At 46.5% G+C, this 48,642-nt stretch carries 47 protein-coding genes and 1 pseudogene; 42 read left to right on the top strand and 6 right to left on the bottom strand.

All coding sequences use genetic code 11. The features are described from left to right. Positions 1 to 63 precede the first annotated feature (63 nt). The 12 genes and pseudogenes from ARB69_RS26110 (at position 64) to ARB69_RS27925 (ending at position 9,680) form a co-directional block, all read left to right on the top strand. Complete coding sequence (locus tag ARB69_RS26110; protein ID WP_002779755.1) at positions 64 to 237, top strand: cysteine-rich KTR domain-containing protein; 174 nt, start codon at positions 64 to 66, stop codon at positions 235 to 237. Positions 238 to 724: 487 nt separating this feature from the next. Continuing rightward, a complete protein-coding gene (locus ARB69_RS14080; RefSeq protein WP_000241709.1) occupies positions 725 to 1,237 on the top strand; it encodes a sigma-70 family RNA polymerase sigma factor in 513 nt (170 codons plus the stop codon). Between the two features lie 94 nt (positions 1,238 to 1,331). Further along, a complete protein-coding gene (locus ARB69_RS14075; protein ID WP_000323895.1) occupies positions 1,332 to 1,757 on the top strand; it encodes a sigma-70 family RNA polymerase sigma factor in 426 nt (141 codons plus the stop codon). An 83-nt stretch (positions 1,758 to 1,840) separates the two neighbouring features. Continuing rightward, positions 1,841 to 2,315 (top strand): annotated as a pseudogene (locus ARB69_RS26730) (RNA polymerase sigma factor). Between the two features lie 154 nt (positions 2,316 to 2,469). Further along, entirely contained in the window at positions 2,470 to 3,495 is a 1,026-nt protein-coding gene (locus tag ARB69_RS14065; protein WP_001170964.1) for an AAA family ATPase, read from the top strand. A gap of 524 nt (positions 3,496 to 4,019) precedes the next feature. After that, positions 4,020 to 4,985 (top strand): MobV family relaxase, encoded by a 966-nt coding sequence (gene mobV / locus ARB69_RS14060; protein WP_001820668.1) that lies wholly within the window; start codon positions 4,020 to 4,022, stop codon positions 4,983 to 4,985. 8 nt (positions 4,986 to 4,993) lie between these two features. Beyond that, positions 4,994 to 5,848: a ParB/RepB/Spo0J family partition protein gene (locus ARB69_RS14055; protein WP_000743700.1), complete on the top strand. Its 855-nt coding sequence runs from the start codon at positions 4,994 to 4,996 to the stop codon at positions 5,846 to 5,848. 45 nt (positions 5,849 to 5,893) lie between these two features. After that, positions 5,894 to 6,124, top strand: a complete 231-nt coding sequence (locus tag ARB69_RS14050) for a YdbC family protein (protein ID WP_001206986.1) — start codon at positions 5,894 to 5,896, stop codon at positions 6,122 to 6,124. Between the two features lie 71 nt (positions 6,125 to 6,195). Then, positions 6,196 to 6,387: a hypothetical protein gene (locus ARB69_RS14045; RefSeq protein ID WP_001820669.1), complete on the top strand. Its 192-nt coding sequence runs from the start codon at positions 6,196 to 6,198 to the stop codon at positions 6,385 to 6,387. Positions 6,388 to 6,441: 54 nt separating this feature from the next. Beyond that, positions 6,442 to 8,298 carry a recombinase family protein gene (locus tag ARB69_RS14040; RefSeq protein ID WP_001820670.1) on the top strand — a complete coding sequence of 619 codons (1,857 nt, stop codon included), beginning with the start codon at positions 6,442 to 6,444 and terminating at the stop codon, positions 8,296 to 8,298. Continuing rightward, positions 8,265 to 9,125, top strand: a complete 861-nt coding sequence (locus ARB69_RS27930) for a hypothetical protein (protein ID WP_278313165.1) — start codon at positions 8,265 to 8,267, stop codon at positions 9,123 to 9,125. Before ARB69_RS14040 ends, ARB69_RS27930 begins: the two co-directional genes overlap by 34 nt. Before the next feature lie 30 nt (positions 9,126 to 9,155). After that, on the top strand, positions 9,156 to 9,680 hold the full coding sequence (locus tag ARB69_RS27925) for a hypothetical protein (protein ID WP_330377681.1): 525 nt from the start codon (positions 9,156 to 9,158) through the stop codon (positions 9,678 to 9,680). A gap of 114 nt (positions 9,681 to 9,794) precedes the next feature. Here ARB69_RS27925 and ARB69_RS14030 read toward each other — a convergent pair whose 3' ends face one another. Both ARB69_RS14030 and ARB69_RS14025 read right to left on the bottom strand, forming a co-directional pair. Next, positions 9,795 to 10,793, bottom strand: a complete 999-nt coding sequence (locus ARB69_RS14030) for a hypothetical protein (RefSeq protein WP_055153783.1) — start codon at positions 10,791 to 10,793, stop codon at positions 9,795 to 9,797. A gap of 438 nt (positions 10,794 to 11,231) precedes the next feature. Continuing rightward, positions 11,232 to 11,435, bottom strand: a complete 204-nt coding sequence (locus ARB69_RS14025; protein ID WP_009001509.1) for a cold-shock protein — start codon at positions 11,433 to 11,435, stop codon at positions 11,232 to 11,234. Positions 11,436 to 11,744: 309 nt separating this feature from the next. Here ARB69_RS14025 and ulaG point away from each other — a divergent pair, with 309 nt between their 5' ends. The 9 genes from ulaG (at position 11,745) to ARB69_RS13980 (ending at position 19,792) form a co-directional block, all read left to right on the top strand. After that, positions 11,745 to 12,803, top strand: a complete 1,059-nt coding sequence (ulaG, locus tag ARB69_RS14020; protein WP_055153781.1) for an L-ascorbate 6-phosphate lactonase — start codon at positions 11,745 to 11,747, stop codon at positions 12,801 to 12,803. 31 nt (positions 12,804 to 12,834) lie between these two features. Then, on the top strand, positions 12,835 to 13,296 hold the full coding sequence (locus ARB69_RS14015) for a PTS sugar transporter subunit IIA (RefSeq protein WP_025655784.1): 462 nt from the start codon (positions 12,835 to 12,837) through the stop codon (positions 13,294 to 13,296). Then, entirely contained in the window at positions 13,293 to 14,039 is a 747-nt protein-coding gene (locus ARB69_RS14010; protein WP_055153779.1) for a creatininase family protein, read from the top strand. The genes ARB69_RS14015 and ARB69_RS14010 overlap by 4 nt, the downstream gene beginning before the upstream one ends. Further along, entirely contained in the window at positions 14,026 to 14,865 is an 840-nt protein-coding gene (locus tag ARB69_RS14005) for a Cof-type HAD-IIB family hydrolase (RefSeq protein WP_055153777.1), read from the top strand. Before ARB69_RS14010 ends, ARB69_RS14005 begins: the two co-directional genes overlap by 14 nt. Before the next feature lie 219 nt (positions 14,866 to 15,084). Further along, positions 15,085 to 16,437 carry a PTS transporter subunit IIC gene (locus ARB69_RS14000; protein ID WP_055153775.1) on the top strand — a complete coding sequence of 451 codons (1,353 nt, stop codon included), beginning with the start codon at positions 15,085 to 15,087 and terminating at the stop codon, positions 16,435 to 16,437. A 66-nt stretch (positions 16,438 to 16,503) separates the two neighbouring features. Further along, a complete protein-coding gene (locus ARB69_RS13995) occupies positions 16,504 to 16,803 on the top strand; it encodes a PTS sugar transporter subunit IIB (protein WP_025655788.1) in 300 nt (99 codons plus the stop codon). Between the two features lie 71 nt (positions 16,804 to 16,874). After that, the gene (locus tag ARB69_RS13990; RefSeq protein ID WP_055153773.1) at positions 16,875 to 17,924 is read left to right on the top strand and encodes a uroporphyrinogen decarboxylase family protein; all 1,050 of its coding nucleotides are present in this window, start codon (positions 16,875 to 16,877) and stop codon (positions 17,922 to 17,924) included. A gap of 360 nt (positions 17,925 to 18,284) precedes the next feature. Beyond that, positions 18,285 to 19,082, top strand: a complete 798-nt coding sequence (locus ARB69_RS13985) for a DeoR/GlpR family DNA-binding transcription regulator (RefSeq protein ID WP_025655790.1) — start codon at positions 18,285 to 18,287, stop codon at positions 19,080 to 19,082. Positions 19,083 to 19,099: 17 nt separating this feature from the next. Continuing rightward, positions 19,100 to 19,792 carry an L-ribulose-5-phosphate 4-epimerase gene (locus ARB69_RS13980; RefSeq protein ID WP_025655791.1) on the top strand — a complete coding sequence of 231 codons (693 nt, stop codon included), beginning with the start codon at positions 19,100 to 19,102 and terminating at the stop codon, positions 19,790 to 19,792. Positions 19,793 to 19,880: 88 nt separating this feature from the next. On the opposite strand, the gene ARB69_RS13975 is transcribed toward ARB69_RS13980, so the two are convergent. Further along, positions 19,881 to 20,951 carry a uroporphyrinogen decarboxylase family protein gene (locus ARB69_RS13975; RefSeq protein WP_242857604.1) on the bottom strand — a complete coding sequence of 357 codons (1,071 nt, stop codon included), beginning with the start codon at positions 20,949 to 20,951 and terminating at the stop codon, positions 19,881 to 19,883. A gap of 95 nt (positions 20,952 to 21,046) precedes the next feature. Between ARB69_RS13975 and ARB69_RS13970 the strand changes: the two genes are divergently transcribed. Continuing rightward, positions 21,047 to 21,856 carry an AraC family transcriptional regulator gene (locus ARB69_RS13970; RefSeq protein WP_055153769.1) on the top strand — a complete coding sequence of 270 codons (810 nt, stop codon included), beginning with the start codon at positions 21,047 to 21,049 and terminating at the stop codon, positions 21,854 to 21,856. 110 nt (positions 21,857 to 21,966) lie between these two features. Here ARB69_RS13970 and ARB69_RS13965 read toward each other — a convergent pair whose 3' ends face one another. Continuing rightward, a complete protein-coding gene (locus ARB69_RS13965; RefSeq protein WP_055153767.1) occupies positions 21,967 to 23,439 on the bottom strand; it encodes a response regulator in 1,473 nt (490 codons plus the stop codon). Continuing rightward, positions 23,439 to 25,172, bottom strand: coding sequence for a sensor histidine kinase (locus ARB69_RS13960; protein ID WP_055153765.1), 1,734 nt, complete (start codon positions 25,170 to 25,172; stop codon positions 23,439 to 23,441). Before ARB69_RS13960 ends, ARB69_RS13965 begins: the two co-directional genes overlap by 1 nt. Before the next feature lie 184 nt (positions 25,173 to 25,356). On the opposite strand from ARB69_RS13960, the gene ARB69_RS13955 reads away from it, so the two are divergent. From ARB69_RS13955 to ARB69_RS13860, 20 genes are all read left to right on the top strand, one after another. Then, positions 25,357 to 26,688 carry an ABC transporter substrate-binding protein gene (locus ARB69_RS13955; protein WP_055153763.1) on the top strand — a complete coding sequence of 444 codons (1,332 nt, stop codon included), beginning with the start codon at positions 25,357 to 25,359 and terminating at the stop codon, positions 26,686 to 26,688. A 90-nt stretch (positions 26,689 to 26,778) separates the two neighbouring features. After that, the gene (locus tag ARB69_RS13950; RefSeq protein WP_025655797.1) at positions 26,779 to 27,684 is read left to right on the top strand and encodes a carbohydrate ABC transporter permease; all 906 of its coding nucleotides are present in this window, start codon (positions 26,779 to 26,781) and stop codon (positions 27,682 to 27,684) included. Beyond that, the gene (locus ARB69_RS13945) at positions 27,677 to 28,510 is read left to right on the top strand and encodes a carbohydrate ABC transporter permease (protein WP_025655798.1); all 834 of its coding nucleotides are present in this window, start codon (positions 27,677 to 27,679) and stop codon (positions 28,508 to 28,510) included. Before ARB69_RS13950 ends, ARB69_RS13945 begins: the two co-directional genes overlap by 8 nt. Before the next feature lie 103 nt (positions 28,511 to 28,613). After that, the gene (locus tag ARB69_RS13940; protein ID WP_055153761.1) at positions 28,614 to 30,665 is read left to right on the top strand and encodes an alpha-amylase family protein; all 2,052 of its coding nucleotides are present in this window, start codon (positions 28,614 to 28,616) and stop codon (positions 30,663 to 30,665) included. A 30-nt stretch (positions 30,666 to 30,695) separates the two neighbouring features. Then, the gene (locus ARB69_RS13935; RefSeq protein ID WP_055153759.1) at positions 30,696 to 31,421 is read left to right on the top strand and encodes a hypothetical protein; all 726 of its coding nucleotides are present in this window, start codon (positions 30,696 to 30,698) and stop codon (positions 31,419 to 31,421) included. After that, positions 31,394 to 31,705, top strand: a complete 312-nt coding sequence (locus tag ARB69_RS13930; protein ID WP_055153757.1) for a uroporphyrinogen decarboxylase family protein — start codon at positions 31,394 to 31,396, stop codon at positions 31,703 to 31,705. The genes ARB69_RS13935 and ARB69_RS13930 overlap by 28 nt, the downstream gene beginning before the upstream one ends. Before the next feature lie 765 nt (positions 31,706 to 32,470). Beyond that, positions 32,471 to 33,550 carry a LacI family DNA-binding transcriptional regulator gene (locus ARB69_RS13925; protein ID WP_055153755.1) on the top strand — a complete coding sequence of 360 codons (1,080 nt, stop codon included), beginning with the start codon at positions 32,471 to 32,473 and terminating at the stop codon, positions 33,548 to 33,550. A gap of 530 nt (positions 33,551 to 34,080) precedes the next feature. Next, positions 34,081 to 34,440: an L-rhamnose mutarotase gene (locus ARB69_RS13920; RefSeq protein ID WP_055153753.1), complete on the top strand. Its 360-nt coding sequence runs from the start codon at positions 34,081 to 34,083 to the stop codon at positions 34,438 to 34,440. Between the two features lie 90 nt (positions 34,441 to 34,530). After that, positions 34,531 to 35,556, top strand: coding sequence for a sugar ABC transporter substrate-binding protein (locus tag ARB69_RS13915; protein WP_055153750.1), 1,026 nt, complete (start codon positions 34,531 to 34,533; stop codon positions 35,554 to 35,556). A 118-nt stretch (positions 35,557 to 35,674) separates the two neighbouring features. Beyond that, positions 35,675 to 37,159: a sugar ABC transporter ATP-binding protein gene (locus ARB69_RS13910; protein WP_044926797.1), complete on the top strand. Its 1,485-nt coding sequence runs from the start codon at positions 35,675 to 35,677 to the stop codon at positions 37,157 to 37,159. A 16-nt stretch (positions 37,160 to 37,175) separates the two neighbouring features. Beyond that, on the top strand, positions 37,176 to 38,171 hold the full coding sequence (locus tag ARB69_RS13905; RefSeq protein ID WP_055153748.1) for an ABC transporter permease: 996 nt from the start codon (positions 37,176 to 37,178) through the stop codon (positions 38,169 to 38,171). A gap of 10 nt (positions 38,172 to 38,181) precedes the next feature. Continuing rightward, entirely contained in the window at positions 38,182 to 39,138 is a 957-nt protein-coding gene (locus ARB69_RS13900) for an ABC transporter permease (RefSeq protein ID WP_055153746.1), read from the top strand. Positions 39,139 to 39,179: 41 nt separating this feature from the next. Continuing rightward, a complete protein-coding gene (locus ARB69_RS13895) occupies positions 39,180 to 40,532 on the top strand; it encodes a uroporphyrinogen decarboxylase family protein (protein WP_242857603.1) in 1,353 nt (450 codons plus the stop codon). Between the two features lie 19 nt (positions 40,533 to 40,551). Further along, positions 40,552 to 41,856, top strand: a complete 1,305-nt coding sequence (locus ARB69_RS13890; protein ID WP_025655806.1) for a hypothetical protein — start codon at positions 40,552 to 40,554, stop codon at positions 41,854 to 41,856. 126 nt (positions 41,857 to 41,982) lie between these two features. Beyond that, positions 41,983 to 43,500, top strand: a complete 1,518-nt coding sequence (locus ARB69_RS13885) for an FGGY-family carbohydrate kinase (protein WP_055153744.1) — start codon at positions 41,983 to 41,985, stop codon at positions 43,498 to 43,500. Positions 43,501 to 43,787: 287 nt separating this feature from the next. Further along, entirely contained in the window at positions 43,788 to 44,276 is a 489-nt protein-coding gene (locus ARB69_RS13880) for a hypothetical protein (RefSeq protein WP_025655808.1), read from the top strand. 144 nt (positions 44,277 to 44,420) lie between these two features. After that, positions 44,421 to 44,684 carry an HPr family phosphocarrier protein gene (locus ARB69_RS13875; protein WP_025655809.1) on the top strand — a complete coding sequence of 88 codons (264 nt, stop codon included), beginning with the start codon at positions 44,421 to 44,423 and terminating at the stop codon, positions 44,682 to 44,684. Positions 44,685 to 44,696: 12 nt separating this feature from the next. Next, positions 44,697 to 46,382: a phosphoenolpyruvate--protein phosphotransferase gene (gene ptsP / locus ARB69_RS13870; protein WP_055153742.1), complete on the top strand. Its 1,686-nt coding sequence runs from the start codon at positions 44,697 to 44,699 to the stop codon at positions 46,380 to 46,382. Between the two features lie 19 nt (positions 46,383 to 46,401). Next, the gene (locus ARB69_RS13865) at positions 46,402 to 47,250 is read left to right on the top strand and encodes an L-ribulose-5-phosphate 3-epimerase (RefSeq protein ID WP_025655811.1); all 849 of its coding nucleotides are present in this window, start codon (positions 46,402 to 46,404) and stop codon (positions 47,248 to 47,250) included. Positions 47,251 to 47,257: 7 nt separating this feature from the next. Beyond that, positions 47,258 to 48,307 carry a hypothetical protein gene (locus tag ARB69_RS13860; protein ID WP_025655812.1) on the top strand — a complete coding sequence of 350 codons (1,050 nt, stop codon included), beginning with the start codon at positions 47,258 to 47,260 and terminating at the stop codon, positions 48,305 to 48,307. Positions 48,308 to 48,452: 145 nt separating this feature from the next. Here ARB69_RS13860 and ARB69_RS27485 read toward each other — a convergent pair. Then, positions 48,453 to 48,642 (bottom strand): hypothetical protein (locus ARB69_RS27485; protein WP_207643116.1); only part of this gene is annotated, 190 nt, incomplete at its 5' end.

Here is a 48,642-nt window from a genome sequence, read left to right as displayed (position 1 = left end):
AAGTTAGCTTAACAGCTTGCAAAAGTCATATAAAATGAGATTTGAAAGGATTAGAGACTAATTATGATGAAATGCGAATGGATATTGTGTCCTGTTTGTGGGAGCAAAACCCGTAATAAAATTAGGAAGGACACTGTTTTGGAGAATTATCCCCTTTATTGTCCAAAATGCAGACAAGAAAGATTGATTAAAGTTGACAACTTGAAGATAACTGTCATCAAAGAGCCAGACGCTTAAGACGCAGAGCCGATGAAATTGTGGAACAATTCACGAATCATCGGCTCTTTTTGTTTCGTATTTGAAAGAACAAACTCACCAAATAAAAAAAACGATATTCGGGTGGGTTATTTTGTTATACCCTAAATTACCCTCTGAATTTGTTTTTAAATTTGGAGGGATTTTTTTATGTCCTTTTTTCGGGCAGTTATCTATCTGCTCATACGAAGCAAAATTTATCAATACATAGCATATCAGAGAACGGCAGGAAACCAGTTAAAAAAATTTCTGCCAGTGCAACGGTACTTCTCACCTTGAAAGTAGAAGTACAATCTCCATACAATAGAATTACTATTTCCTATAACCGTAAAGGTCACAGAGCCTTTGCGGTTTTTCTTTTGTCGATTTTTGTTGGAAAGTGCCGTAGGGCTGTTTCTGATATGCGGTGTCGTTCTCCGCCTCTCCATCTGGATTTTTTACATTTCAAAAATTCAGATGGGAGGTATTTATGGTGAAATATGCACCAAGAAAGGTATATATCAGAGAAAGTGGCGGCTATGTGGAATTATCCTACACGGAGTTCTGCCGTTGCAGGGAATCCGACCAGACCTATATGGACAAGCTGTTTATCCCCATTCAAGGCTGTCTGCTTGAAGTCGTGAGGGAGCAATACACAGACTTCTACCGTGACAAGGAACGGTGGCGTTATCTGCAAAAATTAGATACAAAGAATAGACTGCTATCTCTCGACGGATTTACGGACAGCGAGGGGAATCCTCTGGACTTTATCACTGATGAAGCGGTGGACATTGCAGAAACCGTTGTCAATGCGGTCATGGTGGACAGGCTGAAAGCCGCCCTGCCTTTGCTGTCGGATAGTGAACAGGAGCTGATACAGGCAATCTTTTTTGACGGACTTTCCGAGCGTGAAGTCGGGGCGAGGTTGGGCATAACCCAGAGCGTTGTAAACAAACGCAAAGCCAGAATCCTAATAAAACTAAGAAAGATAATAGAAAATTAAAATTTAAGGCGTTCAGCCCCCTTGTTTTTTCCTTTGGGAAGATGAGGGGGCTTTTCTCTGCCCTCTCAATCAATTCTGATTGGAGGAAGTAAGAATGGCATACAACCACGGACGGGAGGACAGGAAATGGCGTATCTGGAAAGAAGCGGAGGAAAAGCTGCTGCGTGAGTGCGGCGTTGATGAAGCGACCATTGAGCAGATACGCATGGCGGACAGGGCAGACTTCAATTCCAACAGGCGGTTTTACCGATGGACGAATGACGTTGCGGAATATCTTGAGGACATGGCAGGCAGGGAGCGGCAGGCGGAAGTGGGTACGGTTGCGGAGTTACTGGAAGAGATTGAGAGCGAAAATCTCTATCAAGTATTAGTCACGGTGGACGGGCGTACCTTGAAAATCGTCCTGCTGAAAATGCAGGGGTATTCCACAAAGGAGATTGCCCCGCTTGTGCATTTGACGACTGGTGCCATCTATGCGAGGTTAGACCATCTGCGGAAGAAGCTGCGGAAAATTTTATAGCTTCTAAAACAGCCTGCCATCCTGCGGGCTACTGGGTGAGGGATGGAAATCCCCTCACTCATTTTTTGCAGGAGGACAACAGGATGGCATACAGGGTTAAGGCATACACGCTTCGGGAGGAATCCACGGAAAGCGGCACAAGGTATTTTATCAGCTTTAAGGACGGGCAGGGCAAATCCCACGAGTTGGAAGTGTCGGAACAGTTCTTTATGGAGTTTCGGCAGATGGAGCGCAGGAACAGGAATCTTTTCTAATGGGACGAGCGGCACAGGGAGTTTAACGAGGTATGGGACGAAACCCTTTACAGACGGGCGTTGCGTGTGCCTAAGAGCCTTGATGAACGCATGGTTGAGGAAGAACGGAATGAAACGCTCTATAAGGCGGTTGGGAGCCTTCCAGAGATACAAAGGCGGCGTTTCCTGCTCTACTACGAGTATGAGTTCAATTTTTACCAAATCGCCGCTATGGAGCATTGCACCGCTTCGGCAATACAGAAATCTGTTGCGATTGCAAAGGAGAAAGTAAAGGCGGAAATTGAAGAAATATCTCCAACCGTGACCGACACCGCCCGAAAAAGAAATCTGTTTTTTATTTGTGTGGGATTGGCGGCATTACATACTCTCACTTTTTTCCGTGGGAGTAAATCTATTTTTAAGGAGGTCAACGCCTATGTGCAACGAAAACAAAGACACCGCCCGAAAGGAGGAAAGCCATGCAGAAGTTACAGACAGTCAACGCCGAAACGCTCCTTTATGAACCGCTTGAGAAACCATCCTTTGTGGTGGACAGCCTTATCCCGACAGGCTTATCGCTGTTCTGCGGCTCACAGAAGATAGGCAAAAGCTGGCTCATGCTGAAGCTATGCTTATGCGTGTCGCAGGGAATCCCTTTATGGGATATGCCGACAATGGAGGGCGATGTGCTTTACCTCTGCCTTGAGGACACGTTCTGCCGCATACAGGACAGGTTATTTCGTTTGACGGACGAAGCAAGCGGGCGGCTCCACTTTGCCGTGGCAAGCTGCAAGCTGTCAGACGGTCTTATCGTGCAGCTTGAAGATTATCTGAAAGATTACCCAGACAGCAGGCTCATTGTCATTGATACCTTGCAGAAAGTCCGTACAGCTTCAAAAGACAATGCCTATGCAAGCGACTATGGGGACATCTCCCTCATCAAAGACTTTGCCGACAGGCACTCTCTGGCGGTCATTGTCGTACACCACATCCGAAAGCAGAATGACAGCGACGTGTTCAACAAGGTGTCTGGGACGACAGGATTAACGGGGAGTGCGGACGCTACCTTTGTTCTGGAAAAGGAGAAACGTGCGTCTGACACCGCCAAGCTGTATGTGACGGGCAGGGACACGCCTTATCAGGAATACACGCTGCGTTTCCGTGATTGCCGTTGGGAGCTTGTGGAGCGGAAAACGCAGGAGCAGCTTGCGAAAGAAACGATACCAGATGTCCTTTTTCGGTTGGTGGATTTTATGAGGGATAAGGAAGAATGGATAGGCACGGCAACGGAACTGTTAGCCGCTATGGGGGAAACGGAAACCATACCCACGGTGATTACGAAATGGCTGAATGAATACCGCACCACATTTTTAAGCGAGAACCGTATCTGCTACCAGTACAGCCGCAGGAAAGACGGCAGGCGGATTGCCCTTGCAAGGAGGGCGGGTGACAGCGGTGATGGTGGTGACAGCGATATTAGGATACCCCCCTGTTACTGTCATTGACGCTTAAAGCCATGTAAAGCTGGCGGCTCTGCCCTGCGGGTGACAGCAGTGACGGTGGTGACAGTGATTTTAGGATACCCTGCCGCTGTCATCCCTACGGGAGAACACCCCGTAAACGCAAAATGCAGGCGTGAGATTTACTCGCCCTTTTCGGTCGTGTAAAACCACCCCTGCGGTCAGAAAAATCATTCCGATTTTTCCGACTGCGTTTACAGGGTGTAACACACTACACTTTGCCCTGCAAAGTCGTGTGCCAGACGTTCCCTCTGGACTCCCTTAAGGCAGGGCTGTGCCCTGCTATCCTACGCCTTACGGCTTCGGATAAAAGAATGGCGGCATGACGGTGACGGCTCTTGCGAGGGGGGTATCCCAAAAACACCGTCATCATCGACATGACCGTCATGCAGGGGGTGAGGGTGACAGTTGCGGCAGTCGGCAGGGGGTATCCCAAAACTGCTGTCACCACCGTCACCGCTGTCACCCCAAAGGACGGTCACCCGCCGAAAGAAAGGAGGAATCCGCCTATGCCTTATGCAATCCTGCGTTTCCAGAAACGAAAAGCGGGCGGCGTTGCGGCTTGTGAACGCCACAACGAGCGGAAGAAAGAAGCCTACAAAAGCAACCCAGATATAGATATGGAACGCTCTAAAAACAATTACCATCTCATAGCACCACCAAAGTACACCTACAAGAAAGAGATTAACCGCATGGTAGCCGAAGCGGGGTGCAGGACAAGGAAAGACAGCGTGATGATGGTGGAAACGCTCATCACAGCTTCACCAGAATTTATGAACCAGTTACCGCCCGAAGAACAAAAAGCGTATTTCCAGACGGCTCTTGACTTCATTTCGGAGCGTGTTGGAAAGCAGAATATCCTCTCCGCTGTCGTCCATATGGACGAGAGAACGCCCCATATGCACCTCTGCTTTGTGCCGATTACGCCAGACAATAAGCTGTCAGCGAAAGCTATCTTAGGCAACCAGAAATCATTATCCGAGTGGCAGACCGCCTACCATGAGCGGATGTCCTCACGGTGGAATCAGCTTGAACGGGGGCAGTCCTCAATGGAAACCAAGCGGAAACACGTCCCCACATGGCTCTATAAATTAGGCGGCAGGCTTGATAAACAGTATGAAGAAATCGTGTCTGCCCTATCCGACATCAACGCCTTTAACGCAGGGAAGAAAAGGGATAAAGCGTTAGATTTACTCTCTGCATGGCTGCCAGACGTGGAGAAATTCTCTAAGGAAATCGGGAAACAGCAGGCGTATATCGACAGTTTGAAAGAGAGAATTGGGCAGGAATCAGACTATGCGGGGCGTATGCGTGATGAAAAGTACGAGCAGGAACTAAAGGTGCAGAAAGCGAATCAGAAGATATTTGAATTGCAGAGAACCAACGAGCAGATGGGGCGGCTGCTGTCAAAAATACCGCCCGAAGTGTTGGAAGAATTGCAGAAAAATCATAGAAGCAGAGCGAAAGAAAGGTAGATATGTGAATGAAGAAACAGGATTTTAAGGTGTTAAAGACCAAAGACTTGTACCCGTTCCCCGACAATCCGTTTCATGTGGCAGAAGATGAAACACTGTCAGAGTTAGCGGAAAGCATCAAGGAATTTGGCATTGTCACGCCGATAATCACACGCCCGAAAGAGGACGGGGACGGTTATGAAGTGATTGCAGGACAGCGGCGTGTCCGTGCTTCTGAACTTGCAGGGATAAATACCGTGCCTGCGTTTGTCCTGCCCTTAGACCGTGACCGAGCCATCATCACCCTTGTAGACAGCAATTTGCAGCGTGAGAATATCCTGCCATCGGAGCGGGCGTTTGCTTACAAGATGAAATCCGAAGCCATGAAGCGGCAGGGTTTCCGCACAGACTTAACCTCGTCACAAGTTGTGACGAAGTTGCGGACGGACGACAAGGTGGCACAGGGCTTCGGCGTGGGCAGGATGACCGTGCAGCGTTTTATCCGCCTGACGGAACTGATACCGCCGATTTTGCAGATGGTGGACGAGGGGAAAATCGCCCTCACGCCTGCGGTGGAACTGTCCTTCTTGAAGAAAGACGAGCAGGAAAACCTCTTTGCCACGATGGAGAGCGAAGAAGCAACGCCCTCACTCTCACAGGCACAGCGGATGAAACAGTTAAGCCAGAGCGGGCGGCTTGACATGGATACGATATTTGCGATTATGACGGAGGAAAAGGGCAACCAGAAAGAAACCTTGAAAATCAACACAAGCAAGCTGAAAAAATACTTTCCGAAGAACACAACGCCGAAGCAGATGGAGGAAACCATCATCAAACTTTTGGAGCGTGAGTTGCAGAGGAAACGCAACCGTGACAGCCGCTAATCTTCTTTTTTCGGGAAGTAAATACAGAGAGTTGAGGTATGGAGAATGAGAGAAATCCAGTATGAAATCGTAAAGGAAATCGCAGTATTGTCTACGGGCGACAGTGGCTACACAAAGGAAATCAATCTCATTTCATGGAATGGGAAAGAGCCGAAGTATGACATCCGCAGCTTTTCCCCGAACCGTGAAAAGTGCGGCAAGGGAATCACGCTGAACGCTGATGAAGCGGCGGCACTCCTTAAAGCATTACAGAAAGAATTAAACAGCGAGGATTAATGGTATCTGATTGGCAGGGCGGGGACATTTCCAAACTCTTCCCTGCCCTGTCTGGAAAGGAAGATTTAAGTATGGGCGAGGATAAGAAAGCAGATAAAAAGAGAAAGCGTATCGTGCCAAAAGCACCAGTGCAGATGATAATCAGCCGTGAATATGTCGGCACACAGACCGTTACAGAAGCGTTTGTCCCGATTATCTCCGAGGATATTCGGAAGAAGATTGCCGAGGGCGACACCTTCGACAATGAGGGGCTGTCCGCTTAGAATGTACGCAATGGGACATGAAAACAGATAGGACAGATACGGAGGTTTTACAGTATGGCAGGAATCAAAGAAGAAAAGAAAATCTATTTAGTCGGCATTTATTGCCGCTTATCTAAAGACGATGGTACGGATAACGAGAGTGCGAGCATTGCGACACAGAAATCCATCCTCACGGATTATGTGAAAAAGCAGGGATGGCACATAGCAAAAACGTATGTGGACGATGGTTATTCTGGTACAAATTTCCAAAGACCAAGTTTCCAGAATATGATAAAAGACATTGAAAGCGGTCTGATAAACTGCGTGATTACGAAAGATTTATCCCGTCTGGGGAGAAACTATCTTGATTGTGGGTTATATCTGGAAGTTTTCTTCCCAGAGCATAACGTGAGGTATATAGCGGTCAATGACGGCGTAGATACCTTGAATAAATCTGCTATGGACATCACGCCTTTCCGCAACATTTTAAACGAAATGTATGCCGCTGACATATCTGTTAAGATAAAATCGGCATATCGGGCGAGGTTTCAACAGGGGAAATTCATGGGAACTACCGCCCCTTATGGCTATATCAAAGACCCTGCCGACCACAACCATCTGCTGATAGATGATAAAGTGGCACATGTTGTAAAAGAGATATTCGACCTTGCATTAAAAGGGAATGGAGTTGCCAAAATTTGCAGACATCTTAATAAACAGCATATCCTACGCCCTGCCGCTTATGCGGCGGAGCGTGGCGAAACAGGCTTTGAACGTCATTTTGAGGGGAACGAGGACAAACGCTATATTTGGAGTGGGAACAGCGTGAGGAGCATTTTAAGAAGCCCGATATATGCGGGAAATCTTGTAGGCTACAAACGGATTGCCGCCAATATGAAAAGCAAGAAACGCCCCTCTAAGCTGCCCGAAGAATGGGAAGTGATACCCAATACCCATGAGGGAATAGTCACGCAGGAGGAATTTGATATTGTCCAACAGCTTATTACAAGTCGTAGGCTTCCACAGAACAAGGGAGGATTTGTAAATATTTTTGCAGGCGTTATCAAGTGTGTGGACTGCGGATGTGCTCTGCGGGCAATGAACGTACACAGGAGGAAACGCCCAGAGATTATCGACTGTGTACAGTATTCATGTAATAATTATGCAAGAAACGGAAGAAGCGAGTGTAGTGCCCACAATATAGAAGCAAGGGATTTATTCAATGCCGTTCTTGCCGACATCAACTGTTTTGCGGATATGGCAGTGAATGATGAAAAGGCGGTCAGGGCCATAGAAAAGCGGCTCACGGAAACAGACCAGAGCAGGGCGAAAGCATTAGAGAAAGAACGTAAGAAGCTGAACAAACGCCTTGCGGAACTGGACAGGCTGTTTTCCTCTCTCTACGAGGATAAGGTCATGGAGCGTATTACCGAGCGGAATTTTGAGATGATGTCGGGGAAATACCAGAAAGAGCAGCTTGAAATTGAAGCAAGGCTGAAAGAGGTGACGGAAACTCTTAATGAAAGCTACGAGAAATCACGGGGAATCCGTGACTTCCTCGCCCTTATCCGAAATTATCAAGGCTTAAAAGAACTGGATGCAACAGTTATAAACGCACTCATAGACAAGATACTTGTTTCGGAGCGTGAGAAGATGGCAGACGGAACAGTGAAGCAGGAAATCAAGATTTACTATAAATTCATCGGCTTTGTCGATGAATTACATATCATACCTACAAAACGGTGGGCAGCAATGCCCGCTAAAAATTGTACGGTGTGCGGCGTTGAATATGTCCCGGGCTCTGGTGCATCAAGGTATTGTCCTGCTTGTGCCAAGAAGATACGGAGGGAGAAATCAAACGAGAGCAAACGCAGGAGCAGAGAACAGAAAAGGATAGCATGTATGAACTGTCCGCAAAAAATGACCGACTGATGAAGACCAGTTTGGAGGATGTTTATGCTGCAGGCGACTGCGCGATGGTAACAAACCGGATCACAGGGAAGAGACAGTGGTCTCCCATGGGCTCTTCTGCTAATATGGAAGGCCGGACACTTGCACAGGTTCTGACAGGCGCCGTCAAAGAATACAAGGGAGTCCTGGGAACCGGCGTTGTGAAGCTCCCGAATCTGAACTGCGGGCGTACGGGACTGACAGAGGCACAGGCAAAAGAAGCGGGATATGAGGTGGTGACGGCCCTTGCAGTAACAGAAGATAAGGCACACTACTATCCGGGAGCCGCATCTTTTGTAACAAAGCTGATTGCGGATAAAGAGACGCATAAGCTTCTGGGAGCGCAGGTATTTGGCCCCGGAGCGGTAAATAAGATGGTTGACATTGCGGTGATGGGAATCAACATGGGTGCAGTCCTGGAAGATTATGAAAACGCTGATTTCGCATATGCACCTCCATTCTCAACAGCAATCCATCCCTTTGTCCAGGCGGTATATATTCTGTTGAACAAGATCAATGGAGAACTTGTGAGTATGACTCCTGCCGAATACGCAGAAGGAAAAGCGGATGGATGGCGTATTCTGGATGTAGGTCTGTCCCCGTCTATCCGTGGAGCGCAATATATTAATCTGGGCACGGTAAACGGAGAACTTGAGGGGATTGGCAAAGATGAGAAACTGCTGTTAGTCTGTACAAAGGGGAAACGGGCGTATTTCCTTCAAAACAGACTGAGATACTTTGGTTATGCAAACACGGCAGCATTAGAAGGCGGTGTCTTTTTCAACGATGTGAAGGTGAAAAAGACGTAGGCTGAAGTTTCAGCGGAAGATGTAACAAGGATTAAGGCACTTGTCTTCATCAGAGATAAGACGACCTCCGATAAGTTTAACGGACGTGTTATCACAAGAAATGGAAAGATCACTGCGGAAGAGGCCCGTACAATTGCAGAAGCTGCTGAGCTCTACGGAAGTGGTGAAGTGACGATGACCTCCCGGCTAACCGTCGAGATTCAGGGAGTACCATATGATAATATAGAGCCACTTAGAGAATATCTGATGCAGGCAGGCCTCGAGACTGGGGGGACGGGATCGAAGGTCCGTCCGGTTGTATCCTGCAAAGGCACAACATGCCAGTATGGATTGATCGATACATTTGGGCTTTCAGAGGAGATACACGAACGCTTTTATCACGGGTATTCCAGCGTGAAATTGCCGGACAAGTTTAAGATTGCGGCAGGCGGATGTCCAAATAACTGTGTGAAACCGGATCTGAATGATCTGGGAATCATCGGACAGCGTGTACCGCAGATTGATTTCGAAAAGTGCCGTGACTGTAATAAATGTCAGGTTATGGAAACTTGTTAAACATCCAGCTTAAACAGGCAGGTATAGGTATTATATAGATAAAACGGACACGGGGGAAATCGTGTTGTGGCAGAATGCTTCAGCAAAATATTTCTTTCCCGTGTCCAGTTACTATTACAATTGTTCCGCCTGGAGATAGTACCGGATATCTTCTTCCGTCAGCGAAAAATACTTTCTGAGCCGACTGGCAATAACTTCATCGGTATAGCCATCATCAGTTAGAGCTTGTACGAAAAGTAAAATATCCTGACGCATAACATCCTGCGTGACTTGTTTGGTGACCTGTTCGGTAACTTGTTCGGTAACTTGTTTGGTGACCTGTTCGGTAACTTGTTTGGTAACCTGTTCGGTAACTTCTTCAGTGACGTCTTCAGTCACCTGCTCAATTACATCCAGAGCAATCAGATTAGTAAACTTTGCCACCTCTTTTTGTACATCTTCAGCAAATAATTCATGTAATGCTTCACACATATCTTTCACCTCCTCAAATGTGTTATGGTTTGCCCGGACTATTACGTCCATCATAGCCTGATAATCTTTGGAATGTTTATGCTTTTGATAGTCCTCCATCAGCATATCCAGATGTTCTCCTGGCACCAAATCTGTGCGCAGGCTGCTGAGCCAGAGGTTTTCCTTATAGGGCAGTTGGGGGATCAGTATTAACTGCATGGGGATAGGATCTCCTCTCAGATAGTAAATACCTGAAGATACCTGGCCGATGGTAATATTTCTTTCCTTTTTTAACTTTTTGGACATCTCTCTTGGATACTGGCTGCATACAAAAGAGATGGTTATGTCCTGGGCAGAAATTTCATCAACATGTTCCGTATTAGCTTTGTAGAAACAGGCGTATGCATATGTTTTATAAAAATCGTCTATGTTTAATGTATCCCCAGGGCTCTTATACTCGAAGATATTATGACCGCGCAGGATTCTCCCAAAATCCTTCTTTAGCGGCTCTTTGTCCTTTTTAATTAAAACCAGATCAATACGCATGGGCATTTTATTCAATCCAAGTTCCGTTTGGAATGTTATGGTTTCTGCCTCCTCTGCCGTATTGAGCTGAATGGCTGTTCCAAATATGGGATGCCATTGCAGCATTTGATCATTCATTTAGTACCTCCATTATAGCATGCTCGGTTTGAAGCAGGTAACAGTTCGTAACATAATTTACTGTGGCTTTAAACCCTCAATAGGCAGCACCTCTTTCAAATGGGCGCTGCTGTTGTGAACAAGTAATGTGTAAACAGCAGCAGAGTGATTACAAATCTGGATTCTTTGACGAGTGTCAGAAAAAAATAGATTTTCAATAGAAATAAAGATTTGTGCAGACAGGATATCATATCCGGATGAGGAAAAGCAATGTGTTTATTGTTGAAAAATAAGGGAATAATGTTGAAAACATAGACTTAATAAAAAGGAGAATCATAAGATGCTCTCCATTTATATTTTGAAGATAATACAGGAAAAAACAAATCCCCCGCAGACTCCTGCGGGGGATTTGACTTAGGTTTGCATAGAATTCAAATCTGACGAATCACTAAAACCGGATTATGCTCCAACTACGTTAACAGCCTGAGGTCCGCGGTTTCCTTCTGTGATGTCAAATGATACTTTCTGTCCTTCTTCCAGAGATTTGTAACCATCGGAAGCGATTCCTGAAAAGTGTACGAATACGTCTTCTCCGTTAGCATCGTTTGTAATAAATCCAAATCCTTTTTGTGCGTTAAACCATTTTACTGTACCGTTATTCATAATAGGTACCTCCTAAATATAATATTTGTAAATCTCAGAAAATAAAAAATCACATATTTTTGTAAGGCATTATCAATGGAACATAATGACTTACAAAAATATGTGAAATCTAACTCCGATGAAAATACACCTATAGGATAGCATGAGATTTATGATTAGTCAAGTGATACGTGAAATATTCATATAAAAACAAAATAATCATATAAATGCATTGAAAACATTCATAATAAATGATAAAATAAGCGTGAAAAGATAATAAACGATAGTTTTAATGAAAAATAACAATCATTTAAGGCAGGAGGAAGCAAAATGAGCAAAGTGAATGAACTGACAAGAGAGAAATGGGTACTCGGAGCATTTCCGGAATGGGGAACCTGGCTGAACGAGGAAATTGATGAGGAAGTAGTTGCCCCGGGAACATTCGCCATGTGGTGGATTGGATGCACCGGGCTCTGGATCAAATCCGAGAACAGTACGAACATTGCAATCGACCTGTGGTTCGGCAATGGTAAAAGAAGCAAAAAGACAAAGGAGATGGCTCCGTTCCATCAGATGCGCAATATGACAGGGGGAAGGATGACGCAGCCAAACCTGCGTGCGGCGCCGATTGTTTACGATCCGTTTGCCGTTACAACTGTGGATGCGGTACTGTCCACCCACTACCACAATGACCACATTGACCCGTTCTTTGCGGCAGCGGTTATGCAGAACTGTGAGCCTGACGTCCCATTTATCGGGCCCCTCAAGAGCGTTGAAAAGTGGCTCAGCTATGGAGTTCCGGAAGAAAGATGCAGAATTGTAAAACCGGGAGATGTGATTCGGGTAAAAGACTGCGAGATTGTGGTATTGGATTCCTTTGACAGAACCTGTCTTGTAACCGCGGATGAGGATATTCGGAATACCTGCCCCAACGATATGGATGAAAAAGCGGTCAATTACCTGATCAAAACACCGGCTGGAACCGTTTATCACAGCGGGGACTCTCATTACTCTACATATTATGCAAAACATGGCAAAGACTATGATATAGACATTGCTTTTGGTTCTTATGGTGAAAACCCGGCCGGAAATCAGGATAAGATGACATCTGTGGATATCCTTCGAATGGCAGAGGCTCTGCAGTGTAAGGTCGTGATTCCGTTCCATTATGATGTATGGACGAACTTTAAGGCAGACCCGGCGGAGATTTTGATGCTTTACAACTTTAAAAAAGATGTGTTACAGTATCAGTTCACACCATTCATCTGGGATGTGGGTGGAAAATATATCTGGCCCCTAGACAAAGATAAAAAACAGTTCCATTATAGAAGAGGATTTGAAGACTGCTTTACAGATGAGCCAAACGTGCCTTACCGTTCCATTCTGTAAAAAAATATTCGGGAAAAAGGAGAATGCGGAAATGTTATTAAGAGAATTAGTGGAGAAAAAACGAGTTTGCTTTCATAAAGGATTTGATACATGGGAAGAAGCGGTAGCGGCATCCTGCCAGCCTCTTCTGGACGATGGCTCTATCGAGCAGGCATATATTGATGCTGTAATCGGCTGCGTGAAAAAATATGGCCCTTACATAGTGTTTGCACCTAATATCGCAATGCCGCATTCGCAGGAAGGCGCTGTGGGAGTGAATGACACGGCAGTATCATTCATGAAACTGGAGGAACCTGTACATTTTGAAGAAGGTAATCCGGAAAAAGACGCCAAGCTGTTCTTTGTTCTGGCTTCCAAAGACCACGACGAACATATGAAAAACATGGAAAAACTGGCCAATATGCTGTTGACAGCCGATATCATGGATGCATTGATGAATGTTAAGGATGAAGAAGAACTTCTTGCACTGGATGCAAAGTATTCTGAGCTATGAGAAATCTTTTTTATCAGAACTGGACAACTGCGAGCAGGAATATACGGGAGAGCGAAGGTGTTCTGTTAACCCTTGGTTCAGTGGAGGAGCATGGCCTCCACCTGCCTCTCGGGACGGATACAATACTGGCGCATGCATTTGCACAAGAGATCTGTGAAAGAGAGGACATGTATTATTATCCATGTATAACCTATGGACAGGTATGGTCCGCCAGGGAGTTTGAGAGCACTATATCTATCAGTCCGGCATGTCTTGAAAATTACTGCCTGCAGGCCGTGGAAAGTGTGATGCGTGCCAGCCCCAGGCGGATTATTTTGTATTCTTTCCATAACGGAAATCATAAGGTCATTGAAGAGGTTCTTCGAACTTTGGCCGATCGCGGGACCGGAGATCATGTGTATCATATGAAGGCTGCCGGAATTGAAAAGAAAGCAGGACATATTCTGACTACGCCTCTGTGGAACGGAAGTGTATGGCATGCGGGAGAACTGGAGACTTCTCTGATGCTCTATGTTAAGGAGGAACTGGTGGATATGAAAGCTGTGACCACAGAATTCCCGCCGGTTCCGCTTCTTTATGGTAAAAAGCCGGTGCCATGGAGAACTTTTATAGAGAGCGGGGCCTTCGGAGATGCATCCGCAGCGACTGCGGAAAAAGGCAGGGAATTATTTGAACTTATATGCCGGGAGCTGCAGGAACAAATACGCTGTATAAAAGAAGGAGAGAACTATGAGCGAAATTAAGCTTGTCGTCTGCGATCTGGACGGGACACTTTTAAATGACGAGAAAATGATCACCCCCTATACGGTATCTGTGATGAAAAAAGTCAGGGAGATGGGGATTGCTTTCTGCCTTGCCTCCGGACGGGATGAACAGATGATGTCCATCTATGAAAAACAGCTTGGCGGCTGTGAATACATGTTGTCTGATAATGGCGCACTTGTGCGAAGCGGTAAGCGGGTGATCTGCTGTAATTTTCTGGCAGAGGAGGATACCGCCAGTCTTCTGGCCTATCTGAATGAACAGCAGATGACATTTATGATGTATTCTGCAGAACAAATGTATTTTTCTGAGGGAAGCGAAAAATTGAAAAAGAGGATCCGGGATTACGAGGCGCTGTCTCAGAAAGCAGGCTGCCCGGTAAAACTCAAGGTCAGGGAGTTCCTCCGGAGCGGCTCTGTGCTGGGGTACAAGACTGCTGCAAAAATCGTGGCCTACGTGGAAAACGAAACAGCAATGGAAGCGTACATAAGTTTCGTTGACAGTCTGGCAAACGTGCACCATGAACCAACGGGGTATGGCCTTTTAGGTGCATTTCAGAGTCAGGTCTCCAAAAAAACTGCTCTTGAGACAATTATGCAGGAGATGAAGATCGGTAAAGAAAACGTCTGTGTATTCGGGGATTATGAAAACGATCTGAGTATGTTTGCATGCGCGGATTATAGAATTTGCATGGAAAACGGCGTAAAGGCACTGAAAGACGCGGCCAGCAGTGTGACATTCAGCAATAATGACGATGGTGTGGCAAGATACCTGGAAAAAGAGTTGGGAATTGTGACCAAACAGTGATTATATGAATTATAACGAACGTAAAACAAATATATAGCAATGAAATGGTAATTAATGAGGCGTAAAACTTATTTAAAGAGCAAAAAGTTCATATAAAACGATAAATAATCATATAATAAGATTGACAATTATCATAACGAACACTATAATACAAAGTATCAAGAATGCATTTTGCACAAAGAGATAGGAAAATTTTGTTACAAAGGAAGGAGAGGAATAATGTTAAACTCAATTCTTGATTTACTCTTAAAACAAATCTTCGGACAGCCTTTTCTGTTGATGGCAATCATCGTATTTATCGGTTATATTGCGATGAAGCAGAAGGTGTCCAAGGCAATTGCAGGTGCGGCAAAAGCATCCATCGGTATTATTGTTATGGGGATGGGATCCGGCGCCCTGATTGCGAACTTCGGAAAACTTCTGACGGCTCTTCAGAACGCAACAGGTATCCAGGGGGCAGGACTTAATACATACCCGACCATGACTGCCGGTTACGAGAAGATGGATGCGATTCTCGGAGAGGGAACAGGGGCTGCATGGGGGATTTACACGCTGCTTGTAGCATTTATCCTGAATCTGGTTCTTGTGGCGCTGAGAAAGTTTACAAGAATCCGTGCCGTTTACCTGACAGGTAACGCTATGATCGTTCAGGCAGGTATCAGTACATATATTGTCTGGAGGTTCCTGGGGCTCGGAATGCTGCCGACAGTCCTGATCGCAGCCGTAGTTACCGCTCTTTACTGGGGTATTTGTTCCACATTGCTGATCGAGCCTACAAAGAAAATCACAGGCGCAGATTTTACGGTAGCCCATCAGCAGATGGTTGTTGACTATATTGCCTACAAAGTGGCTCCAAAGATCGGCAACCCGGAAAAAGATGATATTGAGAAAAAGAAATTACCGGAATCACTGAATTTCCTTCAGGATAACATTATTGCAACGGCCCTTGTTATGTTCATTTCAACTGCAATTATTATGCTTGTGGTAGGAAAAGAGCAGATCGACTGGCTCCGAGGAGCAGAAGGGCTGAATCAAGCGGGCCTGACAAACAACGTAGTATTTCTTATCTGGATTGCCATCACACTGACAGCCAACATCGTCGTATTGCTGAGTGGTGTGCGTATGTTCGTGGGAGAGCTGATGGTGTCCTTCAAGGGTATCTCAGAGAAATTGCTTCCGGGCGCGGTAGCAGGTGTTGACTGTGCAGCGATCTTTGCATTTGCTCCTAAATCAGTAGTACTTGGTCTGCTCTTCGGAGCTCTGGGACAGATCATCGGTCTTGTCGGACTGTTGGTATTCAAGTCCCCGATCTTCCTGGTACCCGGCTTTATACCGCTGTTCTTCGACAATGCGACCATCGCAATCTTTGCAAACAAGTTCGGCGGCTGGAAGGCAGCAGCCCTGATCTGTACGGCAAATGGTCTGGTTCAGATACTTGGTTCCGCCCTCGCTGTTAAGATGATGGAAATAACATGGTGGCAGGGAAGCGCAGATTATGCGACAATATGGGTAGTAATTATCGCGATCTTCAAAGGAATTGGAAGTCTGTTGGGAATTCCGATAGCAGGTTAGGTAATTCACTGAAAAAACAAGGTAACTGTTCATGGATCTGAACAATTAAAACAGGAGGTAAAAAAGATGCTTAATATTTTATGTGTGTGCGGAAATGGTATGGGAACCAGCACGATTTTAAAGATCAGTGTAAAGAAAATTTGTGATGAGCACAATATTGACGCCGCTGTGGAATCATGTTCATTTGGTGAGGCGCTGTCTTTTATCACAACAACGGATCTGGTTCTGACCAGTCCTGAGTGGGCGGGGATGCTTCCGCCAAGCAATGCTGTCATTGCAGAGACAAAGAACCTGATTGATACGGCTGCTGTGACAGAGACGCTTCTCGCCGCAGTAAAAGAACATTTTCCAAATGAAATAAAGTAAGGCTTAGTGCCTACCGGTATATTTACGCCGGGAGGCACTCGTTAACTGTTTAGATTTTTAGGAGGATGAAAATGACTGGTTATGAGATTATCAAAGGAAACGTGAAATTTACGGGGCCGGATCGAATTGGACTCCGCTTTGACCGGATCGCCGGTAAAGGGGACGTATGCCGTATTTTCGTCCTGCCGCCAAAAAGCACATGGCCGGAGGGCGCGGACTATACAGTTTCCAAAAAGGTGCGCCCTAAGAACGGGGAATATGATGAATGGGGATGTATGTGGGAAAGCGATGATGCCAGCGGCTCTGATATGGGCCAGGTAACGAACATTCCGATAGAGGAATGGGACGATATGGATGATTATGTATTCCCGGATCCTAAGGCGGAAGGGCGTTTTGAGGGACTTCAGGAGGCACTTGATGAGGCGGAGAAAAAAGGCCTCTACGTGCAGCTGAACAGCCCGCAGTGTATCTTTGAACGCATGCATTTCTTAAGAGGTTTTGAAAATACATTAATGGACTGTCTTGTGGAGCCCGAAGAGATTGAGGTTATGGCTGAAAGGCTTGCGGATTATCAGATTGGCATTATCGAAGAAGCCTACAGACTGGGCAAAGGCAGAATTCACTGTTATGATACAACCGATGACTGGGGGACACAGAACAATCTGATGATATCCCCGGACATATTCAGAGAAATATTCAAACCGCAGTATAAAAGGATATTTGATAAAGCGCATGAGTGCGGCATGGATATCCGTTTCCATACCGATGGTAAGATCAATGATATCCTGGAGGACCTGATCGAACTGGGGGTAGACATAATCAATATTCATCAGCCAAGACTGGTCGGTATAGACGAAGTATCAAAGATCGCACAGGGCCGCATCTGCTTCGAAGCAGCCATCGACATTCAGGCAACGCTCCCGACAGGCGACAAGGAACTGATCGAACAGGAAGCAAAAGAATTGGTAGAGAAGTGGGCCACGCCCAAAGGCGGTCTTATAGGAGTGGAATATGGTTATCTGGATGCCATTGGCACAACCAAGGAATCCATGCTCTATGCGCTGGAGTGCTTTGAAAAGTACGGTAGCTTTCGAGACGGGTTCAAGGTTGGCGCATCATAAAGTGATAGCCGGGAGACATCGTAAGAGTATATGTTCCGCCAAGAGAATTCATACGCTGCCCCGCTTCGGAGCCTCCCCGGGTTGACAAGTTTTTCTGCCGATTGGATGCACCCAGCGAAATGAAGGGACAGACGCAAGCCTCCCAAGTGCATATGTGCCGTTTCAGGGTGCTAAAGCGGCACATATGCACTTGGGAGGCTTGCGTCTGTCTCTTCATTTCGCGCCCCCCTCCCCGTCCAACAATTGTCAAGACTACTTGACGATTCAGAAAAACATTCATATAATTGTCTTAATAACATGATCTAATCATATATTCTTTAGAAAGTAAAGCCTGTCAAAGTGGTGGAAAGAGGAAAAGATATGAAAAGAAGCAGAGCATTAGTTGATAACAGAAGAAATAAAGTGCTGCAGTCGCTGAAGAACAACGGCTTTGTAAAAGTGCAGGAACTGGCAGAAGAGCTGCAGGTATCTCCCCTTACCATCCGAAGGGATCTTCAGTATCTTGAGGACCAGAAAAAGCTGGAACGTTTTTACGGCGGGGCTACCGTGACCGACCGCGTAACCGAGATTAATACAGAAGAGGATGAGATCAAGCTTTACAGGAAGAGGATCGCCCAGTATGCGGCATCTCTGGTAGAGGACGGAGATACTATATTTATAAATACCAGCGCGACGGCGCTGCAGATGATAAAATACATTAAGGATAAAAGAGTGATTGTGATCACAAACAATGGGAAAGCCATCTATACGGAGCATTCTTCCAAGGTATCTGTGATACTAAGCGGAGGGGAGCTGCGCGAGATCAAAGAGGCCATGGTGGGCGAATTTGCCTCCAACAATATCAGTAAAGTAACTGCGAAGAAGAGCTTTATAGGATGTTCCGGTCTGAGCCTGGAAAGCGGGATGACTACGGAGATACTGAACGAGGTAAATATTAACCAGCTGATGCTGCAGCGGGTTACAGACACCTCCTACATCCTAGCCGACCACACCAAGCTGGGTAGAAACAGCAGCTTTGTGAGCTGCCCTACGGACTCTATTCTGAATGTAATTACAGATGAAAAAGCGCCCCAAGAGATTGTCGATGGTTTCCGGGAGTATGAAGTAAACGTAGTGCAGGTAACAAAAGATGGGGTACCTGTGGATTTCCAGGAATAAAGGAAGAGGAGAAAGAGATGTTAGAAGAGTTAAAGCAGAAGGTATATGAAGCAAACATGGAACTGCCGCGCCGCGGCCTTGTGACCTATACATGGGGCAATGTCAGCGGGATAGACAGAGAGTCCGGTTTTTTTGTTATTAAGCCCAGCGGTGTGGATTATGAGACGCTGATGCCGGACGATATGGTTGTGATGGATCTGGAAGGAAACAAAATAGAAGGAAGATATAATCCTTCTTCAGACACGCCGACCCACCTGGAACTGTACAGGGCATTTCCGGGGGTAGGCGGAATCGTACATACCCATTCTTCCTGGGCAACATCCTGGGCGCAGGCCTGCAGAAGCGTTCCCTGCTATGGGACCACACATGCGGACTATTATTACGGAGAGATTCCCTGCGCGAGATCCCTGACCGCGGAAGAGATCAACGGGGAGTACGAAAAGAATACGGGGCTTGTGATTATCGAAACATTTAAAGAAAAAGATCCTGCCAGTGTGCCGGGGGTTCTGTGCTCCAACCACGGACCGTTTACCTGGGGGAAAGATGCTGCTGAGGCTGTGCACAATGCGGTTGTTCTGGAAGAGGTGGCAAAGATGGCTTTCCGTACGGAACAGCTGAACAGAGAAGTGACTTCTGCTCCGCAGGTACTGCAGGATAAACATTATTTGAGAAAACATGGGCCAGGGGCATACTACGGGCAGGGTAAATAGCGTAAAGCGTTAAAGAAGATTGGAGAAAGCGGGCAGGTTCAGCCCGCTTTTTGTGATATTTAGATTTCAACAGTACATAAATATGCCGCTATCTCCGGCTGTATTTTTCGTAAAAATCATTGTAATATAAACAATTATCAACAGGTGTATTGGGCGGGATGTGGTTGCCTACGGCCATAAAATATCCGGGGCAGTCTCTTCCGAGAGCGATACACCTTTTTACTTCATTTTCTATATCATCTTTATCCCCGCACAACAGGATCCGGGTGTCGGCATTTCCTACAATGACGTGTGTACTTCCGTATTTTTCGCAGATATAAGACATATCGGTACATGGCTCCATAACAAAACCATTGACACTGCAAGCTGCGATATCATCCACAAATTGTGTAAAATTACCGTCCGATGTAAAAAGTATCTTTTTACCTTTTTCCTGCAAAGGCGCCAGAAGCTTTTTTAAATTAGAAAAAATAAAGGTTTTGTAGAATTCGGGCGCCAGAAAAGCTCCGCTTGTCCATACAATATCATCGTGTACCATGACAACAGGAGATTCGCATTCGGCTAATGCTTCAAAATACTGCAGATTCCACTCTGTATAACGGTTCATAAATTCTCCGAACAGCCTGCTGTCCACACCTGCCGCCAGAAGCAGCATATCCCAGCCGAGGATCTCTATGGCCCCGGACATACAGGTTGTGTAAATTCCGGTCATGTTTACGGTATCCGGATGTTCCCGGATCATTTTCTGGTAGTCCTGATTAAAATCTGTAATCAGCCTGCTTTTATCCTTTTCCCCATAGGTCTCGAAAAAATCCAAATCGAAAACATCTTCCGGCTCCTCGATGAATACATGGACATCGTCTGAATAATCCGTGCTATTCTGCTGATAGGACGCATGTCCCATTTTTGTGTGATTCTCGCCGAATTGTTCATCAAAAGGAATAATGTTCCAGAAAAAGCCGTAGTCCCATGCTTTAATGAATTCTTCTGAGGCATGTATGCGGGTCTGCCCGGAACTGTATGAAGAGACTTCAATTCCTGTAACTTTTTGCACAAGATCCCAGTGGAAGTGTGCGGAATACTCTGTGCGGGGAATTTTTGGTGGCATCTCGAGATTTAGGGCGCTGAGGCCATTTTCATAAGACATATTAATTATCACTTTCCTTCCTGCTTATTATTTTGTATACTATAATTATAGAAAATACAGGGAAAATGTACATGCAATTAATATAAAAATAAATGGAGTTTTTTGCTATGGAAAATCAAAAATTTGCAATGCTGGAAGAAAAGATAAATGAGATTAAATTCGAAATTGTGGAGAGCGGGCTTCTTACGGCGGGGGAGGAGTGGGACTATAAACAGGTAGTATCCCCGTTTAACAGATTATACTTTATACTGGAGGGGCAAGGCCATATACACAACGACATGCAGCAGATGGGCCTGAAAGAAGGACACCTATATTTGATACCGGCAGGAGCTACCTACGATTATAAAGCGGGGGGCCGTATGAAAAAGCTTTATATACATTTCCAGATACAGCTGATACCGGGGATCGACCTGTTTTCCCGGTGTATGGAGGCAATGGAACTGCCCCAGATACCAAAAGAAATGGAGCTGCTGCTGGAGAATCTGAAACAGAAAACAATGGATAAAATCATAGCTGCAAAGTCCCTGCTGCTCGCGGTCATATCACGCTTTTTGGAAATAGCCAGGCGGGAAGGCATGGAGGAAAATTACAGCGGGTATGAAAAACAACAGAGAGCCATAAGTTATGTGGAAAACCATCTGAGCGGGGCATTAAAGGTAAGTGAAGTCGCAGCAGCTTTAGGGGGATCGTATTACGCTGTCTCCAGGAATTTTAAGAGGGATACGGGGATCGGACTCAAGGAGTATATGGAAACGCTGTTAATGAACAGGGCCAAAAGGCTGCTGGCAGCAACGGATATGAGGATATCCGAGATCGCCGTGGAATTAGGCTTTGAGGATGCTTTTTATTTTTCCAGGTTTTTCCGCAAATACGAAAAAATGCCTCCCAGAGAATACCGCAGCAGAAGGATGCTTTAAAGGAGGAGCGGTTTCTGGTATTAAGTTACACTAAATACCTTACTGGTACTGTAAGTGTGAGCATACGCTGCCAGGGGCCGCTCCTTTCAAGTACTGGCCTGCTGAGTAGTTTAAAGCGCACGGAATTCGACAGGCGTCATTCCCGTTATCTTCTTGAAGAGTTCATTAAAATAACTGGCGTCTTCAATGCCTATTTCCTGTGCGATCTCGTAGTTTTTCAGAGTACTGTTTTTCAACAGGTCTTTTGCGCGTTCGATCCGTATGTCGTTCAAATAAGCTTTGAATGTTCGGCCGGTCTCCTCCTTGAATATCTTGCAGAAGTGGCTTTTGCTCAGGAAGCAGGCATTCGCAACCTCATCGAGTGTGAGCGGTTCCTTCATGTGATCCTCGATGTATTTCCGGGCTGTCATAGCGGTGGAACAGTTTGCCAGTCTTCTGCTCTCCGTCAGCTGCAGCTGTATGTACAGGAGGATTTTTCTTATCCCGTATAGGATGCCGCTCCATTTCTGCCGGTGCTGGATTTGGAAATGAATCTCATCCCAATCGCAGTATTCCAGCTGATAGCCGGAAAATTCGCGTTTGCAGCTTACTGCCAGCTCCGCCAGCGTCTGGTAGATGACATCTTTATCCTGGCCGGAGAGATAGGTATAAAACTGTGTGATGTGCTGCTGGATCCGGTCAGGGCTGTGAGAGTAGACACTTTCCAGCAGGTTCTTTTCTTCGGTGAGCGGGTAAGGGATTGCAGGAACTTCCAGTAAGGGGATCCTTTCATAGTCCACGAACTCATCGAAGGGAAGCGCTTTATAGAAACGCAGGGCATGGCGGGCCTGTTTCATAGACTGGTATACCTCCATCATGCTCAAAACAGCGAGCCCGATTCCAATCTTAACCGAAATATTTCTGTCAGTAAAATAAGACTGCAGTTCGGTCACAATTTCTATCCGGTCCCGTTCCGGGTCCTCCAGACTGGTAACCAGATATAGATAGTTGTCCAGCATGAAACAGCAGCAGGGGTAGAAGCGGGTCTCCAGGTCAAACTGAAAATCCGCTATGTCGGTTTTGGCCGGTGAACTTTTGAAATCCGTACAACAGGCAAAAAGTCTGTGGGAATTCAGTAAAACAGAGGGGAGCTCGTCCGTAAAATGTACATAGCCATTCTGCTGAAGCGCATTAAACTTGTGAGACTTCAAGATATTGCGCTTACTCTCTTCTTCCTGGATGGTACGGGTGGCCTCAGCCAAAGTTGAGAGAAGCTCTTCCGTAACAAGAGGCTTCAGCAGGTAGGAAAAAGCGCCGTGTTTCAGCATATGCTTAGCATACTCAAAATCATTGTATCCGCTGATTACAATGGTTTTTATTCTAATACCGGAATCCTTGATCTTTGTGACAAGTTCAAGGCCGTCCATCACAGGCATGCGGATATCCGTAATTAGAATATCGGCTCTGTGCAAAAGCAGGTAATCTAATGCGGCCTTGCCGTTAGAGGCCGTAAAGCTGATCTCATAGCGGGTTTGTCCGGTAATTATTTTTTGAAGGGCCTTCTGGAGCAGAAATTCATCTTCGGCAATCACTATTTTAAACATTACAATTCTCCTTTTTCTTTTGGCAGACGGATTGTGACTACGGTTTCTTTATTTTGGACACTGTGGAAAGTGAGCGAGGATTTATCGCCATAGTACAGCCGCAGGCGTTCGTTAACATTGTAGATTCCGACAGAACAACCATTCCCAGGTTTTTTTACGGAAGCCAGATTATTCTGGATTTCTTTTTCCGTCACGGGATCTGTACCCAAACCGTCGTCCATGATCTGAATGACGATCTGGCCGGCGCTTTCCCCTGCACTTATTATGATATGCCCTTTTCCCTCCTTAGTCTCAAATCCATGATAAATGCAGTTTTCTATCAGTGGCTGCAGGATTAGCCGGATAATTGGAAACTGGCCGATACTGCTGTCTACATGAAACTCCACATCAAATTTATCATTGTATCGGATTTTCTGGATGGTGAGATAGGCCTTTATATGCTTGATCTCATCATCAATTGTTACAAATTCATCCGGCTGCCCGATGGAAAGCCGCAGCAGATGGGCGAGGGAGGTTGTCATATTGGAGATATCCTGATCGTCATTCAATATTGCAAGGGCATTGATGGAATCCAGCGTATTATAAAGAAAATGGGGGTTAATCTGTGCCTGCAGGGCCAGCAGTTCGGCCTTTCTCTTCTGCCGGTTTTCCTGCGCATTTTTCTCCATCAGCAGTTGGATATGTTCGGTCATCTTCTGGAATGAATGATAAAGAATATCAGTTTCTTCCGTTCCCTTTACCTTTGGGAACTGATTGCTGCAGCCATCCCAGTTCCGCACATGAACGGCCAGGGCGGTGACAGGGTAAGTCAGGCGGTTGGACAGCTTGACACTGATTACAATACTGACGATTAAGAAAAGAAAAATGATGGTCAGCATTGTATAGAGCAGAGGCGCGGCTGCCTTCGTGACGTTGGACAAAGGTATATAGACAACCGTACTCAGGTCGGAATGATTCAGGGGATAGACCGATATAATATAATTTTCACGGTTCAGGCGTGCAGTAAAACCGGAGTCTTTCTTGAAATTAGTTGTCTGTATCAGATTCGTCATATCCTGGGTAAAGGTACCCTCCACGAGCGTGGAATATTGTACAGAGCCATTGGCATCTACGAGGCAGGCGCCGCTGCCGTCCCCCAGATCGACGTTATTGAGCATCTCAAAAATATCATCTATGATAATGCTGCCAATCACGTAATATCCGCTTGTAACGGAGGAATTCGATACGGACTTAATACAGGACAGCGAGTAATGCCCATTGTTATTGCTGTGAATCAGAGGGACGAATCGGGCATTAAGATAAACCTCGCTCTTGTCATAATAATCGCAGAGTTCAAGCAGGCTTTTTTCATCATACATGTTAAACAAGGAGATCATTTTTTTGCCGTTATATATAATAGAAATATCATCGAAACCATTCTGCTGGGTGGCTGCACTCCACAGTACCTTTTTTACATCGCTGCGGGAAGAAGAAATGCCGGGAGTAATAAAATGGCTTCCGAAAAAACGGATCTCGGAAGAATAGGCCACAGACTCGATCTGTTCGTCAATCCCCTCCATGAATAGTTCAATATTTTTGCACAGTTGGTTCGCGATCTGATTATTGTACTGTACGGAGACAGAAATAATATTCTGATAGATATACCGGTAGCAGAGCAGCGCCATAATAACGGCTATAGCCAGTACAAAGCCTATGGTAAAAGCGGTCAGCTGTTTTTTGAATGAGCGGAACATGAAAATCCCCCTTCCTATTTAAATTAAATTTAGGTTATAACATTTACCGGAAATATGCAATTGCTTTGGATATAGGAAAAGAATTTTGCCATAGAAAATAAGAATTCAGTTTCTTTTCCTTTCCCTTATTTTTCCGTATACTTTATTTAGAAAAAGAAAATTTATAATTTACAGGAGGTAGAAAATGAGAGCATTAAAGAAAGTAATAAGTGTAGGGCTTGCGGCGGCAATGGTTACGTCACTTGCGGCAGGATGCAGCAGCAAGCAGGAGGATTCCGGTTCTGATAAAGAACCTGTAACGATCAGATTCTATTCAACTTTAGGCGAAGCGGAACCGGGATACAAACCGGTTATGGAACTTGTAGAACAGTTTGAGAAGGATAATCCGGATATCAAAGTGGAACTGGAGGTACAGTCCAGCTCACAATATCACGAGAAACTGGTATCCGAGATCGCCTCCGATACTCTTGCTAATGTGTTTATGCACTGGGGCGGCGCTGAGATGTATGAGGCAGTGCAGTCTGGAAAAGTTTTGGATATGACGGAGAAGATGGATGCAGAACCGGAGTTTAAGGCACAGTTTGCTGATGTTACCCTGAATGCCCTGAATCTGCGGTATGATGATATAGAGGGGATGTGGGGCGTACCGTTCTCCAGCGTATCGGGCGGATTCTATTATAATAAAGCTTTATTTGAAAAAGCCGGAATCAAAGAGGTTCCCGCTACCTGGGACGAGCTTTTGGATTGTGTGGAAAAATTAAAGGCGGTGGATGTCATTCCCTGGGCTTTAGGCGCAAAAGACGGATGGCGTGTAGAACACCTGTATTCTGCAATTTTCTATAGGATGAACGGAGTAGAAGGGGCCAAGGCGCTTGGCGATCGAAGCATGAAATATTCTTCTCCTGAAGCGGTGGCTGCATGGGAGGAACTGCAGAAGCTGGTAGATATGGAAGCCTTTGGGCCGGAGCCTGCATCTGTAGATTTTTCGAACGAAATGACGATGCTCCAGACAGGGAAAGCGGCTTTGAACTTTGGAATCTCAGCTCATGCGGAGGCGTATACGGGCCCGGATTCTGAGGTCGGTGATGACATTGACTTCTTTGAGATACCTGTATTTGAAGGAAAAGAAGAATTTGCGAAGAATAACTTCGGGGGCGGAGACATCGCCCTGGGAATTGCAACCAATGCTTCGGATGAACAGATTGAAGCATCCTGGAAACTCTGCAAGGCACTTTGCGGTGTTGAGGGACAGACGGTTCTTGCCAACAGTAATGCGGTGCTTGTAGCTAATAAAGATGTGGAGGCGGATCCTGAAAAGGTAAACCGTCTGAATAGTAAATTTGCCGATGTCATTAATAACGCGGACGCAGCAACGACCGACGTGACCAACTACGACAAAGTATCCACAATGCTGACCAAAATCAGAGACGTGGCCTCTGCACTGGTGAACGGGCAGCTAACCCCGGAACAGGCCGGAAAAGAACTTGATGCGGAAGTGGAAATGTACAGCGAGTAAAGAATGAGGGATCAAACAGAGCATGCGGGGAAGAGCGCCCCTTCTGGGCGCCGGGCATGCCCTGCCCCGGAAAAACAGGAGGTGTAACAGTTGCTGGATTTTAAAAAGAATAAAAAGCTCGCAATTGCATTTTTGCTCCCGGCATTCGCTTTTTATATTATATTTATGATAAGCCCTGTATTTGAGACAGCGTTTTTGTCTTTTTTTAAGTGGCGCGGAATTGGAGGCAGTGAATTCTCATTTATCGGGCTTCGGAATTATGCAAAGGTGTTTACGGACCCGAAGTTCTGGACCAGCTTTGGGCGTTTGATATATTTTGTTGTGATCAGTGTTGTATCCCAAATGGTAATCGGATTTATACTGGCATATCTTGTCTCTTTAAAACTGAAGGGCTCGAGATTCTTCAAGCTGACCTTTTTCCTGCCGGCGGTATTGTCTGTAACCGCTGTATCCCTCATGTGGAAGATGATTTTATCTACCAATGAAGGCATGCTGAACATGCTTTTGAACAACATGGGTCTGGGGACACTGGCAAGGTCCTGGCTGACGGATCCGGACATTTGTTTTACCGTGATTACGCTGATTAATACATGGCTTCAGGTAGGGATGCCCTTTGTAATCCTGCTCGCTGGACTGATCGGCATACCGGGTGAACTGTATGAGGCGGCTGCGATTGACGGAGCCAACAGCTGGAATATGGTCTTTAAAATCACAATCCCAATGATGAAAGAAATACTGGCGGTGGCGACAATTCTAGTTCTGTCTAATTCCATGAAAGCCTTCGATGTCTTTTATGTAATCACCAGCGGAACATTCGGACCTGGAGAAGCCAATATGGTTCCTATGGGGTATATGTACATCACCTCCTTTCGGGGAAATGATTTCGGCAGGGGAAGCGTGATGGCCCTGTTTGTCATGCTGGTCGGCGCAATTGCATCTGTTTTTGTGTATTTCAAGGGGTTCCAGGGAAAGAAAGGAGATGCTTCGGATGATTAAGCGTGGTTTTAGCATTGGAAAACTGATCTGTTATATTGTACTGATAATTTGGGCGGTTATTACGATCTACCCGCTGATCTATACCTTTCTGACATCGTTTAAAACACAGACCTCCATGTATACAAATATGTTCGGCCTTCCGGAAACCTGGCACTTTGAAAATTATGCAGGGCTGTTTGCGGATATGGGGTTTGGAAAAAGCATTTTTAACAGCTTCTTTATCACCATAACTACAGTCGTGTGCCAGCTGGTCATCAGCTGTATGGTATCCTTTGTCATTACACAAATTCGCTTTAAAAGTTCCAATAAAGTTCTGGGACTGTTTGTAATCGGGATGCTGATTCCTGCCCAGGTGTTAATTATACCAATCTCAATCATGGCAAAGTACATGGACGGATACAACAACCTTCCGTTTTTGATCTGCGTATACATAGCTACGGGAATGCCATATATGATATTTGTAATCTGCGGGTTTATGAAAAATCTGCCCAAAGAACTGATGGAGGCCGGCCTGATTGACGGCTGCAATGGACTCAAAACGTTTACAAAAATTGTGGTACCGCTGAGCAGGCCCGCGATTGCAACGATGGGAATGCTATCTTTTATTGGAACATGGAATGAAATGATTATTGCGCTGATATTATTAAAGAAAAATGAACTCAAAACAGTTTCGCTGGCATTAAATATGTTTGCCGGGGACCGGTTTTCAAATTTTCCGGGGATGTGTGCAGCCGTTATGATAGGAGTTCTTCCTACGATGCTGATTTACTTCATCTTCCAGGAGAATATCATTGCGGGTATGACGGCGGGAGCGGTCAAAGGTTAGGCGCGCCCGGAAAAGTGCGGATAGTCTGGCGGGGGGAACCCCCGCATGGGCAGCAGCAGTTCAGCCATGCCCGAACTGTTAACATTATAAATTGGAGGTATATATGGGAAAACTGCCATTTCGTGAAATTCATCTGGATTTTCACACAAATGAGACGATAAAAAATATAGGGGAGAGATTTGACCCCGAAGAATTTGCGCAGACATTAAAGAAAGCACATGTAAATTCGGTCACTCTGTTTGCAAGATGCCATCACGGCATGATTTATTATGACTCCAAAAAGAATCCGGAGCGTGTGCATCCAAATCTTATGAATAAAAATCTTCTTAAGGAGCAGATTGAGGCCTGCCGAAAAGTTGGAATCCGTACTCCGGTCTATACAACGGTGCAGTGGGACTACTACACCTCACAGAGGCACAGGGAGTGGCTCTGTATCGATGAGAACGGACAGTCAATCGGTGAGTCCGGCAGGAAGCAGGAGCCGTTTGAGGCAGGCTTTTACGAGACGCTGTGCCTGAATACCGGTTACCGGGAATTTTTGAAAGAGCATGTGGAAGAGATTCTGGATACATTTGAGGTAATCGACGGATTGTTTCTGGACATTGTTTTTCCCGTGCCCTGTGCATGTCCTGCCTGCAGGAAGCTGATGGAACAGAACGGATACAATCCTCTGGATCGCGGGGACAGGCTGGAATTTTATAAGAAAACAATCGACGAATGGCAGCGAGAAATGACGGAATTTATCCACAGCAAATCTGAGAATACCACGATCTTTTACAACAGAGGACATGTGGGGACGGATCAGAGGCGCAATGGGGATACCTATACCCATTACGAACTGGAGTCGCTCCCGAGCGGTATCTGGGGATATCTTCACTTTCCCTCCACAGTGCGCTATGCCAGGAACCTGGGGAAAGAGTATCTCGCCCAGACAGGCAAATTCCATACCATGTGGGGTGATTTTCATTCCTACAAGAATCAGGCAGCTCTGGAATTTGAATGTTTTCATATGCTGGCAATGGGGGCAAAGTGCCTAATCGGGGATCAGCTCAATCCAGACGGGAGGCTGTCACCTGCGGTTTATGACCTTATAGGAAAAGTGTATGAGCAGGTAGAAGAAAAAGAGGCCTGGTGCGATGACGTGAAACCCGCAGTGGAAATAGGCGTATTTACCGCAGAGGAGTTTGTGGGTGCCTCAAATGACAATCTGCCGAAATCACTCCAGGGAGCAGTCAGGATGCTCCAGGAATGCGCATTTCAATTTGACGTGGTGGACACGCAGAGTGACTTCGCAAAATACAGGCTGCTGATCCTCCCGGATCAAATCCCTGTTGATCCGCTGCTTGCCGATAAACTTTCCGTTTATTTGGAAAATGGAGGAAAGGTTATATTTACGTGTAAATCGGGACTCACTCCTGACGAAGCCAGCTTCGCACTGGATATCGGCGTAACAAAGAGAGCGGAACAGCCAGTTGACGTATACGGAGAAGATGTAGTCGGAAAGATCTATGACAGAGGAGATTACTGCCAGTATATTCTTCCGGGGGATGTGATCGGAAAGGATCTGCCAAAGGACTATCATGTCATGTATGCGAGAGGCGTTGACGTGGATGCAAAAGAGGGAGCAAACGTGCTTGTAAATGCGTATGCCTCTGTTTTCGACAGAGATTACCAGCACTTTTGTTCACACAGGCAGTCGCCCTGCTCGGGAGAAATAGCACAGCCGGCTGTCGTACAAAACGGAAATAGCATTTATTTTTCACATCCTGTCTTCACACAATATCAATACAATGCACCTCTTTGGTGCAAAAAGATGGTGAAGGATGCGGTATGTCTGCTTCTTCAGGAACGGATTATCACACATAACGGACCTTCCGCACTGCTTACCGCTGTAAATGACCAGCCGGCCCAAAACAGAAGGATTGTGCATCTGCTGCATTACATTCCTGAAAGGCGCTGCGAATCTATTGACGTCATTGAGGATGTGCTGCCTGTTTATAATATTGAGTGCAGTGTAGAAGTACCGGGAGAAGTGAAAGGAGTATACTGCCAGCCGCAGAATGTTCCGCTTGAGTACCGATCTGAAAAGGAAAGAGTGATATTCCATGTCCCGGAGGTGAACGGACACCAGATTGTGGAAGTAAGATTATCTTAGGAGCAAGAGTATAAACGATAGGAGGATGTAATGAACCGAACGCAGATTGTAAAGAAATCTCTGAATTTTGAAGATCCCGGAATAGTGCCATATTCTATATATCTGACAGAAGAGGGGTATGGGCTATACGGAGACCGTCTGATTGACGACTATGGAAATGAAAAAATACAGACGGACTATCGGCAGGGTAAGCTAAGCCAAAAGGAAGCTGCATCCCTTGCAATTGGTAATTTTATTCTTTATGCTGAAGCACCTTGGTGGGACTGGATTAACCTTCCGGCAGAGTTTAAAGAAGAGGACACTCCCGAGGGATTACCTGATACAATCGGAAAAGGAAGCTATGAAGCATTTTTTGAAAAGGTGGAATATCTGAAAAAGAATTACGATGCATACATTTTGGTTACCATTTGGGGAAGCCACTGGGAAAAGGCCTATTTCAGCCGGGGCATAGAAAACTTTCTGTGCGACCTGGCGGCTGACCCAGAGTGGTGCCGTAAACTGCTGGAGCTCATCATCAGAAAAAACCTTGTTATGCTCGAAAACATCTTGACATGCCCATATATAGACGGCGTGCTTCTAGGATCAGACTGGGGAACACAAAATGACCTGATCATGTCCCCCGAGTGCTTCCGCACCCTTATCAAAGAAGGCGAGATCCAAGAGTATAAGTTAATAAAAAATACAAGAAAAATGTTTTTGTACATTCATGTGGAAATATCATACGGATTATGGATGACCTTGCAGAGATGGGAGTAGAGTGCCTGAATCCCATCCAGCCCGAGTGCATGGATATCTACCGGCTGAAAAAGGATTATGGAAAGCGCATCGCATTCTATGGGGGGATCAGTACACAAAGAGTGCTGCCTTATGGGACTGCGGAGGAAGTGGAAGCGGAGGCCAGAAAAGTCATAGAAGCCATGAAAGAAAATGGAGGGTATATTACAGGGCCGTCCCAGGAGATCCAGGAGGATGTACCTTATGAAAACCTCTGCGCACTCATAAAAACCGCAAATCAATATGGGAGTAGTAACAAGCTTTAGACTTGTTGACGGATGGGGGGACGCGAATGACGAGGTGAGTGCGGGAGCTGGCGGGGCAATGTCTGCTGGTGAAATATCCTGACACTGTGCGAAGAAGCTGTAGAAGAAAACGGAATGGGAAGGGAGGTACATGCCGCATTTGGCCCGAATGCCGATGCATTCGCGCCGCAGGCGGCATCAGAATTAGCCTGGTAAGGCAAATTCTGCCCTCCCTTCCCGTTCCGTTTTCTTCAACAGCTTCTAATCGCTCGCTTTACGGACTTTTCACCAGCAGACATTGCCCCGCCAGCTCCCGCACTCACCTCGTCATTCGCTGTTGCATCCAAACGGTAGTTAAGAGCTCATTCCCTGGAGAGGTCCCGTACGGTAGCAGCGGATGGGATAGAACTGGTGATTCGTTTCTGTTGGTGTAAGTTTTAGATTGCCTTGTTATCCGTGAATATACTGGTCTTCAAAAACAGTCCCAAAGGACCCATACATAAAAGCCTTAAAATTTATTTAAGCAAGATGCATGATACGCATAGCCCACTTCATCCGCTGCCCCCGTTTGAGCGCCACCTTAGTAACGGGGCATAACCGACCGGTCGGATGAACCAGTTTACCGTGAGCCGCAGCATCTCCCGGCTCACGGTAAGCGTCCCCCTTCCATCCGCGCCTGGGCTAAAACCCGCCGCTAAATCCCGATTGATATGTTTGGGGAAATACTTTATAATGTAATGGATTGATAGCGGTGCAGGACCTTCAGAGGAGGTACGGATAACGAAGATGCATGGAATAAAAGATGTGGCGCAAAAGGCCGGAGTTTCTATTTCTACGGTTTCAAATGTTTTAAATAAAACAAAATATGTCAGTCCCGAACTGGTTCGCAAGGTGGAAGCGGCAGTAGAGGAATTGTCATATGAGGTAAATCCAATTGCAAGAAGTATGAAGAGTAACAGATCGGGGACGATCGGAATCATAACGGAAGATATCTGCGGTGTTTTTTATCCCTATATTATAAAAGGGATTGCTTCGATTACCGAGCGTGCCGGTTACCATATGGTTATCTGCGACACGCGGGGGGAATATGGGGACAAGGATGCGGCAAAACGGGAGCAGGATATATTCAAGAATCTGATTTCAAGCCGTGTTGACGGCATTATTTTTGTGTCTCTTGTTTCCGGTGAGGACAGGGAGAAGTATTTGAGTAAGCTGATCAAGGCGTCCCAGCGGTATAAGCCGGTCCCACTTGTCAGTATGGAAAGAGATTTCACCCAGTTTGGTATAGATTCCGTCTATTTTGATGCCTATGAGAATTCGCAGAAGGCAGTGCAGCATCTGGTAGACTGCGGCTGCAGGAAAATTGTTCATATTTCAGGCCCTGAAATCATGGAGGTCGCGGAAGAGCGTGTGCAGGGTTATTTAACCAGCATGGAAAAAAACGATTTACCAGTGGATAAAAACACGATGATCGTGAGGGGCGATTACAGCCACCAAAGCGGATACAGGGGAATGAAAGCGCTGTTGGACAACGTACCGGGCCTGGACGGTGTCTTCTGTGCAAACGACCAGATGGCCGTAGGAGCATTGAAGCTCCTGAGGGAATACGGAAAAAAAATACCCGAGGAAGTAAAACTGATTGGATACGATGATGTATTCATATCAAGCGTTGTAGAACCGGCTATATCCACCATACACATACGAAAACGCCATGCCGGAATCGAGGCGGCAAAGCTGCTGATGGAACGGATCGATAATCCCGGGGAAAAAAGAGCACCCGTGGGAATCAAAATGGACAGCAGGCTTGTGGTACGAAAATCAACAGTGGCAGATGCCCCCGAAGACTGGATATTGGCCGATTGGTAGACCCGGGCAAAATTTGTAATACCGAATTACACATTTTCCTGGACCCAGCGCGCAAAGCCATCGGGCTTTGGGTGATGTGTCCAGGTTGCCCGGAGTTCCCTTCTTTTTTGCTTTACTCCTTCTTACAGCCCTAACCCGTTTCCAGCCCCCCTTATGTCCGCTTCCCGCAGCGACCCCCTTACACAAAAACCGCCTAGAGAAAAACGTTTTTTGTGAATTGTGTATAAAATTTGGGGTGTGGTATCTTATATTTTATACAAAAAATCGTTTTTCTGTTAAAAGCATTGACAAAAGGGGGTTATGGGAATATGCTTAAGACAAGTTTTAAGAGTAAAAAAGGGACGGCACACAATCAATCAAAATTTTTTTTGACTCTTAGAAAAACGTTTTTCTGACATTAAAGAATACGAACCAGATAAAACGGAAAAGGTACAGAGAAGGGAAGGGGGGATTTTATACTGCCGCGTCAGGCAGATTAGCGAAGTAACTGATTCACGCAAAGAGAAAGTGATGGAGGGCATCGTGAGGGTATGAAAAAATATTGTATTGTAAATGAAATTAAACCGGAGCGTTTAGAGGATTACGTAAATGCGCATCTGTATCCATGGGATGAGCTGCTGGAATGTCTGAAGGCTGCGGGAACAAAGGAAGAGTACATATTTATGCTGGGAAACAAAGCATTGGTATTCGTTGAGTGTGAGGATATGACGACGTATACGGAGAAGTTCGGGAAAAGCGAGGTCGGAAAAAAGTGGCTTGAATACGTAGCAGATTTTATTGAGGAGAGTCCTTTTGCAGATGCATCCGGCAAGGCCAGGGATGATGTAAATGGCCTCCGCAAAGTGTTTGACCTGAACCAGCAGCTGGCAGGAAAGTTTGAGGAAAATTGATTTGTTTTCATGATCAATGCAATGAAATTAAAGCTGGGACGAAAGCTTTAATGATAATCAAAAAACAATTTAAAAACAGGAGGAAATCGTATGAAAAAGAAAATGTTGAGTGTAGTTCTTAGTGTTGCATTGGTTACGTCTATGTTAATCGGATGTGGCTCAGGGGAATCAGAGAAAAAGAGTGCGGAAACAAAAACAGAAGATACGAAAGAGACCAAAGAGGAAAAGACGGATGGGGAAACAAAGAGCGGCGGGTATAAAATTGCCTATTTGAATGCACTGGTTTCAACCCCATATTTCGGATACTTAAACAGTGCTATGGAAGGGCATGCGAAGGAGCTGGGGGTTGAACTACAGATCCTGGACGGAAAAACGGATAATCAGGTGATGTTCGACCAGGCACTGAGCATTATCGAGCAGGATTTTGATGCAGTGATATTGACGCCAAGCGATATGGCGGGTTCTGTTTCGATTGTAGAAGCAATCCACGATGCCGGGCTGCCCTTAATTGTCTGCAATACACGTGTCGACGAATCTGTGAAAGCATTGACTGATTCTCTGGTCTGCTGTGACCCGAGTTATGAGGGTGAAGTCGTTGGGAAGCTTGCCGTTGAGCAGCTGCCGGAAGGCGGAAAATGCGTCACACTGGAAGGTTTTGCAGGCCAGGAGGCGCAGATTTACAGAACAGAAGGTTTCCAAAAAGGAATTAAGGGAAGCAAGATTGAGATCGTACAGCAGGTGATCTGCGACTGGGACAAGGCAAAAGCAATGTCAGCGACAGACGATATGATTGCGGCTTATCCGGATTTGGCGATGATCTTTGCACAGGATGACTCTATGGCTCTGGGAGCGATCGAAGCGGTAAAGGCAGCGGGGAAAGAAGACCAGATTAAAGTTATGGGCCTTGGTTATATGGGCGATGAATCCAAAGAAGCTCTGTTGGACGGCAGCCTCCTTGGTACCTGCACGCAGTCTCCGTCATGGGAAGGTATTACCGCTCTTGATGTTGCTATAGATGTGATCAAAGGCAAAGAGGTTGATACCTGGTATAAGACAGAATGTCTGGCTGTTACAAAAGAAAACTGTGAAAGTATTGATCATGGTTATAATCAATAACAAACGTAAGGGAGGCCCGCCTCCCTTACTGTTTCAACGGCAGCCTGTTCACCGGGCTGCCGGCTGTAATAAAACAGCATGCGGATGTTGAATATCCGTTTAACTTAGGAGGTCAGACATGTCAGATGTTATATTGGAAATGAAGAATATTACCAAAAGATTTCCCGGAGTTATTGCTTTAGATGATGTTTCATTTCGCGTCAATAAAGGAGAGATCCGGGCGCTGGTAGGAGAAAACGGCGCTGGAAAGTCTACCCTGATGAAGATACTCAATGGAGTATACTCTGCGGATAGCGGGGAGATATGGATGCACGGCAAACGGGTTATGAATAAAAATCCCCTAGAGGCCCAGAAAAATGGCTTGTCGATCATTTATCAGGAATTTAACCTGGTTCCGTCTTTAAGCGTAGCGGAGAATATTTTTATTGGGCGGCTGAAAAAGGGGAAGAAGGCAATTCAATGGAAAGATATTAATAAAAAGGCCGAAGAACTGATGCACAGCCTTAATTACAACATTGATGTGAGAGAGGCCGTTGAGAATTTAAGTGTCGCCGAGAAGCAGATGATCGAGATCACCAAGGCGCTGTCTGTTGATGCAAAGGTGATTATTATGGATGAACCGTCAGCCGTGCTTACGGAAAATGAACTGAAGAATTTATTCGATATTGTTCTGGATCTGAAAAGTAAGGGAATTACGGTTATCTATATTTCGCACCGCCTGGAGGAGATCTTCCAGATATGTGACTCCGTAACGGTACTCAGAGACGGGCAGATTATTGATACATCGGCTGTAAAAGATACGACAAAACAGCAGCTGATCGAAAAAATGGTCGGCAGAAAACTGGAGCAGGAATTCCCGGCAAGGGATGCGGTATTAGGAGAGACGGTGCTGAAGGTAAGCGCGCTGAATCGTGGAAATAAAGTAAAAAACGTCTCTTTTGAATTGCGAAAAGGAGAGATACTGGGTCTGGCAGGCCTGGTTGGCGCCGGCAGGACCGAGGCAGTGAGGCTGCTGGTCGGCGCGGACAAGGCCGTCAGTGGAACAGTGGAGATAAAAGGGCAGAAGCTGAATATGAAATCCCCCCTGGAGGCAAAAAAGAACGGAATCGTCTTGCTTCCCGAGGACAGGAAGACGCAGGGCCTGCTTTTGGAAATGCCCATTACGCAGAACATCAGCGTGGTGGGGCTGGAGAAAGTCAAAAATAAATTCCGCCTGATCGGTGAAAGCATTGAAAAAGAAGAAGCGCAGAAGTACTTCAAGACACTAAAGATTAAGGCGCCCTCCGCTACGCAGAGGGTTTCCTTCCTGTCAGGCGGGAACCAGCAGAAGGTAGTTATTGCAAAATGGCTGTTTTCAGGCGCTGATATCCTGATTTTTGATGAACCGACACGGGGCATTGATGTGGGGGCGAAGTACGAAATCTACATGGTCATGAACGAGCTGGCAGCACAGGGAAAAGCGATCATTATGATTTCCTCTGATATGAATGAAGTGGTAGCAATGAGTGACAGGGTAATCGTGATGCATGACGGAGAAATACGCGGCGAACTTGAGGGCGCAGAGATCAATCCAGAAGCCGTGCTGAAATACGCCATTGAATGAGAGGAGGCAGAATACATTGATAAAAAGTCAGGGTAATCAGGCGGGAAGAAAGCTGAACTATATTGCAAGTAAATACGGCATGCTTTCGATTCTGATCCTTATCATAATTATTGCAGGTATCATTAACCCGGCTTTCTTAACGGGCCAGAACATCATTAATATTTTCAAGCAGATTTCGGCGACCGGGCTTTTGGCCATTGGAATGACCTTTGTTATCATATCAGGAGGCGTTGATCTGTCGGTTGGATCTTTGATGTCTATTTGCGGGGTAATCTCCGTTGTGCTGATCCCACAGGTTGGCGTTCCTGGCGCCATGGTTCTGGCATTGCTGTCAGGGCTTGTACTGGGAGTTTTTAACGGTATTTTTGTATCGGCGACTGGCGGGACGATGGGAAGCTCTTTTATTATCACTTTTGGAATGTCAACGGTATTAGGCTCCGCTGCACTGTGTATTACCAACGGAGCTATCGCATACGCGTCAAAGTATAAAAGCTATATGGTGATCGGACAGGGCTACTGGGGCGTGATACCGATTACAGTTGCAATCTTTCTTATCTTTATTGTAGCGACGCAGATCATCCTGAAGAAGACCAGTTTCGGGAGATTAGTGTACTGTATCGGGGTCAATGAAGAGGCTACGCGCCTGTCCGGAATTCGGACAAGGCTGATCAGAATCAGCGTATATGCGATATCCGGACTTATGGCAGCGGCTGGAGGGATCTGCCTGTGTTCGCGTGTGCGCAGCGCGTCGCCCACACAGGGAACCGGATATGAGCTGGACGCCATAGCAGTGGTACTGTTGGGAGGCAGCCGGATGGGCGGCGGTGCGGGAAGTATTTGGAAAACTCTGATGGGCGTTGTGATTATGGGTGTTCTTACAAATGCCCTGAACGTAGTCGGTGTAACTGCTTATCCGCAGAAAATTGTAAGAGGCGCCATCATACTGGCAGCGGTTCTGATGGATCTGCGCAGCGCAAAGGCTGAAAACGAGATGCTTGCGACGAAAGTGTGAGGTGGAAAAGATGATAAAACGAGTCAGCAAATTTTGTAAATCTTATCTGGTAATTGTCTGTATTGCAGTATTACTTGTGTTTATGGCCATTTTTTATCCGAGTTACTTTTCCTTCTCTACTTTTAAAGGACTGCTGATACAGATTTCTGTATATGGGATCGTGGCATGCGCGATGACGATAGCGATCATCGGAGGGGAATTCGACTTGAGTGTCGGGTCTATTCTGCCGTTTTCTACCCTGCTTTTTGCTTATCTGATGCCCAGGATCGGGATCTTTGCGTCTATTGTCCTTATATTGATCACGGGGGGCGTGATCGGTGCGGTGAATGGTTTCTTTGTTTCGATCCTGAAGTTGAATGCCTTTATTGTGACTCTGTCTACAATGCTTGCCGTGGAAGGGATTATGCTCACTTTCTGCAATGGGATGCCGATCCCAGCCGTCAATCAAGCGACCAGGGCGTTCGGGACGGGAAATATTGGCGGAATTGCATACATTGCCATTTTATTTTTTATCTGTGTCCTTATTACCCATTATGTGCTTACAAAGACTGCTTTCGGGCGAAATGTATTTGCAACCGGCGGCAATTATAATGTGGCAGAGTATGCCGGGATCAGTGTGAAAAAGATCAAGTTTCTGTTATTTGTGATTTTGGGATTTGCTTCAGCTTTTGCGGGAGTTCTTCTGACTTGCAGACTGCAGGCTGGTTCCCCTTTATATGGAAGCGACGTTTCCATGTCTGTAGTATCTGCTACGGTTTTAGGGGGAACAAGCCTGCCTGGCGGCAGGGGAAGCGTATTTCGTACCTTCCTGGGGATGGTATTTATCGGAATGCTGAGCCAGATATTTACCCATATCAATGCATATGCATATCTCCAGCAGCTGATACAGGGTGCAGTTGTTGTTGCGATTGTCATCCTGGATGCATGGAACAACCGGAAGAGGGAAGACGAACTGGCCGGAATTTAGAGACGGGGAAGCAGTTGGAAACAGAAAGAGAGGCAGATAAAATGAGAAAAGAGAAAAGCGCTATTTTAAGCGTGAGCAACAGCAATCATACATCCTGGGATCCGGCCAAAGAGCATCTGGCGACGGGATTTCCGCCGATCCAGGCGATGAACAGCAGTCTTATGTTCACACCTCAGGAGATAGAACGTCTCCGCACGTTGGGAAAGCGGGTCGCGGAAATTGCGGCGCTGCCCGTTCAAAAGGAAAAGGCCAGGCTCTGGACTGCCCACAATGACCTGCAGACCACCCAGCCGCTTGTATTCATAGATCCGGAAAATGGCTGGAATGAGATCATCACGCCGGAGATGCTGGAATGTCACGACAATATGGCCAGGGTATGGGAAATGCATCTTCTGAAACAGATCTACTGGCATGAAAATCTAAAAGATGACAAAGTGATTGAACCATATTTTGACGTACATTATTCCTTTTCCGACGATGGATGGGGCGTAGAGATGAAAAAAGAGGGCGGCGAGATGGGCGGCGCCTACAAGATGATCGGCGGATTGAGGGACTATGAGGAAGACTTTGAAAAACTGCATTATCCTGTTATTACTATCGACTATGAAGAGTCCGACCGTGTGCTGAATCTGGCGCATGAGGTTTTTGACGGGATTCTGACGGTCAGGCGGCATCCGGTGTGGTGGTGGTCCCTGGGGATGACGGTGGATTACATTATGCTCAGGGGATTTGATAACTTTTTATGTGACTTCATTCTGGAGCCGGAGTACATACATAAGGTGATGGATCTGATGACGACGGGGATTGAAAAACGGCTGGACTGGTTTGAGAAGGAGCGCCTGCTTGCCTTAAATACGGAGGGGGCATATGTGGGCTCGGGCGGATTCGGCTGGACAAATCAGCTTCCTACAGAGCAGGAACTGAAACGGCCGGTGACCACAAAGGAGATGTGGGGATTTGTGGAAAGCCAGGAGACGAATACCGTGAGTGCAGAAATGTACGGAGAGTTCATACTTCCATACCATAAAAGGCTGGCCAGCCGGTTCGGGCTGAACTGCTTTGGGTGCTGTGAGTCTGTTACTGAGAGATTTGAGTATGCTAAACAAATTCCGAACCTGAGAAGGGTCTCCATGTCTGCATGGGCGGACTGGACATTGATACCGGAGCTTCTGGGAAACCGGTATATAGCATCGCTCAAACCACAGCCCACAGCGCTTGCCTCTCCGGTAATGAACGAGGATGAGGTCAGGAAAACGGTGAGAAAGGCGCTGGCCTGCACCAGGGACTGCATCCCGGAATTGATCATGAAGGATAATAATACGCTGGGACATAACCCGTATAATGCATGCCGCTGGGTTGAAATCTGCCGTGAGGAGATTGAAAATCTGGGTTAAAGAAAAGGAGACATCACATATGACGGAAAAAGAATTAATCATAAAAAGCAGCGAAGAGCTGGATGAGAGATTACGTGAGGCAAAGAAGAGCGGCAATCTTGTGGTAAAGGATGCAACAGAAGATGAGGCGGTCATTCGGAAAACATTTGAGGCGGGCGAAGGGATCCTCCGCTTATTTCCTGCATTTGTTCCCAGAAGGTTTGGGAAAGCAGGCCGCAGATTAAAACTGCACCCGGACGACTATTTTGCATTCGGAATGGCCAGAGGTTCCATAACGGAGCGCTGGTTTGCATCTACTATTGCCGCACAAAACGGAGAATTGTCTAAAGCAGATGAAGGGATGAGCTATGTAAGCGTCTCATATGATTCTGATGAAAAGTTTGCCTTGCGGGATGCGGTCAAGGTTCTGGGGAAAGAACTGGTGGGAGAAGAGCTGATGGGGCGGTATAACGGCTGGCCCATGTATTCCAAGTTTTTCGATAATGAAAATCCTCTCTTCCACCATGTCCATCTGATGTTTGAAGACGCGGCAAGGGTAGGCAAGCTTGGCAAACCGGAGTGTTATTATTTCCCGAAACAGCTGAACAATTATTTCGGAGAAGCAGGCTACACCTACTTTGGGTTTGACCCGGATGTGACGCCGGAAGAGGTCAAAGAAAGAATCCGACATTTTGGGGACGATGATACGAGAATTACGGAACTTTCCCGTGCGTACAGGATCGAACTGGGGACGGGATGGTATACGCCGGCAGGGGTCATTCATGCGCCTGCATCGGTGCTGACCTATGAGCCGCAGTGGAACTCCGATGTCAATTCTGTTTATGAAAATATAGTTTCCGGGGAGGTGTATCCTCCGGAGATGTTGGATGAGGAATGTCCGGCGGACAGACAGGGCGACATTGACTATATTTTCAGCCTCCTGGACTGGGAGAAAAATGTGGATCCGCATTATCGGAAACATTACTTCCGGCCGCCGGTAACCGCATCCCGGACGGAAGACTATACTGAAAATTGGATCACCTATGCCAATGAGTATATTGCCGCAAAAGAGCTGACCGTTTATCCGGGCCGGACGGTTACGATTAAGGATGGTGCTGCTTATGGCTGCATCTTTATACAGGGACACGGAAAAATAGGGGGCTACGATGCGGAAGCGGCTGCCTTGCTCCGCTTTGGGCAGCAGAGTACGGATGAGTTTTTTGTTTCAGAGGACGCAGCCGGGAGAGGGGTCACGATCACGAACCTGAGCCGGGTGGAACCACTGGTGCTCTTAAAACATTTTGGCCCGAACCATCCGGATGTGCCGAGAAGTGTCTGCGGATAAAAACAGTGAAAGAAGTGCCGGTGTGTTGAAAGCAAAATTGGCATGCCGGTACAGTACCGCTGATAACAACGAGCAGGGTGCCATTTGAGATAAGGGTGGAAATATGGACACAGAAGGAGGCGGAACATGAGATATTTGGTTGGGATAGACAACGGGGGAACGTTTTCAAAAGCCGCTGTCTTTGATGAAGATGGGAGTCAAATCGCCGCGGCCAGCGTGCCGACAACAACCATTACTCCAAAACCGGGGTACACGGAGCGGGATATGACACAGCTGTGGGAGGTCAACGTACTGGCAGTGCGCACGGCAATTGAAAAGAGCGGCATCTGCCCGTCTGATATTGCAGGTGTCTCTTTTTCCGGGCACGGGAAAGGGCTGTACATGGTGAAGGGAGACGGGACTCCCGCGTATAATGGGATCATTTCTACGGACACGCGGGCATGGGAGTATGTAGAAAGCTGGGAGAAAGACGGTACGATGGACAAGGTATTCGAAAGATCCTGTCAGACGATCCTTGCCTGTCAGCCTGTCAGCCTGCTGGCATGGTTCCGGGACCACTATCCGGAGGTGCTCCGGGATGTGAAGCACATATTTGCGGTAAAGGATTATATCCGTTTTCAGATTACAGGGGAGGCATATGCGGAGTATACGGACTTTTCCGGTGCTAATTTGGTAAACCTGACCACAAAAGAATATGACAGAGAGCTTTTGGGGCTGTTCGGGCTGGAAGAGATCTATGACAAACTCCCTCCGCTCAGATATGCCGCCGATATCTGCGGTTATGTGACGAAGGAGGCTGCCCGGCAGACGAATCTGCCGGCCGGTATTCCGGTGGCGGCGGGAATGTTTGATGTGGATGCCTGCGGAATTGCCTCCGGGCTGTGCGATGAGGAACAGATGTGCATGGTGGCGGGAACCTGGAGCATTAACGAATTTATCCGCCGGGAACCAGTGACCAACGGCAGCGTGTCGCTCAATTCCATGTTCTGTATCCCAGGATATTTCCTTGTGGAAGAGAGCAGCCCTACCTCGGCCGGCAATATGGAGTGGTTTATTACGAATCTGATGAGCCATGAGAAAGAAGAATGCAGGACAGCGGGAGGATCGGTCTATGAGTTGACCAATGACTGGGCGGAATCAGTAGAACCGCAGGATTGCAATCTCATTTTCCTGCCGTTTCTGAATGGCTCTAATGAGGATGCACTTGCAAAAGGTACATTTGCAGGCCTAAGCGCTTACCACAGTAAAAAGCATATGCTGAGGGCGGTGTACGAAGGAGTTGTATTCTCTCATCTTACACATGTGAAAAAACTTCTGCAGAACCGGGAAGCGCCAAAGTCCATCCGTCTGTCAGGCGGTGCTGCCAATTCGGATGTGTGGGTACAGATCTTTGCAGATGCTCTGCAGATCCCGGTGGATGTGATAGAAGATAAGGAACTGGGAGCCCAGGGAGCGGCGATTGCAGCAGGAATTGCAGCAGGAATTTACCGGGATTACCGGGAGGCAGTGAACCGCACCGTCAAGATTACAAAGACCGTATTGCCGCGTCCGTTTTATAAAGAAGTATATGAAGAAAAATACAGGACTTACCGAGCAGTAATTGAGGGCCTGGGCGGTACATGGGGGCGGTTCAGGATTGAATAGTCCGGATAGGCTGGAAAAGGGCCGCTCAGAAGTGGGCGGTTTTTTCAATTTGTATGTGGAGGGGAGGTAGCTTAAGCGGGCTTGCCCACTTTGTTTATGTTCATGGCAGAACAGTGTATATTGCTAATGTGAATTTTTATGAAAAAAGTTCATAAAGTTCTTTTGTATTTATTATAAGACAAAAATGATCTTATAAATAGGATAAATAATCATATAATTAAGAACAAAGTGATTGATTTATAAAAAACACGGTGATATAATGAACATAAAGAAAGGAGTGGAGAGCTATGATATGGAATTATATGTTATGTTTCGTGTTTATTGTTGTTCTAATTGTTGAGGTGGTGTTTATCCTCAAAAGAAACCGTAAGATTGTGATGAAGGGCAAGGATGATTTCTTTACATTTACGCTGATTGTACTTTTTGCATTGATGATCTTTCCGCTCTCGGACATGGGCAGCGTGGTAGAGAATATCCGGAATATCCTGATACTTGTGGCTATTTTCGGGTCAGCCGGCATTAAGAGAGGGTTTTCCGAAAAGGGAATGGAAAAGGTATTTTACACGGTGAACTGGGATCTGGTTCAATCCGTACATATTGATGAATACCAGACCTCCAGGATCAAAGTGGTCTGTCAGACGGAGAAAGGCAAACATAAGCTGTATTTCAGCAAGTATAAACTGAAAGAGGTTTTACGGGTGCTGGAACAGCATGTTTCCAATATATATATTCAGAGTTCACTCGATGACGTCCTGAGTATGAAAAAGTGCGTATAAATAAAGCGCACTTGATGATGTATGCCCCTGCGGAGCGGGCCTTTCGCAAAGCGGAATACCAGACACAGGCCAACTTGCAAAATGCAGTACTTTCTGTTAAAGAAGAAAAAGTAAAAAAGTGAAGAAGAAAAGGAGAATTCAACCATGGTAAGCGAAAAAATCACAGTCAAGAACCCTTCAGGATTACATTTAAGACCGGCAGGAATCCTGTCCAATATCGCATCAAAATGCGTATCTGACGTTACTCTCGTAAAAGGAGACAAGAGAGTGAATCCTAAGAGCGTGCTGGTTCTTATGGCAGCGGGCATCAAATGCGGAGATGAGATAACAGTGGAATGTGCAGGTGAGTCGGAAGCAGATGATTTAAAGACCATCATTGATGCGATTGCAAGCGGATTAGGAGAGTAAGGAGTCAGAGCAATGAAAAGGATTGAAGTGAGTAAAACGTCTTCAAAAGGCATTGTTATGGGAAATGTGTTCGTGGTCAGGGAGCAGGATCTGAGTCCGGAGGAAAAAGTAATTGAAGTCGGGCAGGCGGACGCTGAGAAGGCAGCTTATGAGCGTGCTGTCGAGGAAGTCATTGCAGATCTGGAGCCTTTGGCCGAGAAGTCGGACATATTTGCAGGGCATCTGGAGCTGGCAAAAGATATCGCGTTAAAAGAGGGCGTGCTGAACCGGATTCAAACGCAGTCATACTGCGCACAGAAGGCGCTGCATGAAACCGCGGAAGAATTCCGCATGATCTTTGAGATGATGGAAGACGAGTACATGCGTGAGCGTGCTGCAGATATACTGGATATTAGAAACCGCCTGATGCGTAAGCTGAAAGGGATCGGTGACGGGGATTTTGATTCGATTACCGAAAAAGTGATCCTGGTTGCAAGGGATCTAGCGCCGTCGGATACGGCGAAGCTGAACCTGGAATATATTCTGGGATTTATCACAGAGCTGGGCGGTGTGACAAGCCACGTATCTATCATGGCAAGAGGGATGGGTATCCCTGCGCTTGTCGGGGTAGAAGGAATTATGGACGCGGTACGTCCCGGTGACTTTGTAATCATGGACGCCTCCCGTGGTGTAATTATTATTAACCCTGAACCGGAAGTAATTGAAGAATATAAAAAGAAAGCAAACGAGTTTGATAGATGCCAGAAGGAACTGGAAGAATCCAGCGCTCTTCCCACCGTTACGGCAGACGGCAGAAAGCTGGAGGTATGCGGAAACGTGGGAAGCCTGGAAGACGTGAAAAATGCCGTGAAGTTCCGGATTGACGGAATCGGACTTTTCAGAAGTGAGTTCCTCTACATGGAGAGCGACCATTTTCCAACGGAGGAAGAGCAGTTCAATGTATACAGACAGGCGGCTGAGCTTCTGGGAGAACGTGAGCTGACCATTCGGACTCTGGACATCGGCGGCGATAAAGGCCTGGATTATTTTGAGTTTCCAAAGGAAGAAAATCCTTTCCTTGGATACCGGGCAATCCGCATCGGCCTGGATCAGAAAGAGATTCTGAAGACACAGCTCAGGGCTCTTCTGCGGGCAGGTACATATGGACATATCCGCATTATGTTCCCCATGATCATTTCCATTGAAGAAGTGGTGGACGCATATGCGGTGCTGGAGGAATGCAAGGACGAACTTCACAAAGAAGGCATTCCGTTCCAGGAAGAGATAGAGGCAGGGGTTATGATTGAGACGCCTGCGGCAGTTATGATGGCGGAAGAACTGGCAGAGAAGGTAGATTTCTTCAGTATCGGGACAAACGACCTGACCCAGTATTTTCTGGCGGTGGACAGAGGAAATCAGAAGATTGCGGCTATGTACAATTCTTACCATCCTGCGGTTCTGCGCGCAATATACAAGACCATACAGGCAGGGCACAAGTATAACCGAAAGGTGGGTATGTGCGGAGAGTTTGCCAGCGATACAAAAGCGGTAAAAATGCTGCTGGGAATGGGACTGGATGAATTCAGTGTGTCACCTGGCGAGGCGGCGGGGGTAAAACACCAGATCCGCAGTACCTCCTATGAAGAGGCACAGAGGCTTGCCGGTGAAGTAATGAAACAGCCTGTCATAGATTCTGTGATGCGGCTGCTGGAAGAATAGGCTTAAAGGAGATAGTTTGATGAAAGGATATACGCTTGGGCTTTATGAGAAAGCAATGCCCGGCAGCTTAACGTGGAAAGAAAAGCTGCTGGCTGCAAAAAGTGCCGGATATGATTTTGTGGAGATCAGTATAGACGAGACCGATGAGAAGCTGAGCCGTCTGGAAATGACCAGCCAGGAGAGGCTGGAGCTGGTCCGTCTGATGGCAGAGACTGGAATACCGATCCGCACCATGTGCCTGAGCGGGCACAGGAAATACCCCCTCGGAAGCAGTGACCCGCAGGTCTGCGGCCGGGGTATGGAGATTATGCAGAAAGCGATACAGCTTGCGGATGACCTGGGAGTCCGGATCATACAGCTCGCAGGTTATGACGTATACTACGAAGAATCCAGCCTGGAAACGAAAAAAAGATTTTTGACAAATCTGAAGAAGGCGGTCAATATGGCGGAACGGACCGGTGTGCTTCTGGGATTTGAGACGATGGAAAATGAGTTTATGAACACCGTGGAAAAGGCAATGAAATATGTAACCCTGGTGGGTTCCAGTTATTTGAATGTATACCCGGATATCGGAAATATAACAAATGCCGCGCATACCTATAAGACAGATGTGCTGGAAGACCTCTATATCGGAAAAGGACATCTGGTTGCAATGCATCTCAAAGAGACGGTACCGGGCAGATTCCGCGAAATTCCATACGGCACCGGGCACGTGGATTTTGAAAATGCTGTCCATACGGCTTGGGAATTAGGCATCCGTAAGTATGTCACCGAATTCTGGTATACCGGAAGCGATACCTGGGCGGAGGATCTAAAGTCAGCGAGCAAAATGTTCAGAAAGATACTGGATGACGAGGAAAGGAGATAACGATTTCGTGAAAGTATGCAAGCAAGTAATATCGAATCTGACAAAGTGCTATTCTATAGCGCCGTTAAAATATAATGGAAGCAATTATTTCCTGGTGGCAGCGGAGAAAGTGGACAGATGCATCCTGTTTGACCAGGAGGGACGCGAGGTGGACACCGTGTGGAAAGAACCTGGCGGGGTAATGAGTATGGTGCAGGTACCGGGAACAAACGGTCAGTTCCTGGCCACACACAAATTCTACTCACCCAACGACTCCAAAGAAGCCAGGATCGTCATAGTCACTCCGATCTCGAAAGGGAACTGGGAAGTGAGGACGCTGGCAGAGCTTCCCCACGTACACCGATTTGATATCGTAGAGCGAAACGGTATAAGATATCTAATCGCCTGTGCCCTCAAATCGGGCCATGAATACAAAGACGACTGGTCGATGCCGGGCAAAGTATATGCAGCAGTCCTCCCGGAGGATCTAAGCGGTTTCGGGGAAGACAACCAGCTGGAATTGAAAGTCATAAAAGACAATATGCTGAAAAACCACGGCTACTACCGGGTAGACGACCAGGGAACCGACACCTGCATTATTTCTGCAGACTGCGGAGTATTCCAGTTCATCCCGCCGGAGTCTGCCGGAGGCGACTGGACGATCCGCACCCTGCTTGACACAGCAGCAAGTGATGCCGTCCTGATTGATCTGGACGAAGACGGAGAAAAAGAACTGGCAGTTTTGTCTCCGTTCCATGGAGATAAGATCAGCATTTACAAAAGAAAAGAAGGCGTATTTACCCAGGTATACGAATACGGGAAACCAGCGGAGTTCACCCACGCGATCTACGGCGGAAATCTGCTGAACCGTCCGGCCCTTGTCGTAGGCCACAGACAGGGGGAAAGAAACCTCATCGCCTTTACATACAATAAGGAAACAAAATCCTACCAGTCAGAAATACTGGATCATGACTGCGGCCCCGCAAACGTATATCACTTCACCAGAGATGGAGAGGACATCCTCATATCAGCAAACCGAGAAACCGATGAGGTGGCTTTGTATCAGGTATTGGAGTGAGCAGGCGAATGGGGAACGGACGCTGTCCAAAATTGCACTGCGGCAGGCAATCCCTGACCCGAAAACAGGGGTGTCTGGAAACTGGTTATGGTCTGTAAGCAGGAGTAAAGTAAAAAGAGTGGAAAACTGAGGGAACCTGGCCACATCACCCGAAGCCTGATGGCTTCGCGCGCTGGGGCCAGGAAATATTGTAATTCGGAATTACAATATTTCCCTCAGTTTTCCATTCTTTTTGCTTAACTCCTGCTAACAGCCATAAGACGCTTCCAGACACCCCTGTTTTCGGGTCAGGGATTGCCTGCCGCAGTGCAATTTTGGACAGCTGGTGTATCCCA

Source organism: Faecalicatena contorta, from assembly GCF_001404335.1.
Taxonomy (GTDB): domain Bacteria; phylum Bacillota; class Clostridia; order Lachnospirales; family Lachnospiraceae; genus Faecalicatena; species Faecalicatena contortus_B.
Note: the sequence above shows the minus strand (reverse complement) of the source record. Positions and strands in the feature narration are given on the sequence as shown.

Bases quoted from the DNA above. Each gene is read 5' to 3' on its own strand.
- ARB69_RS26110 (WP_002779755.1), top strand. From the start codon at position 64: ATGATGAAATGCGAATGGATATTGTGTCCTGTTTGTGGGAGCAAAACC.
- ARB69_RS14080 (WP_000241709.1), top strand. From the start codon at position 725: ATGGTGAAATATGCACCAAGAAAGGTATATATCAGAGAAAGTGGCGGC.
- ARB69_RS14075 (WP_000323895.1), top strand. From the start codon at position 1,332: ATGGCATACAACCACGGACGGGAGGACAGGAAATGGCGTATCTGGAAA.
- ARB69_RS14065 (WP_001170964.1), top strand. From the start codon at position 2,470: ATGCAGAAGTTACAGACAGTCAACGCCGAAACGCTCCTTTATGAACCG.
- mobV (WP_001820668.1), top strand. From the start codon at position 4,020: ATGCCTTATGCAATCCTGCGTTTCCAGAAACGAAAAGCGGGCGGCGTT.
- ARB69_RS14055 (WP_000743700.1), top strand. From the start codon at position 4,994: ATGAAGAAACAGGATTTTAAGGTGTTAAAGACCAAAGACTTGTACCCG.
- ARB69_RS14050 (WP_001206986.1), top strand. From the start codon at position 5,894: ATGAGAGAAATCCAGTATGAAATCGTAAAGGAAATCGCAGTATTGTCT.
- ARB69_RS14045 (WP_001820669.1), top strand. From the start codon at position 6,196: ATGGGCGAGGATAAGAAAGCAGATAAAAAGAGAAAGCGTATCGTGCCA.
- ARB69_RS14040 (WP_001820670.1), top strand. From the start codon at position 6,442: ATGGCAGGAATCAAAGAAGAAAAGAAAATCTATTTAGTCGGCATTTAT.
- ARB69_RS27930 (WP_278313165.1), top strand. From the start codon at position 8,265: ATGTATGAACTGTCCGCAAAAAATGACCGACTGATGAAGACCAGTTTG.
- ARB69_RS14030 (WP_055153783.1), bottom strand. From the start codon at position 10,793: ATGAATGATCAAATGCTGCAATGGCATCCCATATTTGGAACAGCCATT.
- ARB69_RS14025 (WP_009001509.1), bottom strand. From the start codon at position 11,435: ATGAATAACGGTACAGTAAAATGGTTTAACGCACAAAAAGGATTTGGA.
- ulaG (WP_055153781.1), top strand. From the start codon at position 11,745: ATGAGCAAAGTGAATGAACTGACAAGAGAGAAATGGGTACTCGGAGCA.
- ARB69_RS14015 (WP_025655784.1), top strand. From the start codon at position 12,835: ATGTTATTAAGAGAATTAGTGGAGAAAAAACGAGTTTGCTTTCATAAA.
- ARB69_RS14010 (WP_055153779.1), top strand. From the start codon at position 13,293: ATGAGAAATCTTTTTTATCAGAACTGGACAACTGCGAGCAGGAATATA.
- ARB69_RS14005 (WP_055153777.1), top strand. From the start codon at position 14,026: ATGAGCGAAATTAAGCTTGTCGTCTGCGATCTGGACGGGACACTTTTA.
- ARB69_RS14000 (WP_055153775.1), top strand. From the start codon at position 15,085: ATGTTAAACTCAATTCTTGATTTACTCTTAAAACAAATCTTCGGACAG.
- ARB69_RS13995 (WP_025655788.1), top strand. From the start codon at position 16,504: ATGCTTAATATTTTATGTGTGTGCGGAAATGGTATGGGAACCAGCACG.
- ARB69_RS13990 (WP_055153773.1), top strand. From the start codon at position 16,875: ATGACTGGTTATGAGATTATCAAAGGAAACGTGAAATTTACGGGGCCG.
- ARB69_RS13985 (WP_025655790.1), top strand. From the start codon at position 18,285: ATGAAAAGAAGCAGAGCATTAGTTGATAACAGAAGAAATAAAGTGCTG.
- ARB69_RS13980 (WP_025655791.1), top strand. From the start codon at position 19,100: ATGTTAGAAGAGTTAAAGCAGAAGGTATATGAAGCAAACATGGAACTG.
- ARB69_RS13970 (WP_055153769.1), top strand. From the start codon at position 21,047: ATGGAAAATCAAAAATTTGCAATGCTGGAAGAAAAGATAAATGAGATT.
- ARB69_RS13965 (WP_055153767.1), bottom strand. From the start codon at position 23,439: ATGTTTAAAATAGTGATTGCCGAAGATGAATTTCTGCTCCAGAAGGCC.
- ARB69_RS13960 (WP_055153765.1), bottom strand. From the start codon at position 25,172: ATGTTCCGCTCATTCAAAAAACAGCTGACCGCTTTTACCATAGGCTTT.
- ARB69_RS13955 (WP_055153763.1), top strand. From the start codon at position 25,357: ATGAGAGCATTAAAGAAAGTAATAAGTGTAGGGCTTGCGGCGGCAATG.
- ARB69_RS13945 (WP_025655798.1), top strand. From the start codon at position 27,677: ATGATTAAGCGTGGTTTTAGCATTGGAAAACTGATCTGTTATATTGTA.
- ARB69_RS13940 (WP_055153761.1), top strand. From the start codon at position 28,614: ATGGGAAAACTGCCATTTCGTGAAATTCATCTGGATTTTCACACAAAT.
- ARB69_RS13935 (WP_055153759.1), top strand. From the start codon at position 30,696: ATGAACCGAACGCAGATTGTAAAGAAATCTCTGAATTTTGAAGATCCC.
- ARB69_RS13930 (WP_055153757.1), top strand. From the start codon at position 31,394: ATGGATGACCTTGCAGAGATGGGAGTAGAGTGCCTGAATCCCATCCAG.
- ARB69_RS13925 (WP_055153755.1), top strand. From the start codon at position 32,471: ATGCATGGAATAAAAGATGTGGCGCAAAAGGCCGGAGTTTCTATTTCT.
- ARB69_RS13920 (WP_055153753.1), top strand. From the start codon at position 34,081: ATGAAAAAATATTGTATTGTAAATGAAATTAAACCGGAGCGTTTAGAG.
- ARB69_RS13915 (WP_055153750.1), top strand. From the start codon at position 34,531: ATGAAAAAGAAAATGTTGAGTGTAGTTCTTAGTGTTGCATTGGTTACG.
- ARB69_RS13910 (WP_044926797.1), top strand. From the start codon at position 35,675: ATGTCAGATGTTATATTGGAAATGAAGAATATTACCAAAAGATTTCCC.
- ARB69_RS13900 (WP_055153746.1), top strand. From the start codon at position 38,182: ATGATAAAACGAGTCAGCAAATTTTGTAAATCTTATCTGGTAATTGTC.
- ARB69_RS13895 (WP_242857603.1), top strand. From the start codon at position 39,180: ATGAGAAAAGAGAAAAGCGCTATTTTAAGCGTGAGCAACAGCAATCAT.
- ARB69_RS13890 (WP_025655806.1), top strand. From the start codon at position 40,552: ATGACGGAAAAAGAATTAATCATAAAAAGCAGCGAAGAGCTGGATGAG.
- ARB69_RS13885 (WP_055153744.1), top strand. From the start codon at position 41,983: ATGAGATATTTGGTTGGGATAGACAACGGGGGAACGTTTTCAAAAGCC.
- ARB69_RS13880 (WP_025655808.1), top strand. From the start codon at position 43,788: ATGATATGGAATTATATGTTATGTTTCGTGTTTATTGTTGTTCTAATT.
- ARB69_RS13875 (WP_025655809.1), top strand. From the start codon at position 44,421: ATGGTAAGCGAAAAAATCACAGTCAAGAACCCTTCAGGATTACATTTA.
- ptsP (WP_055153742.1), top strand. From the start codon at position 44,697: ATGAAAAGGATTGAAGTGAGTAAAACGTCTTCAAAAGGCATTGTTATG.
- ARB69_RS13865 (WP_025655811.1), top strand. From the start codon at position 46,402: ATGAAAGGATATACGCTTGGGCTTTATGAGAAAGCAATGCCCGGCAGC.